Genomic DNA, 40,566 nt, shown 5'->3' with positions numbered 1-40,566 from the left:
TTCCTGTTGCATTGGAATAGAGGGGTACACCGACAACAACAGCGGTCGGTACGTCATACCAGTTTCCTGAGGCTAAATGCTCTGCCACCCAAGCTTCCGGTATGAAACCATGAAACAGCGCACCTATGCCGATACCGATAAATACCCATTTCCATATTCGTCCAACAATCTCTTTGACTTCTGCAACAGCATACTGATGCCTGCCTTTGAGCGATTTATCCTGCTCCGGCAGTGCAACTTCGCCCATCTGGATCTTCCACACATAGGCCTCAACCCAGCGTTCGGGTTTAAACCGCTGCATGATAAGCCCACCAAACCAGGCGACGACAAGTCCCGCCACAATGTAGAGCAGTGCCAGTTTCCATCCAAGCACACCTATTAAAATAACGGCTGCGACTTCATTGATCATGGGCGATGCAATCAAAAAAGAGAAAGTCACACCCAGTGGAATACCCGCCTCAACAAAACCGATAAAGAGCGGGACAGATGAACAGGAACAGAACGGTGTCATGGCACCAAGAGATACGGCCATGCCCCGCGCCTGCCAGTCAGGGCGATTGCGAATGTACTCCCGAACCCGCTCCGGTGAAATCATCGCCCGCAGCAGTCCCATTACATAGATGATGATCACTAGCATGAAAAAGATTTTTGTTACATCCATGACAAAGAAATGCAACGCCGCACCGACCGGAGTTTCTGGTGAGAACTTCAGTCCGTTATAAACAATCAGATTTGCGAGTGCTTCAAACATCTGCAGATAACTTGTTTTGTAGAGACTGAATAACTGGAAGACCCATGGAGATCAGACTGGCGGCGATTACAAAGGCCGTTGACCACCAGAGACAACCGATTAGACCTTGCGTCTGATAGATCAACCCGGAGAGTACCGTGCCCATTAAACGGCCACCCGCATTGGCCATGTAATAGAAACCGACATTCATGGCGACCTTATCATGATCGGAATAGGCCAGAATAAGATAGGAGTGTACGGCCGAGTTTATGGCAAACACGATACCAAAGAGAATAAGGCCGATGATTAGTACCAGTTCACTGGACCATGCCTGTTGCAATGCCAGTGCAATACCCGCCGGAAACAGTGCCAATAAAAAGGCCCAGAAACGCGCTGTATCACCACCCGGTCCCTGTCCGTGATGGGTGCGACGCAGCAGCATTGGTGCACTGGCCTGAACAATGCCGTAACCGATAATCCATAACGCCAGAAATGCCCCCACCTTTGTAGGTGACCATCCAAGCATTTCAACCAGAAAAACCGGCAAGCCAACAACAAACCAGACATCACGGGAACCAAACAGAAAAAAACGTGCCGCTGATAACCAGTTAATGGCCGCTACTTTAGAAAATACCTGTGTAAATTTTGGTTTGGATTGTAGTTTGCCTACAGCAGTCGGCAGCAAGGTTACAGTTATCAGCAAAACAATAAACAGCAGAGTGGCCAGAACACCTAAAGCCATCCTGAACCCCAACCAATCCAACAGGGCCGCCCCGACAAAAAAACCAGCGCCCTTTAACGCATTCTTGGAACCGGTGAGTAGAGCAACCCATCTGAATAGTCGTGAGCCTTCGGCAGTACCCGCAATGATCTTGACTGATGCCTTGGCCGACATCTTGTTCAGATCTTTTGCGATACCTGACAACGCCTGGGCAGCCATAACATAGACAACACTCAGCCATGCATCCGGCACGGTGAGCATCACCAAGGCCACTACTTGCAAACCCATCCCGATGTTCATGGTGAGATTAAGCCCGATGCGCGCACCAAGCCAACCACCCACCAGATTGGTTACAACACCGAAGAACTCATAGAACAGAAACAGCATCGCCACTTCAAAGGGCGAATAACCCAGTAGATGAAAATAGAGCACCACCAACATACGGATGGCGCCATCGGTTATGGTAAAGGCCCAGTAACCGCCTGTGACGATCAGGTAGTTGTATAAATTGCGCTCCATGCTAGAGACTCAACGCAACCTTACGTGCGAGGTCCATCAAGCGGTTCACATAACCCCATTCACTGTCATACCAGGCATATATCTTTACCTGTGTCTGATCGATGACCATGGTAGAGAGGGCATCGACAATTGATGAGCGGGGGTCATTGACATAATCAACCGACACCAATGGCCGCTCTTCATATCCCAGGATTCCTTTCAACTCCCCTTCCGCTGCGGATTTGAAATAACCATTAACCTCTTCAACCGTCACCGGTCTGGCCGCTTCAAAAACAAAGTCTGTCAGTGAGCTGTTGAGCACAGGCACACGCACCGCATGGCCGTTGAGCTTACCCTTGAGCTCAGGGAATATCTTGGTAATTGCCTTGGCAGAACCGGTCGATGTTGGTATCAGTGATGTTCCACAGGCACGGGCTCGACGAAGATCCTTATGTCCCTTATCAATGATGGTCTGGGTATTGGTGATGTCATGGATCGTGGTCATGCAGCCATGCAGGATGCCAATCTTTTCATGCATCACCTTGACGACGGGTGCGAGGCAGTTGGTGGTGCAGGACGCCGCTGTCAGCAAATGATGCTCAACGGGATTGTATTGATCATCATTGATGCCATAGACGATATTCAGTGCACCTTCTGTTGGTGCCGCAACGATGACCTTCTTAACACCCTGTTTGAAATAGGTGTCAAGTGACTCAGGCTTCTTATGATGTTTACCGGTGGCCTCTATAACAATGTCACAACCAGACCAGTCCGTATCACCAATCGCGTTATTGGATGTGTGATCAATGCGCTTCTCGTTAATATGTATCTGCTGGTTTTCAGCGGTAGCATCCTGCTGCCATGTCCCATGCGCTGAATCAAACTTGAGTAGATGAGCTGAACCGACAGCATCTGTAGCGATCTCATTAATCTGGATAAACTCAATCTCAGGCATCTCCCAACCGACACGCAATGCCAATCGACCCATACGGCCAAACCCATTGATTCCTACTTTTACCGACATCTTAGAAACACTCCCCTGCTTTTATCTGTTGCAGTATCAGCGACCCATCAAAACCACTGGCGAATCTGTTCAAGCGATGGAACACCGCCTGTGTGCACCACTTTTTCGTCGATAACGACACCCGGTGTCGACATGACGCCATACCCCATAATCGCGGCAATATCTGTCACCTTTTCCAGTGCTATGGATACACCGGCTTCCTCAGCCACTTGCGAAACCAGTTTCGCGGTTGTCTCACAATTCTTGCAGCCTGATCCAAGGATTTTGATCGTTTTCATTTCACTATGGCCTTCTCTGTTATTTGGTAGTTGATCATTTTGAAAATATTTTGTTATGACGCTTTTAAATTGTCAGGCACTACAGACAACACCAGGGCGATTGGGCATTTTCGAAAGTGCCGTGGCATCACTGATATAGGGATCAAAGTCCTGCACACCTGCAACGGTTGTACTAAGAATGGAGGTAACCCATTGCGGTAAGTCTGGGTTGATACGGTAATAGATCCATAACCCTTCCTTTCGATCACAGACCAGCCCTGCTTTTCGCAAGGTACCCAGATGGTGGGATATCTTCGGTTGGGGAAGTGCCAGCGCGTGAGTTAATTCGCAGACACAAAGCTCCGCATGACCCACAAGCAACGCCAAACACCGCAATCGGGTTGTATCAGAGAGCGCTCTGAACAAAGACTCGGGTTGCATATCTACTTTTCCCTATATTTATTTTGATAGATACATTATATATCGACCATTTTAGATATAGCAATAGCGATCTCAGTAAATCACTCTAGCGTCGAAAATTAGCTGATTTTTGCCGCTTATCCTGTCGAAAAAAAAGCCCGCTCAAAGAGCAGGCTTTTCTGACGGGCACTTCCGTTGCGGTAGCGGTATTAGTTTGTCCCAGCAAGTTACCGCAGTGAGGGTGCCACTTCCAAACCTACACGGCTCGATACAAATGCGGCCGCTCCGGCACCGATACGCTTGGCGAATCGTTCAAAGATATCTTCTGACTGGGTGTAATCGACCAGCGTCTCCGCCTTAATTAACTCGCGTGCCACATAACTGCTACTGCCCAGTCCGTCTGCCAGACCGAGGTTAATACTCTCTTCACCTGACCAGAACAGGCCGCTGAAAATCTTCTCGTTAGGTTTGAGTCGATCGCCCCGCCCCTCTTTTACTTCGTTGATGAACTGTTGATGCACTTGATCGAGCATGGTTTGCACGTGTTGCTTCTCTTCCTCTTTCAATGGAGAGAAGGGATCAAGAATACCCTTGTGATCACCAGCGGTAAGCAGCCGCCGCTCAACACCTAACTTCTCCATGCCTTTTTCAAAGCCAAACGTACTCATCAGCACACCGATTGAGCCAACAATACTCGCCTTATCCACATAGATTTCATCCGCCGCCACGGCAATGTAATAACCACCAGATGCTGCCATATCGGTTACAACCGCGTAGACGGGAATGTCTTTATGCTTCGCCTTCAGGCGTTGAATCTCATCATTGATATAGCCAGCCTGAACGGCACTTCCGCCCGGACTGTTAATGCGCAGAATCACCCCTTTGGTTTTCTTGTCTTCATAGGCCGCGCGTAATGCGGTAATGACATTGTCAGCACTGGCCTCACTGTCATCGGCAATGACGCCCTTGATCTCTATGATTGCCGTGTGTTCTTTGGTGGCCTTGATGGCCGCATCCGGGATCATATCCGGAATCCACAGCACGAGCAGCGTCACCAGATAGGCGAAGGTAAGCAATTTAAAGAAGATACCCCAACGACGGGCCCGTCGCTGCTCAATAATTGATGAGCTGGCAAGCTTCTCCAGAAGATCGCGTTCCCAGCCATCCTTGCGCTTCACTTTTTCCTGTTCCAGGTTATCCATTTGTGTTTACTCTGAATTTAAACGTTAGATTGGTCTACTGTACGCTTCCAACCAGGGAGTCAATTCGGCTATATCGTCCAGACAGCCCAGCGGATTGAATTGATTAAGCCGTTTTACTTCATGCACGCCATAACTGACCGCCAACCCATGTGTTTTGGCATTAATGGCCATCTGCAGATCATACTCGGTATCCCCAATCATCAGGGTCTCTTCGGGCTCAGCACCCAGTTCTTCCATAATTTGCAGCAACATCTCAGGATGGGGCTTGGAAAAAGTCTCATCCGCACACCGTGTTGAATGGAACAGCGGCCTTAAGCCAGTTTCATCCAGTACCTTATTTAATCCAGGACGCCCCTTCCCCGTCGCCACTGCCAATAGATAGTTCTGTTCCGCCAGCGCATTCAGAACTTCCAGAGCGCTGGGGAAAAGCAGCGAGGGCGTGCTGTCTTCATTGAGAAAATAACGACGATAATGATCGATGAACTGCTCTTTAAAGTGATTATTCGTCCCAGGAAAGAGCACCTCCAGGGCCTCTTTAAGCCCCAGTCCGATAATATTGCGTATCTGGTCATCGGTAGGGGTAGAAATCTCCATATCCCTGGCCGCAGCCCGCACACAGGAGACGATCCTCGCCTCTGAGTCCATCAGAGTGCCATCCCAATCAAATACTAGGAGTTTGAAATTACGATTCATCTGTTCGATACCACTTAACTACAGATCACAACTCATTTAAGTGCGGATAAAAATTTGTTTAACTCGGGCTCCAGGGGAGCCTTGAAGTGCTGATCCTGTTTCTCATCTGGCCATCTAAAACGTAATGTCTCTGCGTGTAAGAACAGGCGCTTTAGCCCCAGAGATCTGGCCTGCTTGTTGGCTTCAGCATCACCATACTTGTCATCCCCTAAAATGGGGGTATCCAGATGAGCCGCATGCACCCTGATCTGGTGGGTTCGCCCTGTCATGAGTCGCGCCTCGACCAACATATAATGGCTATAGCGCTGTCTGACACTGAATCGAGTCAATGATTCCTTGCCTCGTGGATCAACCACCACCACACGCTCACCCCCTTGAAGGGTATTCTTCAATAGCGGTACGTCCACATCGATACGATCGCGATGCCAATGCCCATTCACGAGGGCCAGGTACCGCTTATCGATTCCTCCAGTACGCATCAGTTCATGCAAAGAACGCAATGCACTGCGCTTTTTGGCAATCAACAGGCAACCTGAGGTATCCCTGTCCAGGCGGTGAACCAATTCCAGCTGACGCTCATCCGGGCGCATCTGCCGTACAGCCTCGATAACACCAAAATTGAGCCCACTGCCGCCATGTACTGCCAATCCGGACGGCTTATTCAAGACAATAACCCGCTTGTCTTCGAAGAGTATCGCCGCTTCCAGTCTGTTCAGGAGGCGATCATCCAATCTTGTCTGCGGCTCCTTTTCTGCCATGCGAACCGGGGGGATTCTGACTTGATCTCCCACCTGAAGTCGATAACTTGCTTGAATACGCCCCTTATTGACGCGAACCTCACCTTTACGCAAAATCCGGTAAACCAAACTTTTGGGTACACCTTTGAGATAATTAATCAAAAAATTATCGATTCTTTGGCCCTCATAGCCTGACTCAATAGCGAGGATATGAACGGCGTTGCTGGTTTTTTCTGGTAGTGACATAGGGGCAATAATACCAGTTTCAACCACCTGACTCATAGAAAAGAACTACTTTTATGCCCTTTTGGTGGGTCAATTGATGGCAACTTTAACGCCTTCGAAAAATGCGTAACACCCTGTACACACATCATATTTGCTGCACCTGCTTAAGAAAGCTATAATCCCGCGTTAGCGGTTCAATTAGCTAATAGGGCTATCTGAATCTGCTATGAGCAAACTGAATACAGAACGCACATCCTAGTGGTGTGTCGTTTGGTTACTGCCAGGCGATCAGATCTCTCGCAAGCTTTGTGAGATAGATCGATCAGTACATCGAGTACCTGCCAACGGCATAACAAAAGAACGCATCGGGCTGAATAAGCTGACGATGCACATAATTAACGGCGCGCTATAAAGCTGCTGCCATGTTGAACAGGCGATTTTCGCTAATTCAACTTCGTGAGCAGTCCTGAATTCGAATGGGAATCAAGATACTGGGAGTTTTCCGGTAGATCTGTGAATACAGATCCTTGGGTACTGTTTGAACAGAGCGCGCCCTGGGAATATCACAATATGAAACGTATGTTGATCAACGCAACTCAGCCTGAGGAGTTGCGTGTTGCCATCGTGGATGGCCAAAAACTTTTTAACCTGGATATCGAAACAGCCGGACGCGAACAGAAAAAAGCCAATATCTACAAAGGAAGAGTCACCCGGGTTGAGCCCAGCCTTGAAGCCGCCTTTGTTGAGTACGGTTCTGAACGTCATGGATTCCTCCCCCTCAAAGAGATCTCCCGCCACTATTTTACTGACTCCGCTCGCGAATCAGGTGGACGCGTACAAATCAAGGATGCGATTAAAGAAGGGCAAGAGGTCGTCGTACAAATCGAAAAAGAGGAGCGCGGTAATAAAGGCGCCGCTCTGACTACCTTCATATCCCTGGCTGGCCGTTATCTGGTTCTGATGCCGAACAATCCAAGGGCGGGCGGCATATCCCGGCGCATTGAAGGCCAGGAACGTAATGACCTGCGTGATGCCATGTCCGGTCTTGAAATCCCAGATGGATCGGGGCTGATAGTACGTACTGCCGGTATTGGAAAGAGCCAGGAAGATTTGCAGTGGGACCTCAATTATCTGCTGCAACTGTGGAGCGCTATTGAGTCTTCAGCCAAAGAGAAAGCCGCCCCCTTCCTGATCTATCAGGAAAGCAACGTCATCATTCGTTCTATTCGCGATCACTTGCGCCAGGATATCGGTGAGATCGTTATTGATCACGAGGAAGTCTATCAAGAGGCTTGTGAGTTTATCGAACAGGTTATGCCGCATAACCTGCGTAAAGTGCGCCATTATACGGACGAAGTGCCCCTGTTCAGCCGCTATCAGATTGAGAGTCAGATCGAATCAGCCTTCCAGCGGGAAGTACGCTTGCCATCGGGCGGTGCGATTGTGATCGACCATACCGAGGCGCTCACCTCTGTCGATATTAACTCTGCTCGCTCAACCAAGGGGGCAGACATCGAGGAAACCGCACTCAATACCAATCTGGAAGCCGCCGATGAAATCGCGCGTCAGTTGAGAATGCGTGATATGGGCGGTCTGTTTGTTATCGATTTTATCGATATGACCCCGACACGAAATCAGCGGGAAGTTGAAAACCGCCTTAAAGAGGCCATGAAGCAAGACCGTGCACGCGTTCAGCTCGGTCGTATATCACGCTTCGGCCTACTTGAATTGTCGCGCCAGAGACTTAGACCTTCACTAGGCGAATCAATGCTGCATGTCTGCCCACGCTGTGATGGGCATGGTTTTATCCGTGGCGTTGAATCCCTTGCGCTATCGGTGCTCAGAATCATTGAAGAGCACGCGATGAAAGAGAATACGCTCCGTATAAATGCCCAATTACCGGTCGATGTAGCGACATTTCTGCTGAATGAAAAGCGTCAGATGATTCATGACATTGAGCAACGGCAAAATGTCAGTGTAGTACTCATACCAAACATCCATTTTGATACACCACACTACGAGATTGAACGTGTTCGTGATCAGGATGTAAACGAAGATGAGGAAGAGGTAGCCAGCTACAAAATGATGGCTGAACCTGAAGACAAGAAACCTGACTTTGCCAAACCAGGTGATGCAACACCTGAAGAGCCGACGGTAAAACGATTCATTCCGTCATCTCCTGCCCCCACTCCTCAGGCAAAAACTCCTGTAGCGGAAGTGCAGCCGAGAGAAAAAGGATTCTTCAGTAAACTCTGGAAAGCCATTATCGGCGGTGATTCCGCAGAGCAGGCTACAGAACAACCGGCGAAGCCCGTAAAACGTGAAAGTCCAAAGCGCGCAGAATCCAAGGGGCGTGACAAGCGTACCCGTTCAAGCCAGGACGACAACAAACGATCCAATACGAACCGGCCCAATAAACCTAAACAGGCCAATAGAAAAAAGAGCGATGACACTCGCGCTCAATCTACTCCACGCCAGGAAGATAAAACCGCTGTAAAACAGACAGAAAACCGAGAGGAAACAAAGACCTCACAAGAGCAGAAACCAGAAAACCTGGTTAATAAACCGGCAAATGAACAAGCAAGCGGCAATGAAGAACCTAAGCGCAGCTCCCGGCGTGGTCGTCGCGGTGGGCGTCGTAGACGGAAAACCAATACGGGTGAAAACGAATCAGCCAATCAGGTGTCCACTGAAAATCAGGAGAAGGCTCCTGAGACAGCAGAAAACCAATCGGCCGATGCGGGTGAGCAATCCACATCCAAGCCAAGAGCCAGCCGTAGTCAATCAGCGCGCAAACCACGCAATTCAGACGAACCGAATCGCATGGAGAAGCAAGAAGCTGTGGCAGAGAAATCATCTGACAGCAAACCTGAGCAGTCACAAAGCCCTGCGCAACCAGTTGATAAAGTTGCACCTGCAGCCGCTAAACCTGTAGAAAAGGTGGAACGCCCAAGCGAGGCGCCTGCTTCGTCCAGTAATGCTATCGCCTCGCCTTCTCAAACACACAAAGCAGAAACGGCAAAGTCAGCCACTGAGAAACCTGCACCCGTACCGGAGAAACAGGAAGCGCCTAGTACGCAATCGGCTGCCATCTCACAGCAGACAAAGCCAACACCTGCAACAAAAGCCGCAGAGAAGCCTGCCTCCTCAAACGAGCCGGTTTTGCGTCAAGTAGAAACCAAACCCACTTCGGCAAAACCTGCTGAGACTGTATCGACACAGCCAAAACAGGTAACCGAAAAACCTGCTGCATCAGCACCTGCCAAGATGCCCGAGCAAAAGCCCAAACCTGTTCCGGCCCAACCGCTTCGTCAAGTCGAAACAAAGCCTATGGCTGAAAAAGCGCCACAACCTACACCAGCGCCAGTAGCGACACCAAAGCCAGCTCCAACACCTGTTGTTAAACCTGAAAGTAAGCCGGTTTCCACACAACCGCTTCGTCAGGTGGAAACAAAGCCCAGAATGGAGCCTGTATCTACGGGTGGAGCTGCTGCGGTAAAGACCGCCGCCGATACGCCAAAGACAGCAGCGCCTGCCGCTAAACCCGAATCTGCCCAGAAAAGCACGGTTGAAGCAGAACGACCCAAAGCGGATGTGAAATCCACACCTGAAAATAAAGACTAAGCCTCACACTTTCAGACAAAAAACAGGCCGGTGGTTATTTCCACCGGCCTGTTTTTGTTTATCCTGAAATTTAACGTGATTAAAGTTGGTGTTCAGCCTTGATGCTCGCCAGGAGTCTTTCGGAAGCAGCATAGACCAGGTCGAATACCTTATCAAAACCCTTATCCCCCCCATAATAGGGGTCTGGTACTTCTTTAACGCCCAACTCAGGGGCAAAATCCAATAACAGATACAATTTATGCTTCCCTTCGGGTGGTGCGATAAATTGCAAATTGGAAAGATTGTCTCGATCCATCGCAATAATATAGTCGAATTGCTCAAAATCCTTGCGGTCAGCTTGTCGTGCGCGTTGCCCACTCAGATCAACACCTCTGCTTGCGGCTGTTTTTTGTGATCGAGAATCTGGAGAACTGCCAACATGATAGGCATGGGTACCCGCTGAATCGACGCTGATATTCCCCTGTAAACCCGCACGCTCTACCAAGCCTTCAAAAACGCCATGTGCCGTGGGAGACCGACAGATATTGCCCATGCAGACGAACAAAACGGATACTTTTTTCATGAATTCAACCAATAACCCATTATTAATAGACCTAATGATACGTTATCAAAAATATGGAATATCTTCATTCGACAAGTAGTCATCTATAATGAGAGTATACCTCTATTGACCGACATGGATGATCATTATGGGATGGTTTTTTAAACAGAACACTGAATCGCCCAGCAGCGATCTGTTGCGCCAGAAGCAGCTCAAAAAGATAGCGGAATATCAGCGATTTATCCTTGTCAGAGTGAGCCGCTGCGGATGTAAAAGTGCTATTTCACTACTGGACAAAGTGTTCCAGATCAATGAAGCACCCGTGCTTCCACTGCCCAGTTGTAACTCACCCGAATGTCGTTGTGTCTATGAAGGTATTGTCGATCGGCGAGGTCACAAATCCCGACGTTACAGAATAGAACGTCGCCGATCTCTTAGACAGAGTGATGATCGCCGCTCAAGCCATGGTCGAAGGAAAAGCGATCTATTAATGGGCTATCAACACTATTGATACTATGCCCTGTGATGATTGATAAATATCGCAATAAGGGATTGAATGACTAAAACCCGTCCCAACTTATACTTTTAATCGTTACCCTTACCGTTTTCTTCATGGTTTAACCCACTCAATCGGGACCGGCATTTTGGAAGATCAGGATTTTATTCAGCGCATGCGCACACTAATTGGCAGCCACTTTAACCACCTGGGCAGAGTTTGGGTTCTGCATGAGGTGTTGGCTGATGAAGGCAGCGTGGTGTTGTCTGATCCTTCGAGTCAAGCAATCATCCAGACTAATCTGTTTGGTGAACCGTCCAGGAAAGGACCAGAAACCATTACCCTACCACTCTTTGGAAATACACCCGACTCGCTCTCTGAGGAGTTGCTCGAGCTACTTTCCAACAAAGTTATACCACCTGGTTTGAATTAAGCTTCAGTTGCTACGCTGTTGGAATAGTCTATTGACCAGATCAAGATCCTGTTGTGTGTCCACCCCATGCCCCGGCATGATTGTCGCCTCACTGACATGTATTTTTTCACCCTGCCAAAGCACTCGCAGCTGTTCCAAGGATTCCAACGCTTCTAACGGTGCGGGTTGCCACTGAACATAACGCGCAAGAAATCCGGCACGGTAGGCATACAGACCTATGTGACGGTGATGCCCTTCAACCAGATCTGGAATGTTTGCCTGATCTGCAAACTGGTCTCTATTCCAAGGGATCGGCGCACGACTGAAATAGAGTGCATAGCCCTTGGCATCCGTTACTAATTTCACGACGTTGGGATCAAACAGTTGTGACTTTTCACTCATCTTCGCGCTCAACGTCGTCATTGAAGCGTCGGTATGGGCAGCCATATCCTTTGCCACCTGAAGCAAGAGCGCAGACGGCATATCCGGTTCATCACCTTGCAGATTTACTACGATTTCATCTTCTTGCCAGCCGTACTGTTTTACCACCTCAGCAATACGGTCTGTTCCACTTCGGTGATCAGCCTGAGTTATACAGACTTCTCCACCGAAATCTCGGACGCAATCGGCTATACGGATGTCATCCGTTGCTACAACAACTTGATCGGCGCCACTCTCGATGGCACGGGTATGCACATGTTGAATCATCGGCTTGCCACCAATATTCAGCAGAGGCTTCCCAGGCAGGCGGGTTGACGCATACCGAGCAGGAATAACGACCTTAAAGTTCATAACGGTTCCAAGTATTGAAGTGAATAATCATCAGGTGCCGTTACTCTATATCTTCATCTGCAGGCAGTTTCCTGGCCTCATCCTCCAGCATGACAGGGATGCCATCACGAATAGGGAAACCCAGGCGATCCGCCTTGCAGATCAATTCACTCCCCTTACGGTTATAGGTGAGCTTACTTTTGCAGAGCGGGCATACCAGTATATCGAGCAGTTTTTTATCCATCTTTCAATTCTCTAATCTGTTTATCCAGTTGTTGAATGAACCCGGCATCCAGCTCAGCACTGACCTCAAGATACCAGTGACGCTGTTGGGCAAAGCCTGTACATTTTACCGCATCTTTCTCAGTAATAATCACTGGCAGTGTATCATCTGGTGTTATCTCTGCCGCACGGAAAGAATGGTGATCTGGAAAGGCGTGCGCTTCAACGTCTAGTCCTAATTGCCGGAGTGTATTGAAGAAACGTGTTGGATTGCCAATGCCGGCCATTCCATGCACCCTACCCCCACGGAATTGCTCTGTAGACACTCGGGTATTATCTTCCTTTAGATTGACCAAATCACCTGGCACCAACGTCATTTGATGCGTTGTCAGATCAGACGCGCCATTGGCAATCACAAGATCAACCGTACTGAGTCGGTTTGATTTTTCTCTAAGCGGACCGGCCGGTAAACAGAGACCATTCCCCAGACCGCGCGCACCATCAATCACTGCGATCTCGATATCCCGTGCCAGCGCATAGTGTTGCAGGCCATCATCTGAAATAATGATGTTACAGGCCGTCGCATCCAGAAGTTTCGTGGCAGTGACCGGTCGATCAGGGCCCACCCAAACAGGACACCCACTACGCCTTGCCAACATGATAGGCTCATCGCCTACCTCTGCTGGATCACTCGTATCCATTACCTGAATTGGCCAATGAGTGGCATTACCACCATAGCCTCTGGAAATAATTCCCGGGCTAAAACCCTGCTGCCGTAGGTGCTCTGCCAACCAGATAACCAGGGGCGTTTTACCCGTTCCTCCCACGGTGATATTGCCCACCACAATGACGGGGACTGGCATCTTCCGCGTTGCTAACAGGTTGTATTTATAAGCCTGCCGCCGAATCCAACTGATCAGGCAAAATACCCAGGAGAGAGGGACGAGCAAGATGGAGACAGTATTAATACTGTACCAATACTGATCGAGACGTTTCACAAAGAGGTCAGTTGGCCTCTACCGGCTGTTTACCGGGAAAGGTCATATTGACAAAGCCTAACTGGCTGGTGACATCCATCACCTTAAATACCGACTGAAATGAAGCGCGGGCATCTGCCTTGATAATCACGGGTAAATCACGCCGAACACCCGCCGCTTTTTCGATCGCACGCTTGAGTGTATCGGCATCGGTATTGACTACTTCGCGCTCATCAACATAGAAACGACCGTTGGCATCTACCGTAATCTGTAGCACCTTCTCGTCTTCAACCTGCTCATCCTGCGTAGCAGCCGTCGGCAATTCGACCTTGATACGGGACTCTTTATCAAAGGTGGTCGAAACCATAAAGAAGATCAACAGCAAAAATACCACATCAATCAGTGGCGTCAGATTGAGTTCAGGAGACTCTTTACGATGCGGGCGTAAATTCACGTGATTACCCTTGCTCGCGCTCGCCCTGCATCACTTCAACCATCTTCAAGGCCTGCTCTTCCATCTTCACCACCAGTCGTTCCACTTTTCCACCAAAGTAACGATGGAACATCAGACTGGGAATGGCCACTGACAATCCAGCAGCGGTGGTTATCAAGGCCTCGGAGATGCCCCCTGCCAGTACGGTCGGATTACCCACGCCTGCAGTCATAATGGCTGCAAACACCTTGATCATTCCGATTACCGTACCTAACAACCCCAACAGCGGTGCTATTGAAGCGATGGTGCCCAGTGTATTGAGATACCGCTCCAATTCATGAACGACTTGACGCCCCACCTCCTCTATAGCCTCTTTCATGACAATTCTGGAGTGCTGGCGATTCACTAAACCCGCCGCCAGAATACGCCCCAAGGGTGAACCCTCTTTGACTGTCACTACATGGGCATTGGTCAATTGACCTTTGCTGTGCAGTTGCCAGATCTGCGCCACCAGGTTGTTGGGGATGACACGTTGCGAGCGCAGTGCCCATAGACGCTCAAATATGATTGCCAGGGCAACGATTGAGCATACGATGATGGGCAGCATTAGGATACCGCCGGCTTTAACCAGTTCAAACACCTTCTCTATTCCCTCTGGAGTTGAATTTTGCCGATCAAGGGGCAATCGCCCATAAGATGAGTTGTATCATACTGTATTACACACCCTGATCAAAAGCTGTTAGGCCGATCTCACGTCACATTGGAGCAGACATCCAGTAACGGCGGTTGGCTGCACGATAGGCCCAAGGTCCATGAATGGTACCATCTGGCGTCAGAATAAGTGATATTGCCCCACTTTCTGCTGTATTGAGGAGAGTAGTTTTGGCATTTTGCCAGCGCAATCGAACATCCTCACGGGGAAAATTATAGCGATTCCTGTAACCTGCCGAGATTAAACCATATTGGGCCTGCGTCATCTTAATAAAATCTTTTCCCGATGAACTGGCGCTGCCATGATGCGGCACTGTAACAACCTGGGAGGTTAAACGCTTTGAATAGTGCGCAATAAGTGAGGCTTCCGCCGCCGCCTCAATATCTCCCGTTAACAGCAACTGGCCCGTGCCACTACGAACCGCCAATACACAAGAGGCATTATTACCTTTCCAATCACGGGTACCGTCCGGGTGTAGTATTTCAAACCTGACCCCATCCCACTCCCAATTTAATCCAGCCAGACATTGCGCAGACGTTACGCCCGGTATTCGTTGTGGTTCACCACTCAACAGTTCACCTATGGAGCGGTTTTCCATGACGGCATGAAGACCGCCTCGATGATCACTGTCCCCGTTGCTGACAATTACCTTGTCGATATGCTTAATACCTTGTGATTTCAGAAAGGGCAGAACTACCAATTTACCGGTATCAAATCCAGACGGGTAACTCGGACCCACATCGTACAACAACACATGACGGGCAGTGCGTACAACAATAGCCAAGCCCTGCCCCACATCCAGCAGTGTCAAATGAACCTGTCCGGCTTCCAGTGGAGGATTTCTAAAGAGTATCAGCGGAAATAGCAGCAATAATCCCAGCCATCTACCCGGTATACCCGCAGGCAGGAGTAATAAGAGTATCGAGAGCAACAGGCCCATCAGCATCCAGGTCGGTGGGGTTCCCAACAGCGAGGCTGTCAAATCATAATCAGCTATCCAGGCAAGCGCCCACTGAATTTTTTCGATTAACCACACCGATGGCATCAGTAAGAACAAACCGGGTGCCGTCCAACTACAGAGCAGAACAACCGTCAACAACAATAGAGGAACCAACAACAGTGAAAACAGTGGGACCATCAAAAAATTAACCAATGGGGATAGCAAGGGGACATCGAAACCCAGCAACAATAGAACCGGGGCCAACCCAAGGGAAACAACCCATTGAATTCTGACCACACTCCACAATACAGCACTTCGGCTGCCAACCCTCCCCTGCATAGTGATCATGATAATGGTGACCGCGGCAAATGAGAGCCAAAAACCGCTTGAGATAACCGTAACAGGATCCAGTAGCACCACAAGAAAGAGTGCAAAACACAGCGGCTGATGGGGGCTAATCGAGCGTTTGTAGAGCAGGCTACCCATTACCACACTCAGCATGATGAGTGCCCGTACACAGGGTATGGCAAAACCCGCAAACCCGGCATAGCAAAATGCAGAGAGCAGTGCCGCAATTGCGCCTATCTGTTGTGCAGGCAGCCAGAGACATGCGCGCGGAAAGCGTTTCCATAACGCACTCGCCAGAAAGAAAAACAATCCGGAGACAATACCAATATGGAGTCCCGATATCGCCATCAGATGATTGGTTCCCGTCTGGCGAAAAACTTCCCATTGATCGGGTACAATCAAACTTCGATCACCAATAACCAATGCCCTGACAATGCCTTGAATGCCTTTATCTTCTATAGCTTGGTCGATTCTGAATCGAATCTGTTCACGAAGCCGGTTAAATAGCTGACCGCTGCCGGCTGGATTGAGACGACGGTTATCATCCCCCGCTCTCACATAACCGGTGGCTTTTATCCCGTTGATATAGAGGATACGCTCATAGTCCCCTCCTCCCGGGTTTAACATGCCATGTGGGCGTTTTAATCGGATCACTAATTGCCAGCCCTCACCAACAGCCAAGGGAGGTGCATTTCGATACCAGCTCAAAAGTATCCGCCGGGGAAAATCGATCGATTCACCCGCATGCACTAACCGTTCAATAACAAATTCAAAGCGCGTACGTTCTGTAGTGATATCGGGCAATGATGAAATAACACCTGTTGCTAACAGATCCTGCTTTTCAAGCTCAGGAATTAACTGAGGTGTAAGTGACTGATGCGCGTGTAGTGAGGCCCAGAAAAAGCCAGCAATCAGGAATGCGGGAAAGTGAACGAATAAGCTCGTTCGATAATACCAAGCCATCAGTGCCACAGGAATAAGTAACAGATTCCAGCCGAAGTGAGGCAATTCTGATTGGTATTGGAGCAGCAGGGCCCCAATGACAAAGGCCATGGTTTTCTGGATCATCTTCCTTCCCTGGATGGATGATATTTCACTTAATGTGTAAACACTTTAAATCCCGCCCTGAAAAAATACCAGCAAATTCTGGCTAAAAACAACCTATTAGATATATTTACCAGCGCAGCTAAGTTTCCGCTGAACACAGCCGCTTGTATAGATACTGGTCAAATCGTTTAGACCATGCTTCAATACCTCGCCCGCACAGGGGGATTGCCAAGGGGATTGAGAGTGCTGAAAGAGGTTGTATGCCGAAAAACCTGATCAAACGGTTCACCCCAAATCATGAGACGATTCGTAATCACAAGCACTTAAGAGTATTCGGTCAACTGCTCCACGATCCCAATCTGTGGCATATGAATCGCCGCTCAGTTGCCGGTGCCTTTGCGGTGGGGCTCTTCTGGGCCATGATCCCAATGCCTTTTCAGATGGTGGCAGCTGCCGCCACTGCCATACCCACGCGCGTCAATATGCCCCTATCTGTCGCGCTGGTGTGGATCTCAAACCCTATCACCATGCCACCTATGTTCTATTTTAACTATCTGGTCGGCACATGGATCACCGGTGAGCCAGCCATGAACGGTCATTTTGAACTCACAATGGAGTGGTTTACTCAGAGCATGGGGAATATCTGGCAACCGCTCTATCTAGGCAGCCTGGTTTGCGGGGTGATTGCTGCGTTAGCTGGGTATCTAGGGATACGAGGGCTGTGGCGAATGCATATCATCAGCCACTGGAAAAATCGTCGCGCGAATAAGTAATCATCCCACTTCTGTAGAGAAAGATCCGAGGACACCATCAGAGAGATGCAGCACTCTGTCCATACTCCCTGCCAAGCCCATATCGTGTGTAACCACAATAAAACTTGTCTCCAGATCCCGGTTTAGCTCCAGCATCAACTCATACACCTGTTTGGCTGTTTTCTGATCGAGATTACCCGTTGGTTCATCAGCCAATACACAGCGGGGGTTGTTAACCAAAGCCCTTGCAACGGCAGCACGCTGGCGCTCACCACCAGACAATTCACCGGGTTTGTGGCCGGTTCTGTGTTCCAGCCCAACCCGGCGCAACATATCAACCGCGCGCTGATGTGCCTGCTCAACACTGCATTGACCAATCAGAAGCGGCATAGCCACGTTTTCCATGGCAGTAAATTCAGGCAACAGATGATGGAACTGATAGACGAATCCCAATGACTGGTTGCGCAACTCACCCCGAGCGCTTTCGCTCATCTTAGTGAGCGCCTTGCCATCAATCAGAACTTCTCCGCTCGTCGCCTTGTCCAGTCCACCCAGGCAGTGCAGTAAGGTACTCTTTCCTGATCCTGAACTGCCCACAATGGCAATTCGCTCCCCCTTTTCAATGCTCAAGGTGACGCCTTTAAGCACATCCACATTCAGCGTCCCGTCTTTGAACGTACGGGTAAGATCATGACACGCAATCACTGGCTGTTGATCACTCATAGCGCAGCGCCTCAGCCGGCTGTGTCCTGGAAGCTCGCCATGCAGGGTAAAGCGTTGCAACCAGAGTAATCATAAAGGCGCTGATGCTGATCATTCCCACATCATTCCAATCCAGTTCAGAGGGGAGCGTGCTGATGTAATAAATATTCGGATCGAGAAAATTGACACTGAAGAGCTGTTCAATAGATTTCACCAGGGCCTCCAGATTAAGCGACAACAGGATGCCACCCAGAATACCCAGCACGGTTCCTACAAAGCCTATTGTTGCGCCTTGCACCATGAAGATGCCCATGACACTGGCAGGAGAGATGCCCAAGGTACGCAAGATGGCGATATCGCTCTGTTTGTCAGTAACCACCATGACCAGCGTTGATACGATATTGAAAGCGGCCACAGCAACTATTAGAAACAGAATCAGCGACATCATGCGCTTTTCAGTGCGCAGTGCACTGAAAAAATTTCTATGCTGCTGTGTCCAATCACTCACCCGGTAAACACCGGGTAACGCTTTGGCGAGCTCTCTTGAAACGCTCGGCGCCAGATAGAGATCATCCAGCTTGAGCCGCACGCCGGTGACACCTTCGTCCATTTTTAACAACTTCGCTGCATCCTGCATATGAATCAGCGCCAATCCCCTATCATACTCGCCCATACCCACTTCAAAGATACCAATGACCGAGAATCGCTTTAGCCGTGGCATGGCCCCAGCCGGAGTGACGCGTATTTGCGGGGTAACCACGGTCACCTTGTCCCCTACACTCACACCTAGCAGCAAGGCAAGTTCCTTACCGAGTACGATGTCGAAGTTACCCGCTTCAAGTTGATCCAGACGCCCCGACAGCATGTGATCGCCTACCTCAGAGACCCGTGTCTCATAGCCAGGCAGAATACCCCTCAAAATGGCACCATTGACCTTCTGCCCATTCGTCAGCATTGTCTGTGCTTCAATAAAGGGTGCCTGACCTACCACATTGGGATGTGATGTCGAGAGGTTCATCGCCTCTTCCCACTCCTTGAGGTTGTTCTGATAGGAGGAGATTGTGGCGTGGGAGGTCATTCCGAGAATTCGTTCACGGACTTCTTTGTGAAAGCCATTCATAACAGAAAGCACCGTGATCAGTGCCACAACACCTAGCATGATCCCCAACATGGAGATGATGGAGATGAATGAGATGAAGTGATTGCGGCGCTTGGCGCGCGTATATCGCAATCCAATATAGAGTTCGAGAGGCTTATACATAGGCGCGCATTAAACCATATTCTGAAAAGAAACACCTTTGTGTTTCGGGATCTAGATCAAAATGCTATATTTTACCTTAGAGAATTTTAGGACAGGAGTTCCAAAATCATGAAATCCATTACAACACTGTTTCTGGTCGCCGCAATGGCCTCTTTTGCCCCCCTGACAGTGGCCGATGTACTCCTGATTGATGCGATTTCGGAGGTCCCGGCCAACAGTAGTGAAGGGTTACCAAGACCCCGAACCGGTCAAACCATGGACAGCGTTCGCACTCAGTTTGGCACCCCGGAGCAGGAGATGCCCTGGGTAGGCGAGCCGCCCATCAGTCGTTGGGTTTATGCCGACTTTACCGTCTACTTTGAACACGAATACGTCATTAATACGGTCGTACACCGTTAATTTTCAGACGCCGGTCACTGATCGGCGTCTGCAGGACCCACCTTGAAACCCGAATACACCCTTCCTGCTGAGTGGGCGGCACAATCTGCCGTGATGCTGACTTGGCCTCATCCTAATACTGACTGGGCAAAACATCTTGAAGAGGTAGAACAGGTCTATCTCGCCATTAGCCAGCAGGTAACCCGTTTTCAGCAACTGCTGGTTGTATGCAACAGTATTGATCATCAGCACTCTGTCTGTAACAAACTCACCTGTCATAAGATCGATCTGGATCGCGTTAGATTCGCTGTCGCCCCATCAAATGATACCTGGGCCAGAGATCATGCACCACTCACATGCCTGAATGACGAAGAAGCCCTGCTGCTGAATTTCCAGTTTAATGGCTGGGGTGGAAAGTACCCGGCTGACCTGGATAATCAGATCAATCCGATTCTATTCAAGAATGGCGTGTTTGGTAATACACCACACCACTCAGTTCCAATGATTCTTGAAGGTGGCGCTGTTGAAACAGATGGCCTTGGTACGCTACTCGCCACACGCAGCTCTGTACTGACACAGAGTCGCAATCCGACGCTTTCGGTTGACCAGGTTGAAGCACTGTTATCCAAAGAGATGGGATTTGATCGCTATCTCTGGCTGGAGCATGGCCATCTTTCCGGCGATGATACCGATGGACACATCGATACACTTGTCCGATTTAGTGATCCGGCTACCCTCCTTTATGCCACGGCCACTCAGGATGATCCCGACTTCCCAGAATTAGAAGCCATGGCGGCGGAACTCCGCGCATTCAGGCAACGCAATGGCGAAGCTTACCGATTGATTCCATTGCCAGCGATTCCACCGATCACTGACGACTCAGGTGAACGACTTCCGGCTGGTTACGCCAACTTTCTAATTATCAATCATGCATTGCTTTTACCCGTCTATAATATTGAGCAGGATGCCGAAGCCATTCGTTGCCTGCAAGACTGTTTTCCTGACCGTGAAATCATACCCATAGACTGTTCTCCGCTGATTCGTCAAAATGGCAGCTTGCATTGTATTACCATGCAGTTCCCTGAGCAGGTGAAGTTGATCACTTCAGGGTTAAAACATAGCGCCTAGTCACCGATTACCCAAAACAGATGAAACCGATGCCTGTAATCCGCAAAAACCTCAAAGTGGCCCTGATTCAGCACGCCTGTTCAGATGACAGAGATCAGAACGTTGCACTGATCAGTGACAAGATTGAACAGGCACAGAGTGCTGGCGCCAAGCTCATCGTGCTGCAAGAGTTGCATAACAGTCTCTACTTCTGTCAAACCGAAGAGACCCGACTGTTTGATCTGGCCGAGCCCATCCCTGGCCCATCAACGGATCAGTTCAGCGCATTAGCAGGTAAATTGGGTGTGGTAATCGTCAGTTCGCTGTTTGAAAAACGCGCAGCGGGTCTGTATCACAACACGGCCGTGGTATTAGATGCAGACGGCTCCATTGCCGGTCGCTATCGAAAAATGCACATTCCGGATGATCCCGGATTCTATGAGAAGTTTTATTTTACCCCGGGCGATCTGGGCTTCAAACCCATTCAAACATCCGTCGGTAAACTGGGTATTCTGGTCTGCTGGGACCAATGGTATCCCGAGGCTGCACGATTGATGTCCCTGGCCGGCGCTGAGATGTTGATCTACCCTACCGCGATTGGTTGGGATCCAAACGACGCCGAGGACGAACAACAGCGTCAAAGAGAGGCTTGGGTAACGGTACAGCGCGGACATGCGGTCGCCAATGGACTACCCGTAATAGCCTGCAACCGCGTCGGCCATGAGGCCGATCCGTCCGGGCACAGCGCGGGGATCACATTTTGGGGTCACTCCTTTGCCTGTGGGCCACAAGGAGAACTGCTGGGCGTCGCGGGTAAAAGCGAGGAAAATTTACTCGTCGATCTTGATATGGCACGGAGCGAATCTGTCCGCCGAATCTGGCCGTTTCTACGGGATCGACGCATTGATTCCTTTGCTGATCTACAACGTCGTTATATCGATGACATCTGAATCAGCTTATAACGGCCGTTCACTCTTTATCTTGCTTGCCTGACAGGTCAAACGGGACAACCTTAGAGGTCGGTTGTTCGTCCACATAATAGGGACGTGACGGGGCCTCTCCAGCCTCATCACCCAACTCTTTCTCCCTCGCGGTAATCATACCGAGACAGACACGCATATCCTGAATCGTTTCATCCGTTAAGGTATGTCGCATACCCGGTGGGGGCGTTGTATCGCGAATCACAGCAGTCAACACTTTACGCATGGCGTGAAGAATAGCGCGATCTTTTTCTCTTTCGGAAGTGATAATTAATACTCCTGAGCTTGACGTCGTTTTTCCATCATCTCATGCACTAATGGGTTCAACAACATCTCCATAGCAAACTCCATTTTACCACCCGGAACGACCAGACAGTTGCGACGCGACATAAAGGAATCTTCTATACGACTCAGAAGAAAAGCAAAGTCATGATCTCTTGGCTCTTTGAAACTGATCACCACCATGCTCTCATCATTTTGCGGGACATCTCTGGCATCAAATGGATTGGATGTATCTACCAACGGTATGCGCTGAAAGTTGATATCTGTGTGGGAGAATTGAGGCGTTATGTAATGTACATAATCGTGCAGGCGATGTTGGATTGCACCCCGTACGGACTCCAAGGTATAACCCCGGTTTTTGATATCCGTATGTATCTTTTGGATCCATTCCAGATTCACAATCGGCGTTACCCCAAGTGTCAAATCTGCATAGCCCGCTATATCGATGTCCGGACTAACAAAAGCACCGTGTAGACCTTGATAGACGAGTAGATCAATCCCTTCTGGCATGGTTTCCCAAGGCGTGAAAGAACCTACCGGCTGATTAAATTCGAGAGACTGTTCCTCTGTATGCAGATAGTGTCTAAATGTCCCCGTTCCATCAGTTGAAAACTCGCGGAAGAGATTCTCCAACAGATCCAGCTGATTTCCCTCAGGGCTGAAATGGCTGAGATAGCGTCCATCGGCGCAGGCCTCTTCCACCTTTTGCGCCATCTCATCGCGTTCATATCGATGAAAGGCACTGCCGGAAATAATGAAAGGCTTGATCTTTTCACGCCAGGCAATGTGGCTGAATACATCACTGACTTTGTTTGAGCCGGAGCCTGAGGAGCCAGTAATAACAATTATGGGATGTTTAATAGACATTACGAAACCGTAATACACTCCCCGGGTTGTTGCAATGCGCCATACATTCAATTTTTCTTATGCCATCAGAAACCACAACTTATGGTTATCGTTTTGTTTTATAAATGAATTTTTGGCAACCCGCAATCAGACCAGTCGTGACAGGGTTGCCACCAGCAAATCCCAGAAACGCTGTACCGATGGAATATGCATGCACTCATCGGGTGAATGCGGATAACGTATGGTTGGCCCAAATGAGATCATATCGAGGTTTTCATACCGCCCACCGATAATCCCGCACTCAAGACCCGCATGAATGGCCCCAATTTCGGCCGTTGCATCAAATATCTCTTGATAGACTTGGCGCATTGTTTTTAATAGTGGAGATTCAGTGTTTGGTTTCCATCCTGGGTAAACACCGTCTATGAGTGTGTCTGCCCCCAGGAGTCTATAGAGTGACTGATGCACCGCCGCTAGATCATCCCGCGCTGAATCTACCGAACTTCGCAGTAAACTCTTAATCTCAATAGCGCCCTGTTCAACTCGAACGATGGCCAGATTGGTAGAGGTTTCAACCAGACCCGGCATGGCATCGCTCATTCGCATCACACCATTCGGCACCACACTTAAACAATCCAAGAGATCTCGTTGAAGTTTCTCCGGGAGAGCGTCAGTGACTGAGTCATCTGGAGAAAACTCAACGACCAAGTCGGGTTCACTGACAGCATATTCAGCCGTGATGAGCGACGACTGTTCCGATACATAGCGTCTAAACGCATTCGCATCAGAAGCGGAAACCGCCACAGCAGCCGTCCCTTCGCGAGGAATGGCATTACGCATATTGCCGCCAGATGCACAACAAAGTTGGAGCTTAAACAGATTGGCAGCCCCGGCGATCAGACGAAACAATAATTTATTGGCATTGGCTCTTCCGCGATGGATATCGACCCCAGAGTGTCCGCCTTTCAAACCACGTATAGCGATCAAATAGCCCATCTTGCCCGGTTCCAGAGGCTCAGGAATATAGCGCAGGGTGGTTGTGGCATTGGCTCCACCAGCACAGCCAATACAAAGCACGCCTTCATCTTCTGAATCCATATTCAGCAGAACAGTACCTTTTAAAAGATCGGGTTGAACACCGAAGGCCCCTGTCATCCCATCCTCTTCATTGCTGGTGAAGAGCGCCTCTATCGGACCATGTTTTATCGAACGTGACTCGAGTACCGCCAATGCAGCCGCTACACCGATGCCATTATCCGCCCCGAGGGTTGTCCCCTTGGCTTTTACCCAATCCTTCTCAATCACTACGGTGATTGGATCTTGCGTAAAATCATGCTGTGTATCCGCATTTGCCTGCGGCACCATATCCAGATGACCTTGCAATATCACTCCGGGAGCCTGCTCCATCCCCGGAGTTGCAGGTTTTCTGATTAGGATATTGTCGTTTTGATCACGGATCGTCTCTAACCCGAGACGTTCTCCCAAGCGGATGACATGGGCTTGAACAGCCGCCTCAAAATGCGAGGGTCGGGGTATCTGTGTCAGTTGATAAAAATGTTGCCAAAGTGGCTGAGGTGAAAGTTTGGAGATTAGATCATTCATGGCGAATCAGAGTAGATACTATTAGCGCTATTGGCAATAACTAATAGTACCGCTAGGATCGTTACCCAATAATTACTATTATCCTGCAGTCAAGAAGAACAAAAAAACACAGGGTATAGAGTCACCACCCGAGACGCTGAATATAAAAGCGATCGATAAACCAATGAATAACCAGAGTCTTATCTATGTCATCCCTTAATCAATATCATCAACTCATCAAGCAGATTGAGCAAGCCATCTCACCGCCTGTTATTAAGGAAATTTTATTACCCGCAGTAGACGAATCGAATGAAGATGACATCAAGGATAACTTTGGATTCGTGATACTTGAAGATGGCAGTGCAGGCCCATTTTATACCTGTCTGGACAACACGCTTGAATGGCTGCATGGCCAACGACAGCAATGTATTGGTGTCACACCACTCCAGATTGCCCAGAAACTGGATGGTATCAACATCCCTGCCAGTGCACTCGCCCTGGGTGCTTTCAATGCCATCAGCCAACACATTATGCGAAGGGCCGGTTTTAATCCGTCAGCCCTTGAAAAAAGATCCGACAGCAACATTTCCGACAGCCATATAGGCATGGTCGGTTTTTTTCGCCCACTCATCGAACGCTATATTAAGCAGGGAAAAAAAGTCACGGTTATTGAACAACAACCGGAGCGTGTTCCCCCAGAACTCTCCCTAAAACTCTACACAACACCTGAAGCACTTGCCGATTGTGATTACATCCTGTGCACCGCATCAACCTTAATCAACAATACCATTGAATCCATCGTTCATGCCGCCAAAGATCCGGCAAAAATCAATCTTATTGGACCCAGTGCCAGCGGACTACCTGACATTCTGTTTGATCTGGGCATCCACTCTACCGGTGGGTTTATTGTCGATAATCTGGATGCGCTTAAATTGGCTATGTCACAGGGTGAATCTTGGGGTTCAGCCGGGCGTAAATACCAATTGACCCAGGATATCTATCCAGGTCTGGCATCCCTTCTACAGCACATTGATTAAGGCTAGCGGTAATCATGGAGGTTGTATTCGAAGGCCAATCCCCATTATCCTTACCCTGTCTTCAATATCCTAGGTGATAACTGCATGACTTCTAAGCAATCCGTTGGTTACCACAGTATTGTTGCCGCATTAACCCCCAGTGCAGCCAATCAGCCGGCAGTCATTCGTGCAGTCAATGTTGCGGCTAAACTAAACAGTGAAGTAACGTTGGCGAATGTCATCACGACTAAACAAGATTCTGTTTCTGAGCAAACCAGTACTGATATTATTAACCAACTGACCACCGGCCATGCCGAAATCACCGGTACTAAAAGTGCACAAGGCAACTGGCTTGAACTCATCAATCTCGCGAATGAAGTGAGTGGTGATCTGATCGTACTGGATGACAAAGTTTATTCGGAACTTGCCCCGTTACTCATTAAAAGCAGTAAAGAGAGCTGTGATCACGGTGATTGCGATGCCCTGATCGTTCATTCACACCGCTATTCACCCACTGCGCCACCACGTGATTACCAGCATATCGTGGTTGCCGCCGATTTAAATGATCAGGGTCTAATGACGATCTACAAGGCCGTCAGAACGGCTAAGCGCTTCCAATCTCGACTCTCTCTACTGAACGTGGTGGAGCTGTTTGACCCCGACAAGGGAGACAGTGAAGAGAAGATCAAGAAATTACGTCTTCGCGGTCTTGACGCCTTTACCGCAGTCATTGAAGGGATCGAGATTGAAAAAGAGGTATTGGTCACGAAGGAATCGGTTGGCCGAGCCGTGTGTGTTTTTGCAACTGAACATAATGCAGACCTGGTCGTCATAGGTTCCCATAAATTTAAGGGGCTCTGTGTGCTGCATGGTAAAAAAGCCCAGCAAGTTATTAATGGAAGCACATGCGATGTACTTGTAGTTCATGAATAAGAATTAACCGCTGTCGAGTAATTTTACACCCAACCATTATCACCTCTTCACATCTGATTCTATCTTATTGTATTAACTAACGATTTATATTAGTGGAACATTAATTGCTGGCATAACGGAAATTACCGCTCTGGCAACTAAACATGTACGCGTCAAACTTACGTAACCTTTTACTATTGTTCATGCTGCTGCCGCTGACACTCCTGGCAGAGCAACGCATTGATAAGGTGCATCTGCGCAATCTTGCGATTCAGTACGAGCATGGTCGCGGTGTTAATCAGGATTACCAGAAAGCCTTCCGACTCTACTGCATGGCAGCCGATCTGGGTAATCAGGACGCCTATTATGATTTGGGATGGATGTACTTTAACAAACGCGGCGTGGCACAAGATCCAGCTGTAGCGGCGGGATGGTTTAGCCGAGCAGCCGAAGTCGGGGACCCCATTGCTGAGCGTATGTTGAATATTTTTGCCGACGTAACCCCAAAGAATGATCCCAATTGCAGTAGTTTGAGCGACAACCGTCAGCCCAATCGCCAACAGATAGAGGCCTGGGTAAAACTCTGGGCACCGGAATATGGATTGGAACCCGGGCTGGTTTTGGCAGTCATCGCGGCTGAATCTGACTTTAATGTAAAGGCCCATTCACACAAGGATGCCCGAGGACTGATGCAGCTAATCCCTGCCACAGCACGCCGATTTGGTGTCAATGACAGCTGGAATCCTGCTGAGAATATGCATGGCGGAATGGCTTATCTTCAATGGCTGGTTCAGCGCTTTGAGGGAGAGGTAAGTTTAGTACTTGCTGCATACAATGCAGGGGAAGGTGCTGTTGAAAGTTACAGTGGCATTCCGCCCTATCGTGAAACACAGAACTACGTCAAGCGCATTACCCGCGAATACAGCAAACGTATTCATCCAAATATCGGGGAGATCACACTCAGCATGATCAGCAACTGAGCTAGATATAGTTCAAGGGCAAGGCGGTGGTTGTTTTCTTCTGGCTCAGGACAAAGCTGGTATTGACTGATCGAACACCTTTCAACTTCAGTAGCTGTCCACTCAGTAATAATTCATAGTCATCCATGCTGTGGCTGACAATCTTTAAAAGATAGTCATAACTGCCACTCATTGAGCTACATTCCAAAACCTGATCGGACTCTTGTACAAAGCGATCAAATGCCGCCAGTGTTTCACTATTGTGATTTTCGAGCGACACCAATGCATAGGCAAAGACATGCAATCCCACAGAAGCCGGAGAGAGCAAGGTTACCCGAGAGGTGATAATCCCCTCCTCTTCCAGACGCTTTACCCGCCTCCAGCAAGGCGATGGAGATAGTCCCACTTTCTCTGCCAACTCATTATTGGTCAGACAAGAGTCGGTCTGAAGCAGCGTGAGAATCTTCTTATCGAGTTTATCTAGATCCATAGCGGTTTCTACCCCATTTTCTCCACTAGACGCAACCTTTCCTTATTGCCGATGCACCCAATCTATCGGTAAACACGGCTGGCGAATTTTACGCCATACTCTCTGTAACCCCGTTGCACGATAGGTTTGTGCGCTATCTTCTGGAGACGGCATGACTCAACGTATTCAATCAACAACAGCGCTAAATGAGCGCCAATGCCTTGCCTGCACTACTGCAACAGCCATGCTTACCGCTACACAATGTAAGGCGTTCTTGGTTCAACTGAATGCTGACTGGGTGCTAGCCTCATCAGCAAAAGAGATTTCGCGAACATTTAAGTTCAAGGACTATTATCAGACAATGGCATTCGTAAATGCCGTTGCCTGGATCGCAAACCGACAGGACCATCACCCGGAACTGATCGTCAATTATAATCGTTGTCAGGTCAGGTACAGCACCCACACCATTGGAGGGCTGAGTGAAAATGATTTCATTTGTGCCGCAAAAATTGATGCGTTAGAATGAATACTTAACCTATAATTCACATTAATTATTATTCTTATGCAATTGAATAATTTACATTATTAAACTATTAATTGCTCCATTATTGTTTTGCATTGGCGCGGTTGTTTAGTAATTGCTAATATTTTATGCACATTACACATTCACGGTTGTAGCTCATGCCTCATTCTGCGCGCTCTTCAGATCCAATCCAAACCCCCTTTCATCTTGAGGATGAGGCCACTTACCAAGCCTGGCGCAAACAGAAACTGGCCAATTACCCCACCACCATCGAGCAGTTACTGGTATCGGTCAAAGATCCCAGGCATCTGACATCCGAAGAATACGCCGCCATTCAAACCCGCGTGCAAAAAGCCAACATGGCAATCTACATCAGTGAAACAGGTTCCGATCCCGATCCTGAAATTCCGCTTGCACTGGGAAGACAGTTTGGTGCACGCGAACTCAACCACAACTGGTTGTCAGATGATACGGGCCTGACATCATTGAAAGTGGCCGCCGAGGGTGTCCGGCAACAATATATCCCCTACTCTAATCGTGCGATCAAATGGCACACCGACGGTTATTACAATCGGCCTGAACAGCAGATCCATTCCTTACTTCTACATTGTGTTGAGAGTGCCGGTAAGGGGGGAGAGAATGCCCTACTCGACCACGAGATCGCTTATATCCTACTGAGAGATCGCGACCCCAGTTTTATCTCGGCGCTTATGGGGCCAGAGGTGATGACCATACCGCCACGGATGAATCAGGGTGAAGTTGCCCGCCAAGAAGAGACCGGCCCCGTGTTCTCCATCATGCCGTGCGGGAACCTGCACATGCGTTACACCATTCGCACACGGCATGTCATCTGGTCCGAAGACCCATTAACACGTCAGGCACTGGATGCCCTAAGCGAAATCCTGCACAGTGATTCGCCCTATATATTTCGCGGGAGGCTGGAAGCCGGCATGGGTTTAATCAGCAATAACATCCTGCATGATCGGACTGCATTTACTGATGACGAACAAGGTGTTCGCCACCTCTATCGTGCCCGTTATTATGATCGACTCAAAGGGACTGGTATCGAGCAATACATTTAAACAGCGGAAATATCAGGGCTTATAGACCGCTGTTTCTGGATGGAAGGCATACCATGCAAACCAGAAGGTACGGATTACCGCAAGCTCGGTGCCTTCAAGATCATAGAAGCGCGCACTCTGACTGGCAGGATTATATTCAATCCTCAACACCTGCCCAGCAAACTCATCCTTTAACTTGCCCTTGGTTAGACTCAGCTCTGCCAATGGATAGGCCTTGAATTGACCATTGATCTCCAACCCAAGGACCTGCTCTTTGGGGTGGTAACGGGGATCTTTCTTGCTGACAGGAAAATAGATACCTTGACTGGTTTCATAACCTGCATAAGGATCTCTATCATAATCCCTGAAATGTCCTGTATCACGGGATAAGACCACCGTTTCCGGATAGAGCTGTTTCCACTCAGCCCATGTGGTCACCATCAGTGGCAACACCTTCAGGCGTGTGCCCTTCATCTTCCCCGTCACAGCCCGTGAGAGCAGTTGCGACCACAGCGACTCAGTTTTTCGATCGTAGAGCAGAACATCACTGTTATAAAGCAGACCAGAGACACCAAATTGAAGCGTCTCATCACCCACTTGCGCCTCGAAGGCCACGCCGCTCCCGCACAAGGGACAATAGGTAATTACTACAGGCTCTTTCCCAAACTGATCATTAACGATCTCATGCCAGTTCATAATATTAATCGGATAGGCCTTGGCGACACCATTCCACATCAAACCCAGTATCCGATCCTGATCTTGCTGCGAACTTTTATCGGGTGTTAAAAACACGGGCTTATCGATAGAAGGAATACCATCCTTGGGTGGTCCACCGGAGTGAATCTCTTCAATCGGGATGGCGGAGGTGTCAGGTGAGAGTTCAAAATCGCCCTTACGTACAGCATGGCCTGTACTAGGCTGTGCCAAATAGGCCCATCCTGTAACCATTATCATCAATAGATAGTGTGGAGATCGGGACATTACACGAACTCTTATATTGAATAATCAGCGCCCATACTGAACCCTGTGGATTCAAACATATCGCTCTATAGATAATAGACCTTGCTTGGATTCATTATATTTCAGACTGACCATCGGGCATTGCAAATCATCATACGCTTTAACTGCGAACAGTTAGCCAGACGCCAACCAGTACCGTCAGCATCCCCGCTATTTTCTCCAGATTGAGTTGCCTCACTTCTGCACCGAGAAAACCATAGTGATCAAGAAAAGCACCCACAATAAACTGCGCTGCAACCATAATGGTAAAGGCTGTCACTAAACCTAATCGGGGTGCACTGAAGCCAATGGCGGCCACAATCACCAAGCCAATCACACCCGAGAATAAGGCATACCAGGGAACACTATGCCACAGTGTGAGATTACCACCACGCATAAACAAAATGATCAATCCGATGAGCAACCCGCCACTGCCATAGGTGATGAACACACTCTCGACAGTACCTAGTTGTCTATCGAGCAATCCCATCAGCTGCGCCTGCAGTGCTACAGCAATGCCACCGACAACCGCGACCAGTGAAAGTAGAAAGTGGCTTGTCATAATTCATCCCCGTTGATTGACTTTAGATACACCATAACACTGGTACTGTATTTTTCTCTAGGATAGAAAAGGTGCTGTCACACGCTTGAGCAAAGCGATTCCAGGTTCTATCGCCTCTTCGTCAATGCCGCCATAACCCATCAACAATCCTAAACGATCAGGTGCAACTTGATAGAGCGGTGAAACAGGATAGATCCCTAACCCAGCAGCGCGTGCCTCAGTAAAAAACTGCTGCTCTTTTTTCATTAACGACTGATCCTTAAACACCAGCATAAGGTGCAGCCCCGCATTGATGCCGTGCAACTCAATCGCCTCACCAAAACAACGTGACAGGTTTTCAATCAATAACCGTCTTCTAATCTCATACCGTTTACGCATTCGTCTCAAATGACGTTCGTAGTGGCCTGCTCCAATAAATTCCGCCAATACACGTTGCTGATGTGTGTTGGTATGACGATCTGAGTGCCAGCGTAGTGCAATGAAAGTTTCAACAAGATGATGTGGCAAGATCACATAGCCAATTCTTAACGCAGGAAACAGCACCTTGGAAAAAGTACCAATGTAGAGCGTTCTAGCACTTTCATCCAAACCTTGGAGCGCCGCAATAGGCCGTCCTTCAAAACGAAACTCACTGTCGTAGTCATCTTCAACAATATAACCCTGTTGCTGATCAGCCCATTCCAGCAGGGCTAAACGTCGTGACAGCGAGAGAATTGAACCTGTAGGGAACTGATGGGAGGGTGTTACATAGATCAACCGCGCCTTGCTGTTTAGCTTGGACAAGCGTTCAGTCTGCATGCCATCGGTATCTACAGCATTCGGTAACACCGTGGCACCTGCTGCTTGAAACACCGCCTTCGCGGCCTGATAGCCTGGCTCTTCCACGATGACCGAATCACCCGGTGATATGAACATGCGCGCAATAATATCCAGCGCCTGTTGCGAACCATTCACAATCGCTATCTGATCCGCACTGCAGTGACATCCTCTGCTGCGATTGACGTAATCGGCCACCTGCTCACGCAAAAGAAGATCGCCTTGGGGATCTCCGTATTGATGAACCCTGTGATCAAACAATCGACTACTCAACTGCTTCCAGATCTTGATGGATTGCGGATCAACATCGATATCCCCGTATCTGAAATCATAGAGTAGCGGCGTATCACTCTGGTATGACAGCTGCGGTCTGGCCCGCCAGTAGGCCAACGCTATTTGCGCCTGCTCTGATAATGCCGCGGGTTCAGACCTTACTTGAATAGAACGCTTTTCCGATCTAACCGTTTGCAGTCGCTCATCTGGAAGACGCCGAACCACCCTAGTTCCCCCGCCGTAACCTCCGATAACGTAGCCTTCAGCTTTCAGCTGGTCGTATCCAAGCATCACCACATTGCGCGAGATAGCCAGTTGATCAGCCAAACTCCGTGTTGCGGGTAATTTCTCACCCTCGTTCAAAAGACCGGAGAGGATCTGCTGTTTAATGGCGCGATAAAGCTGCATATACAGCGGGCCCTCGCCATCCAGATTAATCAACATCTGCCCTCCTAACTTGGGCCCTATACTTTTATCTAATTTGGCTCTTTTAATAGTGCCATTAACAGACAATCATAGTCCACAGAATTGATCGGAGAGAAAAATGAGCGAAATCACCAGCAGAAACCGGATACACCGACACAAAGACCGTGGGCACTACGATGACCCGACAATCTATGAAATTCTTGATCAGGGTAAGATCTGTCATGTTGGCTTTACCGTCGAAGCTCAGCCCTTTGTCATACCCATGGCCTATGCCCGACACGGAAACGCACTTTATCTGCATGGTGCACCCAACTCCCGCCTGCTGAAGCAGCTAGGAAGCGGGATACCCGTGTGTGTAACCGTGACCCATCTGGATGGACTGGTGTTGGCACGATCAACCTTTCATCACTCGCTCAATTTCAGGTCGGTGGTGGCCTTTGGAACGGCTAGACACGTAGAAGATTTAGCCGAAAAGCATCAAGCCTTGATCACCATTACAGAGCATTTGGCACCGGGACGCACCCGTGTTGCCCGAGCAGCGACGGATGAAGAAGCCAAGGCGACCTCTGTTGTGCGTTTTGAAATAGAGGAGGCGTCGGCTAAGGCCAGGAGTGGCCCACCGATTGATAGCCCAAAAGATATGCAACTAGACGTTTGGGCAGGCGTGATACCCATTGCCGTCGAAGAGCATGAACCACAACCAGCACCTGATCTGAAACCCGGGATTAGTTACGCCTGACCATGCCTACAGCTTTTCACACTCTGTCGATCGGGGACCGATCGACAAAGAACATCACCGGTTATGATTTGAATACGGCGATTTCATCCAGCCCTTTTTTGTCGATATCCGGAACGGTAACGCCCTCTTCCGGATAACCCACAACCAGGATCATGGTCGGTGTTTCATTTTTGGGTCGATCCAAGATCTGATTCAGAAAACGCATCGGACTGGGTGTATGGGTCAAGCTGGCAAGGCCTGCATTGTGGATCGCTGTTATCAATATGCCGGTAGCGATGCCGACTGAATCTCGCACATAGTAGTGTTTGATCTTGTTCCCTTCATCATCCACACCATAGTTTTCACTGAAGATAACAATGAGATAAGGCGCATGATCGAGAAACGGTTTCTCCGCATCGGTTGCAAGCGGTTTCAATGCATCCAGCCACTCCTCTGATGCGCCACCGGCATAGAATTCGCGCTCTTCCTCTTCAGCTGCCAAACGAATAGTCCGTTTCAATTCAGGATTACTGACGACAACAAATTTCCAAGGCTGTTGATTAGCGCCGCTCGGTGCACGTCCGGCAGTGAGCAAACATTTTTCAATAATGGAACGATCAACAGGGCGCTCAGAAAAGGCCCGGACACTGCGCCGGCGCCTCATTAAGTCAAAAAATTGCTCAGCCCGCTGCTGCATTTCAGGCAAAGGCAACGCTTGATATTGGCTAAGCGGAATATGCCTGTGATCACCTTCGCTCATTTTAAAGTACCAATTCTGTCAATCGTTCATAAAGTGCGATGATTGGTCCCATATCTACTTGCTGCTCACCCTCCTGATCAGCATCACTGCTTTGTCGGTCAAGGTAGTGATGTGCCAATCCGTTAGCCTGGCGCAATAGCATTACATCTGGATCGTCGGCGTCGGCGCTATGGTGCTCAGCGGTAAGTTGAATCAAGCGCTCCGGGAAGTTCCAAGACTCAAACAGTTTCGCACCTATCTCTGCATGATTAACACTCAACAACCGCTCTTCAAGCTGGCTACAGTCATCCCCAAAGGTATGGGAAGCAACTACATCGGCATACTCAATCGGCATCTGCTGAAGAAAAACCAACTTACCCACATCATGGATCAGCCCAGCAATAAAGAGGTCTCCCGGAGATCCTATCCCCTGTTGTTCAGCCAGTTTGCGACAAGCACAGGCCGTCAGAAGAGAATGACGCCAGAAGATATTCATATCTAGGAGATCAGGGCGAATACCAAAAAACAGACTTTTTACTTCTGTCGATATCAACAAAGCCCAAAGATCAAAGGGACCCACTCGCAAGATAGCGTCTGCTACCTGGGTAATCTGCTTGGATGATCCGTAGTAAGCCGAATTACCCAGTTGCAACGACCGCGCGGTCAAGCCAGGATCTGTCTGGATCAATTCGATCATGCGTTCAATACCCGCAGTATCGGACTCCAGCTCTTTGTAGATCTCAATCAGCACATGGGGCAATGAAGGAATTTTGGCGTTCTCAATCAGCCAGCCAGGAAGATCAGTTTCACGTTTATTGCTGACCTTGGCGATGGCCAGGGTTCTGACATCACGTGCACCCTGATCCCACGCTGGCACTGAATCCTCACAGAATGAGCAGATGCCCAATCCAACAGCATCATCTGAACGCAACCAGTGCATTCCCTGATCAATTGAAGAGGCAATATAGCGGTGTGTTCTACCGCAACTGATGCAGATCATCGAGGTCTCCCAGTACCTTTCTGTATTACTTGGCTATAGATGAAATCATAACAACTGATTCCATGAATAATTTCATAGCATACAAACATATACATAATAAACATAGTCTTTTGCATTAAGAAATTATGGGACTTGCTTTGCAACTCAAAATCACACGAGCTAATCACTAGAGAATAAGACAAAGGGTCTACCGGTCAGATCCCGCAGAGGCCAGCGTATTGGTAGAACAGACTGCCATCCTATCCCCAAAAGGTAAATTATTCCTTTATTAGAAATATAATTAGAAGTAATTACCGCTATTAAACGTATAACCAAGTAATTTGCAAGGACTTACCTGACACCAAGATCTACACTTTTATCAAAGCGATTTAAACAATGCGACCAATCCATCACGGATGGGTCTGCCAAGTTTCAAGTCAACACGGGTCAATCTGAGTGTAAAACCATGCGTACAAAATCCAAAGTTCAGCCCATCTCACACAAGCATACGCCTTTTGATGAAGTGAATTTTGACTGGAAAAGGATTGCCTATCTGCTGTTTGTATCCCGGGCAATGGACCGAATCGAAGAGCGTGAACTGGTCCCTAGCAAAGAAGTGCTGTATCAATTTTCAGCCCGTGGTCATGACTTGGCTCAAATCATTCTCGGCACACGCATGACCGGTAAGCGTGATGCTTTAGCTGGGTATTATCGCTCACGGCCACTCATGCTTTCACTGGGACTCTCATTTGAAGATGCCATGGCTGGCCCCCTTATGCGGGCAGGAGGCTACAGTGATGGACGCGATATCGGTGTTGTCCATAACCTTCCGAATCTGAATGGTCCCTGCGGTCTGCCCATGAGTGGTGGCGTCGGCGCACAATACACACCGGTGGCCGGCTGGGCTCAGTCCATTCACTACTATCAACGGGTCTTGAATGACGACAGCTATGCAGGCTGCATCGCAGTCGCGCATGGTGGCGAGGCATCAACGGCGACCAGTGGCTTCTGGTCATCGCTGACCATGGCCACCACCATGAAGTTACCCATGCTGTTTTATATTGAAGATAATGGCTACGGCATCTCTGTCACCTCAGATAAGCAGACCCCTGGAAAAAACATCGCCGCCAATCTTGCAGCATTTAAAAATCTCACGATACTTGATGGCGATGGATCAGATCCAGCAGAGGCCAGCGCCCTGATCAATGACGCCCTGCTACATCTCCGTGCGGATCAGGGTCCAGTATTACTCCGTCTGCAAGTGCCCCGCCTCTCTGGACACTCAGCACAGGACACCCAAGCCTACAAAACTGCTGAACAGATTACTGAAGAGCAATCTCGTGATCCGTTACCAAAACTGAAGACCTATCTGCTTGATCATCTGCTTACTGAAGCGGAGTGGAAGGCACTGGAAGCTAAAGCAGAAAGTGATGTTTCTTTGGCTTTGGAGAAAGCCAAACAGCGTCCCATTCCAGAAACTCACGATATACAACGGCATGTATTTTGCGAAACCCACAAGGACGGATCATTCGATATCCAGGAACAGGGAGGACTGGCCCCCAAAGGCACACTGTTTCCAGAATCATCAGAGACAGCAGAACCTGAACCAACCCGAATCAATATGGTATCTGCCATTCGCAGGACACTGGACTATGAACTCAGCAACAACAACAGACTGCTGGTATTTGGAGAAGATGTCGCCGCAAAGGGTGGCGTACATGCCGTCACCATGGGACTGGCAGAAAAATTTGGTGTTGAGCGAGTCTTCGATACCAGTCTTTCAGAAGAAGGGATTATTGGTCGTTCAATCGGCATGGCTCAGGCCGGCTTGATGCCGGTTCCAGAGATCCAGTTCAGAAAGTATGCCGACCCGGCTGAAGAACAACTTAATGACACGGGCACTATGCGCTGGCGCACTAAAAACCGTTTCGCCGCACCCATGGTGGTTCGAATAGCGGGCGGTTTTTTTAAATGCGGCGATCCCTGGCATAGCCAGTGTCAAGAGGTCAAATGGGCCCACGCCATCGGCTGGCAAGTCGCCATGCCATCCAATGCTGAAGATGCCGTAGGACTATTGCGCACGGCATTACGCAGTAACAACCCCACGATCTTTTTCGAACATCGCGCTATGCTGGATGATGCCTGGGCACGTCGCCCCTACCCGGGTGATCAATATGTCATCCCCTTTGGTAAGGCGGCGACAGTGACAACAGGTACAGATCTGACCATCGTAACCTGGGGCGCCATGGTTCCGCGTTGTGAAGCAGCCGCAAAGCAGTTTCCCGGAAAGATCGAAGTCATTGACCTGCGCACCATATCGCCCTGGGATAAAGCGGCCGTTGTTACATCAGTCACCAAGACCAGTCGCTGCCTGATTGTTCATGAAGACAATATAACCGCCGGCTTCGGCGCAGAGATAGCCGCTACATTAACCGAGACTGTATTTTTTGAGTTGGATGCACCGATCAAACGCCTCGCGATGCCGGATATACCCAGCCCACACAGCCCTGTTCTCTTGAACACTGTTTTACCAGGAGAAAACAAGATCGTTGAAACCATCACTGAATTACTGGAGATATAGTCATGGTACAAATGGTCGACATTATTGTTCCCGAAGGCGAACAACAGGGAACCGCCCATGTGCTGGCTAACTGGCTTAAGATGCCGGGTGAATCTGTCACCATCAATGCGCCCCTGGTTGATATTGAGACGGACAAAGTGATGGTTGAAGTAGCTGCACCAGCCAGCGGTATACTGAAAGATATCTTTAAAAAGCCCGGGGATAATGTGACCCCAGGAACGCTGCTTGGAAGGATCGAACTCACCGGGTCAGGTGATAAAACGGCCATCACTGATCAAGTAGAACCCGTATCCAACCCGATCGATTCCGACAGTCAAACCGATACACCTGATCATGCTTTACTCAGTCCAGCCGTACGCCGACTGGTTAAGCAACATCCCGTAGATCTGAACAGGATTGAGGGTACAGGGAAACGCGGACGGGTTACGAAGCAGGACATCCTGAACTATCTCAAACAGACACCTACCTCCCCTGCTGAAACCGTGCAACGTGCAACCGCTATTGAAACTAAAGGGAAAGAGGAAACACGTCAATCAACAAGCTCAACTCATATACCCCATGACAACATGCGTCGGCGTATCGCGGCACATATGACAGAGAGCCTGTTGCATACCGCACCCCATGTCACCAGCATATTTGAGGCCGACCTCAGCGCCATAACCCGGCATCGTAAGCAAAACAAAGCACACTTTGAACAACATGGTACTCACTTAACCTTTACCGCCTATTTTGTCTATGCCGCCGTGCAAGCACTGCAACGGGTACCCCAAATCAACAGTCGCTTTCATGAAGAGAGCCTGGAGCTATTCAGTGACATGAATATCGGGGTTGGTACGGCACTGAATGACAAAGGGTTAATCGTACCCGTCCTGCATCAAGCGCAGAATAAAAACCTGCTGGGCATCGCCAGTGAACTGCAACAATTAGCAGAAAAGGCGCGCCGTGGAAAGCTCTCCCCAGCTGAGATACAGGGCGGCACCTTTACCCTATCCAATCACGGTGTCAGTGGCAGCCTGGTGGCAACGCCCATCATCATCAACCAACCACAATCCGCCATCCTCGGAATTGGCAAGATGCAGAAGCGAGTGATTGTTAAAGAGATTGACGGCGTTGACACCATCCAGATTCGCCCCATGGCCTATATCACTTTGACCATCGATCATCGCGCACTTGACGCCTATCAGACCAACCGTTTCTTAACCCGTTTTGTTGAAGTGATTGAAGAGTGGAAGTGATTTGGTAATAACCGCCGTGTAATTGCTATCCCGATTCATTATGCACATGAAATTACTTCACCTCCCTCCAAGCCTCTGCTAATCTACAAAGATTCAAGGAAAGACACTTGGCAGGATGCTGAATAATCCCTCCCAGGCACACTTCCTGACTGATCAACAACAGGAAATATAATGCGTAGAACAATATGCCGCATAATACAAATATTCGTGCGTGCTTGCTGCATTTCTCACTTATGGCAGCGTAGAAGCCGCATAATCAACTGTTAGTTGAGAAGAAAATGTATGCCGTCGCTAGAAGAAAAATCAGAAAACGCATTTGAAGCATTGACTCAGCTAATCGCTCATTTAGAACGGTGTAATGAATATACTTGGGCTGGCAGGTTTTACCCAATTAAAGAAGCTATTGAGAGTTTTGAATTTGACAAAGCAATTAGGCTTTATAAATTAATTCCAATGCCGAATATGGGTGGTTTTCTAGATTTAGTCCTTTGCAAAGAAAATGGTCACAATGTGCAGAACTATACGGAAGCAAATGAGCTGTTGGGGAAATTACAAGGTGCGGTTTCTAAATCAATCGGAAATTTGAGAGTTTATATTGAATATCAAATTGACCATGAACTGGTAAATGTTCCTAAACTTTAATTGTTTTTGGCGTGGTGTACTGCAAAAAGCGTTTGGGGCGCGCAAGCAAAAATCAACTAACAAGGCGCTCAAAACGGACTCCGTAAACCTGTCATCTTTTTTGTTCCAAAAAAGCCGCCAGCTTTACTACGCCGTTTAGCTTAGCGTTAGCTGCAAAAAATGAATTTTACAGGCATATACATATATATTGATGGGTATGATTTAAAAGAGGTCTCAGAACCCATGCTGAAAGAGTTAAATTCCTGGATTAGTGCAGGTGGATATAATTATCAGGTTATAAATGATAAATATGAAAAAAGCCCAGACGAAAAGCCAAATGATTATCCGATTTGGAATATTGGCATAAATATAAATAAAACTGAATCAATCTCTAATGATTTAGAAATTGCTATACCATATTTAACTGAATTAGGCATTAAGTATAAAAGAGAATTAGCTCTTGGTTATTATGATGCAATCACAAATATATCAGAAGATATTGCGTTTATTGGTTATGAGCTTAAAAATGAAAATACTGTTGATATAGTTAAGCAATTATTATGTATATAGCAGCTAACAAGAAATTCAACATGGACTCCGGTGCTGACGCACCTCCGCCAGTTAATTAGGCGTTAAATGACCGAGTTACCCACGAATAGTAGACACCTTCTATAGTTAGATTTAGGTCTAGCACGGAGATGTCACATGACAAAGCATAGAAAACCAGCCTATACCGAAGAGTTTCGCAGAGAAGCTGT

Annotated in this window: 43 protein-coding genes; 17 read left to right on the top strand and 26 right to left on the bottom strand. The window is 48.7% G+C overall.

Translation table 11 applies throughout. From position 1 onward, the window contains the following. The 8 genes from FHP88_RS18390 to rluC all read right to left on the bottom strand — a co-directional run. A partial coding sequence (locus FHP88_RS18390; RefSeq protein WP_144360612.1) for a permease occupies nucleotides 1-751 on the bottom strand: 751 nt, incomplete at its 3' end. Beyond that, a complete protein-coding gene (gene arsJ, locus FHP88_RS18385) occupies nucleotides 744-1,970 on the bottom strand; it encodes an organoarsenical effux MFS transporter ArsJ (protein WP_144360610.1) in 1,227 nt (408 codons plus the stop codon). The genes arsJ and FHP88_RS18390, both read right to left, overlap by 8 nt. 1 nt (nucleotide 1,971) lies before the next feature. Beyond that, entirely contained in the window at nucleotides 1,972-2,973 is a 1,002-nt protein-coding gene (locus FHP88_RS18380) for an ArsJ-associated glyceraldehyde-3-phosphate dehydrogenase (protein WP_144360608.1), read from the bottom strand. Between the two features lie 47 nt (nucleotides 2,974-3,020). Beyond that, nucleotides 3,021-3,251, bottom strand: a complete 231-nt coding sequence (locus FHP88_RS18375) for a thioredoxin family protein (RefSeq protein WP_144360606.1) — start codon at nucleotides 3,249-3,251, stop codon at nucleotides 3,021-3,023. A gap of 72 nt (nucleotides 3,252-3,323) precedes the next feature. Then, a complete protein-coding gene (locus FHP88_RS18370; RefSeq protein ID WP_144360604.1) occupies nucleotides 3,324-3,671 on the bottom strand; it encodes an ArsR/SmtB family transcription factor in 348 nt (115 codons plus the stop codon). Between the two features lie 206 nt (nucleotides 3,672-3,877). After that, nucleotides 3,878-4,852, bottom strand: a complete 975-nt coding sequence (sppA, locus tag FHP88_RS18365) for a signal peptide peptidase SppA (RefSeq protein WP_144360602.1) — start codon at nucleotides 4,850-4,852, stop codon at nucleotides 3,878-3,880. 24 nt (nucleotides 4,853-4,876) lie between these two features. Beyond that, nucleotides 4,877-5,545: an HAD-IA family hydrolase gene (locus tag FHP88_RS18360; protein WP_144360600.1), complete on the bottom strand. Its 669-nt coding sequence runs from the start codon at nucleotides 5,543-5,545 to the stop codon at nucleotides 4,877-4,879. Between the two features lie 32 nt (nucleotides 5,546-5,577). Then, a complete protein-coding gene (gene rluC, locus FHP88_RS18355) occupies nucleotides 5,578-6,564 on the bottom strand; it encodes a 23S rRNA pseudouridine(955/2504/2580) synthase RluC (protein WP_335341594.1) in 987 nt (328 codons plus the stop codon). A gap of 513 nt (nucleotides 6,565-7,077) precedes the next feature. Between rluC and rne the strand changes: the two genes are divergently transcribed. Then, a complete protein-coding gene (rne, locus tag FHP88_RS18350) occupies nucleotides 7,078-10,131 on the top strand; it encodes a ribonuclease E (RefSeq protein ID WP_144360598.1) in 3,054 nt (1,017 codons plus the stop codon). Nucleotides 10,132-10,210: 79 nt separating this feature from the next. On the opposite strand, the gene FHP88_RS18345 is transcribed toward rne, so the two are convergent. After that, complete coding sequence (locus FHP88_RS18345; RefSeq protein ID WP_144360596.1) at nucleotides 10,211-10,693, bottom strand: low molecular weight protein-tyrosine-phosphatase; 483 nt, start codon at nucleotides 10,691-10,693, stop codon at nucleotides 10,211-10,213. 127 nt (nucleotides 10,694-10,820) lie between these two features. Between FHP88_RS18345 and FHP88_RS18340 the strand changes: the two genes are divergently transcribed. Together FHP88_RS18340 and FHP88_RS18335 are read left to right on the top strand one after the other, a co-directional pair. Continuing rightward, nucleotides 10,821-11,183 carry a hypothetical protein gene (locus tag FHP88_RS18340; RefSeq protein WP_144360594.1) on the top strand — a complete coding sequence of 121 codons (363 nt, stop codon included), beginning with the start codon at nucleotides 10,821-10,823 and terminating at the stop codon, nucleotides 11,181-11,183. A 160-nt stretch (nucleotides 11,184-11,343) separates the two neighbouring features. After that, entirely contained in the window at nucleotides 11,344-11,601 is a 258-nt protein-coding gene (locus tag FHP88_RS18335; RefSeq protein WP_144360592.1) for a hypothetical protein, read from the top strand. Nucleotides 11,602-11,604: 3 nt separating this feature from the next. On the opposite strand, the gene kdsB is transcribed toward FHP88_RS18335, so the two are convergent. From kdsB to FHP88_RS18305, 6 genes are all read right to left on the bottom strand, one after another. After that, nucleotides 11,605-12,372, bottom strand: a complete 768-nt coding sequence (kdsB, locus tag FHP88_RS18330; protein ID WP_144360590.1) for a 3-deoxy-manno-octulosonate cytidylyltransferase — start codon at nucleotides 12,370-12,372, stop codon at nucleotides 11,605-11,607. 40 nt (nucleotides 12,373-12,412) lie between these two features. Further along, nucleotides 12,413-12,595 (bottom strand): Trm112 family protein, encoded by a 183-nt coding sequence (locus FHP88_RS18325; protein ID WP_144360588.1) that lies wholly within the window; start codon nucleotides 12,593-12,595, stop codon nucleotides 12,413-12,415. Beyond that, nucleotides 12,588-13,571: a tetraacyldisaccharide 4'-kinase gene (gene lpxK, locus FHP88_RS18320; RefSeq protein WP_144360586.1), complete on the bottom strand. Its 984-nt coding sequence runs from the start codon at nucleotides 13,569-13,571 to the stop codon at nucleotides 12,588-12,590. The genes FHP88_RS18325 and lpxK overlap by 8 nt, the downstream gene beginning before the upstream one ends. Nucleotides 13,572-13,578: 7 nt before the next feature. Beyond that, nucleotides 13,579-14,004 (bottom strand): ExbD/TolR family protein, encoded by a 426-nt coding sequence (locus FHP88_RS18315; RefSeq protein WP_144360584.1) that lies wholly within the window; start codon nucleotides 14,002-14,004, stop codon nucleotides 13,579-13,581. 4 nt (nucleotides 14,005-14,008) lie between these two features. Continuing rightward, nucleotides 14,009-14,623, bottom strand: a complete 615-nt coding sequence (locus FHP88_RS18310) for a MotA/TolQ/ExbB proton channel family protein (RefSeq protein WP_144360583.1) — start codon at nucleotides 14,621-14,623, stop codon at nucleotides 14,009-14,011. A gap of 115 nt (nucleotides 14,624-14,738) precedes the next feature. Further along, nucleotides 14,739-17,051: a DNA internalization-related competence protein ComEC/Rec2 gene (locus FHP88_RS18305; RefSeq protein WP_144360581.1), complete on the bottom strand. Its 2,313-nt coding sequence runs from the start codon at nucleotides 17,049-17,051 to the stop codon at nucleotides 14,739-14,741. 239 nt (nucleotides 17,052-17,290) lie between these two features. Here FHP88_RS18305 and FHP88_RS18300 point away from each other — a divergent pair, with 239 nt between their 5' ends. Next, a complete protein-coding gene (locus FHP88_RS18300; protein WP_144360580.1) occupies nucleotides 17,291-17,803 on the top strand; it encodes a DUF2062 domain-containing protein in 513 nt (170 codons plus the stop codon). Here the strand turns inward: FHP88_RS18300 and lolD are convergent, their stop codons facing one another. Beyond that, nucleotides 17,804-18,505, bottom strand: a complete 702-nt coding sequence (gene lolD / locus FHP88_RS18295) for a lipoprotein-releasing ABC transporter ATP-binding protein LolD (protein WP_144360578.1) — start codon at nucleotides 18,503-18,505, stop codon at nucleotides 17,804-17,806. It lies immediately after the preceding gene. Beyond that, nucleotides 18,498-19,745, bottom strand: a complete 1,248-nt coding sequence (locus FHP88_RS18290; RefSeq protein WP_144360576.1) for a lipoprotein-releasing ABC transporter permease subunit — start codon at nucleotides 19,743-19,745, stop codon at nucleotides 18,498-18,500. Before FHP88_RS18290 ends, lolD begins: the two co-directional genes overlap by 8 nt. 108 nt (nucleotides 19,746-19,853) lie before the next feature. Here FHP88_RS18290 and FHP88_RS18285 point away from each other — a divergent pair, with 108 nt between their 5' ends. Genes FHP88_RS18285 through FHP88_RS18275 form a run of 3 tightly spaced genes read left to right on the top strand, consistent with a single transcriptional unit; the run spans nucleotide 19,854 to nucleotide 22,180 of the window. Further along, nucleotides 19,854-20,144, top strand: coding sequence for a hypothetical protein (locus tag FHP88_RS18285; protein ID WP_144360575.1), 291 nt, complete (start codon nucleotides 19,854-19,856; stop codon nucleotides 20,142-20,144). Between the two features lie 42 nt (nucleotides 20,145-20,186). Beyond that, nucleotides 20,187-21,251 (top strand): agmatine deiminase family protein, encoded by a 1,065-nt coding sequence (locus FHP88_RS18280; protein ID WP_260843370.1) that lies wholly within the window; start codon nucleotides 20,187-20,189, stop codon nucleotides 21,249-21,251. Nucleotides 21,252-21,271: 20 nt separating this feature from the next. Continuing rightward, entirely contained in the window at nucleotides 21,272-22,180 is a 909-nt protein-coding gene (locus FHP88_RS18275; protein ID WP_420493009.1) for a carbon-nitrogen hydrolase, read from the top strand. 19 nt (nucleotides 22,181-22,199) lie between these two features. Here FHP88_RS18275 and FHP88_RS18270 read toward each other — a convergent pair whose 3' ends face one another. The 3 genes from FHP88_RS18270 to FHP88_RS18260 all read right to left on the bottom strand — a co-directional run bounded on the left by FHP88_RS18270 (nucleotide 22,200) and on the right by FHP88_RS18260 (nucleotide 24,940). Continuing rightward, complete coding sequence (locus FHP88_RS18270; protein WP_313957300.1) at nucleotides 22,200-22,415, bottom strand: segregation and condensation protein A; 216 nt, start codon at nucleotides 22,413-22,415, stop codon at nucleotides 22,200-22,202. 65 nt (nucleotides 22,416-22,480) lie between these two features. Further along, on the bottom strand, nucleotides 22,481-23,359 hold the full coding sequence (locus FHP88_RS18265; protein WP_144360569.1) for a phosphoribulokinase: 879 nt from the start codon (nucleotides 23,357-23,359) through the stop codon (nucleotides 22,481-22,483). Nucleotides 23,360-23,485: 126 nt separating this feature from the next. Continuing rightward, nucleotides 23,486-24,940: an aminoacyl-histidine dipeptidase gene (locus tag FHP88_RS18260; RefSeq protein ID WP_144360568.1), complete on the bottom strand. Its 1,455-nt coding sequence runs from the start codon at nucleotides 24,938-24,940 to the stop codon at nucleotides 23,486-23,488. Nucleotides 24,941-25,125: 185 nt separating this feature from the next. On the opposite strand from FHP88_RS18260, the gene FHP88_RS18255 reads away from it, so the two are divergent. From FHP88_RS18255 to FHP88_RS18245, 3 genes are all read left to right on the top strand, one after another. After that, the gene (locus tag FHP88_RS18255) at nucleotides 25,126-25,956 is read left to right on the top strand and encodes a Rossmann-like domain-containing protein (protein WP_144360566.1); all 831 of its coding nucleotides are present in this window, start codon (nucleotides 25,126-25,128) and stop codon (nucleotides 25,954-25,956) included. An 84-nt stretch (nucleotides 25,957-26,040) separates the two neighbouring features. Continuing rightward, nucleotides 26,041-26,868, top strand: coding sequence for a universal stress protein (locus FHP88_RS18250; protein WP_144360564.1), 828 nt, complete (start codon nucleotides 26,041-26,043; stop codon nucleotides 26,866-26,868). A gap of 143 nt (nucleotides 26,869-27,011) precedes the next feature. Continuing rightward, entirely contained in the window at nucleotides 27,012-27,827 is an 816-nt protein-coding gene (locus tag FHP88_RS18245; protein ID WP_144360563.1) for a transglycosylase SLT domain-containing protein, read from the top strand. Nucleotide 27,828: 1 nt separating this feature from the next. Here the strand turns inward: FHP88_RS18245 and FHP88_RS18240 are convergent, their stop codons facing one another. Further along, a complete protein-coding gene (locus tag FHP88_RS18240; RefSeq protein WP_144360561.1) occupies nucleotides 27,829-28,296 on the bottom strand; it encodes an Lrp/AsnC family transcriptional regulator in 468 nt (155 codons plus the stop codon). A 151-nt stretch (nucleotides 28,297-28,447) separates the two neighbouring features. Between FHP88_RS18240 and FHP88_RS18235 the strand changes: the two genes are divergently transcribed. Then, complete coding sequence (locus tag FHP88_RS18235) at nucleotides 28,448-28,801, top strand: 4a-hydroxytetrahydrobiopterin dehydratase (protein WP_144360559.1); 354 nt, start codon at nucleotides 28,448-28,450, stop codon at nucleotides 28,799-28,801. A 155-nt stretch (nucleotides 28,802-28,956) separates the two neighbouring features. Next, nucleotides 28,957-29,880, top strand: coding sequence for a TauD/TfdA family dioxygenase (locus FHP88_RS18230; RefSeq protein ID WP_144360557.1), 924 nt, complete (start codon nucleotides 28,957-28,959; stop codon nucleotides 29,878-29,880). Between the two features lie 12 nt (nucleotides 29,881-29,892). Here the strand turns inward: FHP88_RS18230 and FHP88_RS18225 are convergent, their stop codons facing one another. From FHP88_RS18225 to FHP88_RS18215, 3 genes are all read right to left on the bottom strand, one after another. After that, complete coding sequence (locus FHP88_RS18225) at nucleotides 29,893-30,786, bottom strand: DUF3179 domain-containing protein (protein WP_260843368.1); 894 nt, start codon at nucleotides 30,784-30,786, stop codon at nucleotides 29,893-29,895. Nucleotides 30,787-30,979: 193 nt separating this feature from the next. Then, the gene (locus FHP88_RS18220; RefSeq protein ID WP_144360555.1) at nucleotides 30,980-31,420 is read right to left on the bottom strand and encodes a DMT family transporter; all 441 of its coding nucleotides are present in this window, start codon (nucleotides 31,418-31,420) and stop codon (nucleotides 30,980-30,982) included. Between the two features lie 57 nt (nucleotides 31,421-31,477). Then, a complete protein-coding gene (locus FHP88_RS18215) occupies nucleotides 31,478-32,953 on the bottom strand; it encodes a PLP-dependent aminotransferase family protein (protein ID WP_144360554.1) in 1,476 nt (491 codons plus the stop codon). 100 nt (nucleotides 32,954-33,053) lie between these two features. On the opposite strand from FHP88_RS18215, the gene FHP88_RS18210 reads away from it, so the two are divergent. Next, on the top strand, nucleotides 33,054-33,674 hold the full coding sequence (locus FHP88_RS18210; protein ID WP_144360552.1) for a pyridoxamine 5'-phosphate oxidase family protein: 621 nt from the start codon (nucleotides 33,054-33,056) through the stop codon (nucleotides 33,672-33,674). Nucleotides 33,675-33,735: 61 nt separating this feature from the next. Here FHP88_RS18210 and FHP88_RS18205 read toward each other — a convergent pair whose 3' ends face one another. Both FHP88_RS18205 and FHP88_RS18200 read right to left on the bottom strand, forming a co-directional pair. Beyond that, complete coding sequence (locus FHP88_RS18205) at nucleotides 33,736-34,413, bottom strand: nitroreductase family protein (RefSeq protein WP_144360550.1); 678 nt, start codon at nucleotides 34,411-34,413, stop codon at nucleotides 33,736-33,738. Nucleotide 34,414: 1 nt separating this feature from the next. Beyond that, nucleotides 34,415-35,392 (bottom strand): HDOD domain-containing protein, encoded by a 978-nt coding sequence (locus FHP88_RS18200; protein WP_144360549.1) that lies wholly within the window; start codon nucleotides 35,390-35,392, stop codon nucleotides 34,415-34,417. A gap of 445 nt (nucleotides 35,393-35,837) precedes the next feature. Here FHP88_RS18200 and FHP88_RS18195 point away from each other — a divergent pair, with 445 nt between their 5' ends. The 4 genes from FHP88_RS18195 to FHP88_RS18180 all read left to right on the top strand — a co-directional run bounded on the left by FHP88_RS18195 (nucleotide 35,838) and on the right by FHP88_RS18180 (nucleotide 40,378). Further along, complete coding sequence (locus tag FHP88_RS18195) at nucleotides 35,838-37,952, top strand: alpha-ketoacid dehydrogenase subunit alpha/beta (RefSeq protein WP_144360547.1); 2,115 nt, start codon at nucleotides 35,838-35,840, stop codon at nucleotides 37,950-37,952. A 2-nt stretch (nucleotides 37,953-37,954) separates the two neighbouring features. Continuing rightward, nucleotides 37,955-39,187 (top strand): dihydrolipoamide acetyltransferase family protein, encoded by a 1,233-nt coding sequence (locus FHP88_RS18190; protein WP_144360545.1) that lies wholly within the window; start codon nucleotides 37,955-37,957, stop codon nucleotides 39,185-39,187. Nucleotides 39,188-39,469: 282 nt separating this feature from the next. Beyond that, on the top strand, nucleotides 39,470-39,829 hold the full coding sequence (locus tag FHP88_RS18185; RefSeq protein ID WP_144360543.1) for a hypothetical protein: 360 nt from the start codon (nucleotides 39,470-39,472) through the stop codon (nucleotides 39,827-39,829). 159 nt (nucleotides 39,830-39,988) lie between these two features. After that, nucleotides 39,989-40,378, top strand: a complete 390-nt coding sequence (locus FHP88_RS18180; RefSeq protein ID WP_144360542.1) for a hypothetical protein — start codon at nucleotides 39,989-39,991, stop codon at nucleotides 40,376-40,378. The last annotated feature ends 188 nt before the right edge of the window (nucleotides 40,379-40,566 follow it).

It is taken from the genome of Sedimenticola selenatireducens, assembly GCF_007625115.1.
GTDB lineage: Bacteria > Pseudomonadota > Gammaproteobacteria > Chromatiales > Chromatiaceae > Sedimenticola > Sedimenticola selenatireducens_A.
Note: the sequence above shows the minus strand (reverse complement) of the source record. Positions and strands in the feature narration are given on the sequence as shown.

Coding starts and splice junctions, on each gene's coding strand:
- FHP88_RS18275 (WP_420493009.1), top strand. CDS start 21,272: ATGAAACCGATGCCTGTAATCCGCAAAAACCTCAAAGTGGCCCTGATT.
- FHP88_RS18360 (WP_144360600.1), bottom strand. CDS start 5,545: ATGAATCGTAATTTCAAACTCCTAGTATTTGATTGGGATGGCACTCTG.
- FHP88_RS18185 (WP_144360543.1), top strand. CDS start 39,470: ATGCCGTCGCTAGAAGAAAAATCAGAAAACGCATTTGAAGCATTGACT.
- FHP88_RS18190 (WP_144360545.1), top strand. CDS start 37,955: ATGGTACAAATGGTCGACATTATTGTTCCCGAAGGCGAACAACAGGGA.
- arsJ (WP_144360610.1), bottom strand. CDS start 1,970: ATGGAGCGCAATTTATACAACTACCTGATCGTCACAGGCGGTTACTGG.
- FHP88_RS18340 (WP_144360594.1), top strand. CDS start 10,821: ATGGGATGGTTTTTTAAACAGAACACTGAATCGCCCAGCAGCGATCTG.
- lolD (WP_144360578.1), bottom strand. CDS start 18,505: ATGAGTGATCAACAGCCAGTGATTGCGTGTCATGATCTTACCCGTACG.
- FHP88_RS18180 (WP_144360542.1), top strand. CDS start 39,989: ATGAATTTTACAGGCATATACATATATATTGATGGGTATGATTTAAAA.
- kdsB (WP_144360590.1), bottom strand. CDS start 12,372: ATGAACTTTAAGGTCGTTATTCCTGCTCGGTATGCGTCAACCCGCCTG.
- FHP88_RS18260 (WP_144360568.1), bottom strand. CDS start 24,940: ATGAATGATCTAATCTCCAAACTTTCACCTCAGCCACTTTGGCAACAT.
- FHP88_RS18205 (WP_144360550.1), bottom strand. CDS start 34,413: ATGAGCGAAGGTGATCACAGGCATATTCCGCTTAGCCAATATCAAGCG.
- FHP88_RS18300 (WP_144360580.1), top strand. CDS start 17,291: ATGCCGAAAAACCTGATCAAACGGTTCACCCCAAATCATGAGACGATT.
- FHP88_RS18245 (WP_144360563.1), top strand. CDS start 27,012: ATGTACGCGTCAAACTTACGTAACCTTTTACTATTGTTCATGCTGCTG.
- FHP88_RS18335 (WP_144360592.1), top strand. CDS start 11,344: ATGCGCACACTAATTGGCAGCCACTTTAACCACCTGGGCAGAGTTTGG.
- FHP88_RS18235 (WP_144360559.1), top strand. CDS start 28,448: ATGACTCAACGTATTCAATCAACAACAGCGCTAAATGAGCGCCAATGC.
- FHP88_RS18305 (WP_144360581.1), bottom strand. CDS start 17,051: ATGATCCAGAAAACCATGGCCTTTGTCATTGGGGCCCTGCTGCTCCAA.
- FHP88_RS18230 (WP_144360557.1), top strand. CDS start 28,957: ATGCCTCATTCTGCGCGCTCTTCAGATCCAATCCAAACCCCCTTTCAT.
- FHP88_RS18265 (WP_144360569.1), bottom strand. CDS start 23,359: ATGTCTATTAAACATCCCATAATTGTTATTACTGGCTCCTCAGGCTCC.
- FHP88_RS18325 (WP_144360588.1), bottom strand. CDS start 12,595: ATGGATAAAAAACTGCTCGATATACTGGTATGCCCGCTCTGCAAAAGT.
- FHP88_RS18220 (WP_144360555.1), bottom strand. CDS start 31,420: ATGACAAGCCACTTTCTACTTTCACTGGTCGCGGTTGTCGGTGGCATT.
- FHP88_RS18345 (WP_144360596.1), bottom strand. CDS start 10,693: ATGAAAAAAGTATCCGTTTTGTTCGTCTGCATGGGCAATATCTGTCGG.
- sppA (WP_144360602.1), bottom strand. CDS start 4,852: ATGGATAACCTGGAACAGGAAAAAGTGAAGCGCAAGGATGGCTGGGAA.
- FHP88_RS18285 (WP_144360575.1), top strand. CDS start 19,854: ATGAAATCCATTACAACACTGTTTCTGGTCGCCGCAATGGCCTCTTTT.
- FHP88_RS18290 (WP_144360576.1), bottom strand. CDS start 19,745: ATGTATAAGCCTCTCGAACTCTATATTGGATTGCGATATACGCGCGCC.
- FHP88_RS18250 (WP_144360564.1), top strand. CDS start 26,041: ATGACTTCTAAGCAATCCGTTGGTTACCACAGTATTGTTGCCGCATTA.
- FHP88_RS18215 (WP_144360554.1), bottom strand. CDS start 32,953: ATGTTGATTAATCTGGATGGCGAGGGCCCGCTGTATATGCAGCTTTAT.
- FHP88_RS18210 (WP_144360552.1), top strand. CDS start 33,054: ATGAGCGAAATCACCAGCAGAAACCGGATACACCGACACAAAGACCGT.
- FHP88_RS18195 (WP_144360547.1), top strand. CDS start 35,838: ATGCGTACAAAATCCAAAGTTCAGCCCATCTCACACAAGCATACGCCT.
- FHP88_RS18370 (WP_144360604.1), bottom strand. CDS start 3,671: ATGCAACCCGAGTCTTTGTTCAGAGCGCTCTCTGATACAACCCGATTG.
- FHP88_RS18255 (WP_144360566.1), top strand. CDS start 25,126: ATGTCATCCCTTAATCAATATCATCAACTCATCAAGCAGATTGAGCAA.
- FHP88_RS18240 (WP_144360561.1), bottom strand. CDS start 28,296: ATGGATCTAGATAAACTCGATAAGAAGATTCTCACGCTGCTTCAGACC.
- rne (WP_144360598.1), top strand. CDS start 7,078: ATGAAACGTATGTTGATCAACGCAACTCAGCCTGAGGAGTTGCGTGTT.
- FHP88_RS18375 (WP_144360606.1), bottom strand. CDS start 3,251: ATGAAAACGATCAAAATCCTTGGATCAGGCTGCAAGAATTGTGAGACA.
- rluC (WP_335341594.1), bottom strand. CDS start 6,564: ATGAGTCAGGTGGTTGAAACTGGTATTATTGCCCCTATGTCACTACCA.
- FHP88_RS18380 (WP_144360608.1), bottom strand. CDS start 2,973: ATGTCGGTAAAAGTAGGAATCAATGGGTTTGGCCGTATGGGTCGATTG.
- FHP88_RS18200 (WP_144360549.1), bottom strand. CDS start 35,392: ATGATCTGCATCAGTTGCGGTAGAACACACCGCTATATTGCCTCTTCA.